Source organism: Variovorax sp. CAN15 (assembly GCF_030462475.1).
Classification (GTDB): Bacteria; Pseudomonadota; Gammaproteobacteria; order Burkholderiales; family Burkholderiaceae_C; genus Variovorax.
Map to the genome: position 1 here is coordinate 1 of NZ_JASMRZ010000025.1, position 55,331 is coordinate 55,331.

Consider the following 55,331-nt stretch of genomic DNA (forward strand, 5'->3'; position numbering starts at 1 on the left):
TCCGTCTGGAAATCACGCGCATCGCCGACGAAGCCAAGCTCGAGCCTTGTCGCATCAGCTTCATCACGGCCTTGCGCTACATCGTCGACGAGTGGCTCTGGAGTTCGAGCAGCACTGCGCCCGGTGCGATCCCCGCCAAGCTGCGCGCCATGCGCCAGAACATCCGCCGCTTCGTCCTTCCACCCCGCCGCAGCGAACGCCGATATCCTCGCGCCGTTCGCATGACCAAGACGCGGTACCCCATCAAGAAAAATGCCGCTCAGAATTAACTGAGCGGCATTGGCCTCGAGAGGCCGTTTTTTATCGGACATCGTCGACGCATGGCCGGGATGCCTGCATCACTGCTTCTTACTTCTTCTTGGCAGCCACGGCCTTCTTGGCGGGAGCGGCGGCCTTCTTCGCTGCGGGCTTCGCAGCCACAGCCTTGCCGTCGGCCTTGCGCTTTGCAGCCTTGGGGTCCACGGCGGCCTTGAAGGCTGCGCCCGGCACGAACTTCGGCACCTTCTGTGCGGCGATCTTGATCTTGGTGCCAGCGCTGGGGTTGAAGCCCGAGCGTGCGGCGCGCGCCACTTGCTTGAAAGTGCCGAAGCCGACGATCTGGACGGGATCACCCTTCTTCACTGCGGCGACGATCGAGCCGGTGACGGTCTCGAGGATGCGCGCGGCTTCTGCCTTGCTGACGTTGTGGGCGGTGACGATTTTTTCGACGAGTTCGATGCGGTTCAACTGAGTTCCTAATAGGTTTGATTTCGCCATGTTGCCTATGGCGGCGCAGCACGAATCAAGCTGCAAGCGGGCCGGAGTTTATTCGACTGCGAGAGCCCAGATGTAACGCGGTCGCTTCAAAGTTTTTTGCAAGGGTTTCGTGTGCGCCCTCGAGCATGTCTTCTGCCTGCGCAGCGGCGCTCATCGAGTGGATGCGCACATCAACATCACGGCTGTTCCTGTACATCCGCGCCAAGCGGCCGGCCACTCGCAAGGACGCTTCGAATCTCGCAGAAATGGCGACAGCGGAAATGGACATCGTCGTGCACGAACTCACGGCAGACCGCCCGAAGAAAGATTGCGGCCACACTTCAAGACCGCACCAAGACTTCGCATCGCAGACCTCTTCGAGATGGCGAGCCACGCACTACTACCGAGCGCACTCCGACTCGCGTCTTACTGTCTCCGGCCAATGGCAACTTCGATGGTGTGGCGCAATAGAAACGAGAGGATCAAACGAGCGCAGGAAGAAGCCCGAGAAAAGAAACCAGAAAGTGAAAAGCCCCTGCAGCTTCTGACTGCAGGGGCTTCTGACTGGCGGAGTGGACGGGACTCGAACCCGCGACCCCCGGCGTGACAGGCCGGTATTCTAACCAACTGAACTACCACTCCTGGTAGACAACGTTCGCTCCTTGCGGAACCGAGTGTTGACGACTCGTGCCTGCTTCACCGAAGTGAAACTGGCGACCCTACGGGGATTCGAACCCCGGTAGCCACCGTGAAAGGGTGGTGTCCTAGGCCTCTAGACGATAGGGTCAAAACCTTGGACGTGCTGCGATCAGCATCTCAAACCATCTCGACACTCTGGTGGAGGTAAGCGGGATCGAACCGCTGACCTCTTGCATGCCATGCAAGCGCTCTCCCAGCTGAGCTATACCCCCGTGTGGGTGTCGAGCCTCAGATTATAGCCCGAATTTTCAGGCCTTTTTCAATCGCTCGATAACTTTTTCGCGAGAAAGAATTTCGAGGACTGAATCCAAGGACGGTGTCTGTGAAGTTCCCAACACAAGCACTCGTACTGGCATCGCTAACACCGGCATCTTCAATGCGTGTGTCGCGAGGACTTCCTTGATCATAACTGCGATCGAGGCCTTATCCCACGTGACCGTCATCAATTTTTCGACGAGCGTTGCGATTGCGGGCTTCACTGCATCGGTGATGTGCTGCGCGCGATCGGCTTCGGTCACCGTGATGTCCCCATAGAACGCTGCAGCCCAGTTGGCCAATGCCAACGTGGTGTCGCAACGATCCTTGAAGAGCGCGCAGATCGCGGGCAAACGCCCGTCTGCAACGATGCCGCGCTTTTGCAACTGTGCTGCAACGAGCGGTGCGAGTTCATCGCCGCTCTTCGCCTTGATGTACTGCGCGTTGACCCACGCGAGCTTTGCCGCGTCCCACTGCGCGGGGCTCTTCGACAGGTGCGAACCGTCGAACCAGCTCACCATCTGCTCGCGGGTGAAGAGCTCGTCGTCGCCGTGGCTCCAGCCGAGGCGCGCGAGATAGTTGAGCATGGCTTCCGGCAGATAGCCGTTGTCTTCGTAGGCAGTGACGCTCACTGCGCCACGACGCTTCGACAGCTTCTGTCCGTCGTCGCCAAGAATCACCGGCACGTGGCCGAACTGGGGCAGCGGTGCGCCAAGCGCGCGGAAGATGTTGATCTGCCACGGCGTGTTGTTGATGTGCTCGTCGCCGCGGAACACGTGCGTGATGTTCATGTCCCAGTCATCGACAACGACCGCGAAGTTGTAGGTCGGTACACCATCGGGCCGCAGGATGATGAGGTCGTCGATCTCGCGGTTGTTGATCGTGATCTCGCCCTTCACGAGGTCGTTCCACGTGACATCGCCTTCGGGCGGATTGCAGAAGCGCACCACCGGCGGCACGCCTTCGGGGACGGGCGGCAGCACCTTGCCCGGCTCGGGGCGCCAGCGGCGGTCGTACAGCGTCTTCTCGCCGCGCGCGCGTTGCGCCTCGCGCATCTCATCGAGCTCGGCCGGCGTGCAGTAGCAGTGGTAAGCCGTGCCGGCCGCGAGCATCTGCGCGATCACTTCGCGATAGCGTTCCAGGCGCTGCATCTGGTAGATCGGGCCTTCGTCGTATTCGAGGCCCAGCCAGTGCATCGACGCGAGGATCTGGTCCGTCGAGTCCTGCGTGGAACGGGCCACGTCGGTGTCCTCGATGCGCAGCACGAACTCGCCGCCGTAGTGGCGCGCATAGGCCCACGAGTAGAGGGCCGTGCGAGCCGTGCCCAGATGAAGAAAACCCGTGGGGGATGGTGCGATGCGGGTGCGTACTTTGCCGGTCATTTCGTTATGGTTGATTCAGTGTGCTCAGGCCGCGCGCGAGGTCGGCCTTGATGTCTTCGACGTGTTCGAGGCCAACCGCGAGGCGGATCAGCCCCTGGCCGATGCCTGCAGCCTGGCGCTGCGCCTCGGTCAGGCGGCCGTGCGAGGTGGTGCCGGGGTGGGTGATGATGGTCTTCACGTCGCCGAGGTTGGTGGCGAGGCTCACCACCCGCGTGCTGTTCATGACATGGAAGGCATTGGCGCGCGCCGTCTCGGGCGAGTCGCCAACCACGTCGAACGACACCACCGCGCCGCCCTGCCCCGACTGCTGCTGCATCGCCAGTTCGTGCTGCGCATGCGAAGCGAGCCCAGGGTAATAGACACGCGCAACACCTGGCTGCTTCTCGAGCCACTGCGCGATCTCCATCGCGTTCGAGCAATGCGCCTTCATGCGGATGCCCAGCGTCTCGATGCCCTTGAGCACGACCCACGCGTTGAACGGCGCCAGCGCCATGCCGGCGGTGCGCACGATGGGCCCGAACACGTCGACGATGAGCTTCGAGGGGCCGCAGATCGCGCCAGCCATCACACGGCCCTGCCCGTCGAGATGCTTGGTACCCGAGTGGATGACGAGATCGGCACCCAGCGCCGCCGGACGCTGCAGGATCGGCGTGCAGAAACAGTTGTCCACCGCCAGCAGCGCACCCGCCGCATGCGCCACGTCGGCCAGCGCACGGATGTCGCAGACCTCGGTCAGCGGATTGGTCGGCGTCTCTGCAAACAGCAGCCTGGTATTGGGCTTGACCGCCGCGCGCCATTCGGCCACGTCGGTCTGCGACACGAAGGTAGTCTCGACGCCGAACTTGGCGAACTCCTTGCCGAACAGGTTCAGCGTGGAGCCGAACACCGAGCGCGAGCAGACCACATGGTCGCCGGCCTTCAGCAGGCCCATGCACATCATCAGGATCGCGCCCATGCCGGTCGATGCGCCGATGGCCGCTTCGGTGCCTTCGAGCGCTGCGATGCGCTGCTCGAAGCTGGTCACGGTCGGGTTCGAGGTGCGCGAGTAGGTGAAGCCCGGCTCGGTGCCGGCGAAGCGGCGCATCGAGGTCTCGGCGTCGGGCTGCACGAAGCCGCTGGTCAGGAAAAGCGCGTCGGAATGCTCGCCGTACTGGCTCGGCGCGAGACCGGTGCGCAGGGCAAGCGTCTCGGGATGCAGCCCGGGCGGCAATGTTCGTTCTTCGTCGGTCACTTCGTCTGCTCTCACTCGCTGTGATTGGGAAGCGCGAGGCGCGAGGAATCCTCTTCAGTCTCTTCGATGCGCGGACGGTTGCCGTTCATGCGCGAGATGGCGTCGGTGTCGATGTCGCCGGTCACGTACACGCCGTCGAAGCACGATGCGTCAAAGCCGTCGAGCTTGGTGTTGAGCGAGCCGATGGCGCGCTTCATGGCATCGACGTCCTGGTAGATCAGCGCGTCGCAGCCGATCAGTTCGCGAATTTCTTCGATGGTGCGGTCGTGCGCCACCAGTTCGTCCTTGGTCGGCATGTCGATGCCGTAGACGTTGGGGTAGCGCACCGGCGGCGCGGCGCTGGCGAGGTAGACCTTGCGGGCGCCGGCGTCGCGCGCCATCTGCACGATTTCGCGGCTGGTGGTGCCGCGCACGATGGAGTCGTCGACCAGCAGCACGTTGCGGCCCTTGAACTCGCTGCCGATCACGTTGAGCTTCTGGCGCACCGACTTCTTGCGCACGCCCTGCCCCGGCATGATGAAGGTGCGGCCGACATAGCGGTTCTTCACGAAGCCTTCGCGGTACGGCACGCCCAGCAGGTGTGCCAGTTGGGTGGCGCTCGGGCGGCTCGACTCGGGGATCGGGATGATCACGTCGATCTGGTTCGGCGGCACGGTCGACACCACGCGCTTGGCCAGCGTCTCTCCGAGGTTCAGGCGCGCCTGGTAGACCGAGATGCCATCGAGCACCGAGTCCGGACGCGCGAGGTACACGAATTCGAAGATGCAGGGGTTCAGCGTCGGCGCCTCGGCGCACTGCATCGAATGCACATTGCCTTCGAGGTCGATGAACACGGCTTCGCCCGGATTGATGTTGCGCTCGAACACATGCCCCGAGCCTTCCAGCGCGACCGACTCGCTTGCCACCATCACGGTGCCGTCAGCGCTGCGGCCCATGCACAGCGGGCGGATGCCGTAGGGGTCGCGGAAAGCGAGCAAGCCATGGCCGGCGATCAGCGACACCACGGCATACGAGCCGCGCAGGCGCTTGTGCATGTTCTTGACCGCGGCGAACACCTCGGCCGGATGCAGCGGCACGCCGCGCGAGGCGCGCTCCAGTTCGTGGGCCAGCACGTTGAGCAGCACTTCGGAGTCGCTCTCGGTGTTGGTGTGGCGATGGTCGGTGGAGAACAGTTCCGAGCGCAGTGCATGCGCATTGGTCAGGTTGCCGTTGTGCACCAGCACGATGCCGAAGGGCGCGTTCACGTAGAAGGGCTGGGCCTCTTCCTCGCTATAGGCGTTGCCGGCGGTCGGATAGCGCACCTGGCCCAGGCCCACGCTGCCCGGCAGCGCGCGCATGTTTCGCGTGCGGAACACGTCGCGGACCATGCCCTTGGCCTTGTGCATGAAGAACTTGCGTTCCTGCAGCGTGACGATGCCTGCGGCGTCCTGGCCGCGGTGCTGCAGCAGCAGCAGCGCGTCATAGAGCAGCTGGTTGACGGGTGCGTTGCTGACAACGCCGACGATTCCACACATGAACAATTCCTCTCAGGGCAGGTAGCTTGCCAACTTTTCAGGCAACGAGGGCTTGAGGCCCTGCAATGCCGCATCGAGAACAATGGCGCTGCGCGATTCGTGCCACCAGACACTGTCGCTCAACACCAGCAAATGAACAACGACGGCTAACACGAGCAGGGCCACCACGCCCCGCGCCGCGCCGAACGCCGCTCCCAGAATCCGGTCCACCGGCCGCAGACCCACGACCGTGATCAACTTGCGCGTGAGCGCGGCCACCAGCCCCACGCCGAACACCACCGCAACGAATACCAGCACGAAGGCCAGCGGATAGCGCCAGGCCCCCTGCGGATCGCCGAAAGGCAGCCATGCCGCGACGCCCGAAGCCAGCCACTGCGCGACGATGAAGGCAGCCACCCATCCGATCAGCGAAATCACTTCGAACACCAGCCCGCGCATCAGGCCGAAAAGCATCGACACCCCGATGAGCGCGACGGCAATCCAGTCGAGCAAGGCCACGGCAACGGCAGGAAACGACTCTTACAACGTGAGGATCGCGGCCGGCAAAGACAAGCCCTTGACCTTCTCGGCCGCACGGTCGGCCTCGGCACGCGAGCTGAAGGGACCGACACGCACGCGCGTGCGCTCGCCGCCTGCCGTCTTGGCCACGTGCACGTAGGTCTTGAGACCGGCCTTTTCGAGCTTCTGGCGCACTTCGCGCGCCTTGTCCGCATCGGCGAAGGCGCCGACCTGCACCACGAAGCGGCCGGCCTCGTCGGCGGCTGCGGGCTTGGCGGCCGTCGCGGTGACGGGCTTGCCTTCGAGAAGCGCGCGGGCGCGGGCGCCATCGTCGACGGCGGCGGGCTTCGGCTTGGCCTCGGGCTTGGGTTCAGGCTTCGGCTTGGGCTCCGGTTTGGGTTCCGGCTTGTGCTCGGGTTTGGGTTCGGGCTTCGGCTCGGGTTTGGGCTCGGGCTTGGGGTCCGGCTTGCGCTCGGGTGCCGGGGCCGCGGTTGTGCTGGCGACCGGCTTGCCAGGGTCGATCTCGGTGCCGTCGGCGGCTTCCGTGATCATGCCGCTGGAAGACGAGGCGGATGCCAAGCGCGAACTGCCGTTGTCGGGCGCGGCCGGCGTGGTGATGCTGCTCGTGGCGGGCGCGGGCGTTGCCGGCACGGGCAGCGGCTTGACCTTGTTGCGGTCTGGAATCTCGATGGGGATATCGACCGACACGGGCCGCGGCTGGGTGTCGAACAGCAGCGGGAAGCCGATTACGCCCAGCAGCACCAGCACCGCCGCGCCGAGCAGCCGGTGGCGCGCACGCCGACGCATGGTTTCGACACTTTCCGCGGGGACTGCGGCGGGGGCACTGCGTCCTTCGTTGCCTTGCGGGCCGCGCGTGCGGAACTTGAAAAACGCCATGAAGTTCGATCCCTGGAGGAGTGCAGCGAGGTGATGCCGGAAGGTGCCGGACGATGCCAGCCGATGCTTAAGGCCCGACGATCAGCCGCCCGGCGACAGGTGTTTGGCTTGCAGCCGGGGGGTGCCGTTTTCGAGGACGCCACCCACGGTGAAGAACGATCCGAAGACCACGATTCTATCAGCGGGCCCTGCCTGCCCGATGGCCGCGCGCAGTGCTTCCATCGGTCCTGCATGCACGCTGCCGGAGGCGTCGGTGCGCGTGTTCTGGGCCTGCCAGGCAGCCAGCAGGTCGGCCGCCTTGGCCGCGCGTGGCGTGGGCAGGTCGGCGAAGTACCAGCGATCGATCAGCGGGCCGATGCGCGCCAGGATGGGCGCGAGATCCTTGTCCGCCATCACGCCGAACACGCCGTGCGTGGTGGGATAGAAACCCATCGCGTCGAGGTTCTCGGCCAGCGCGGCCACGGCATGTGCGTTGTGCGCCACGTCGAGCACCAGCGCCGGCTCCCCGGGCACGATCTGAAAGCGGCCCGGCAGCTCGACCATCGCGAGGCCGTTGCGCACCGCCTGCGCCGTGATCGGCAGTTGCGGGCGCAGCGCCTCGAGCGCCGCCAGCACGCCGGCTGCGTTGACGAGCTGGTTGGCCCCGCGCAGCGCCGGATACGCCAGCCCGCTGTAGCGCCGCCCGCGGCCCGACCAGCCCCACTGCTGCTTGTCTCCCGCGACATTGAAGTCGGTTCCGAAGCGCCAGAGATCGGCGCCGATCGCATTGGCGTGGTCGACCACGCTCTGCGGGGGCATCGGGTCGCTCACGATGGCGGGCTTGCCCGGGCGCATGATGCCGGCCTTCTCGAAGCCGATGCTCTCGCGGTCGGGCCCGAGGTATTCCATGTGGTCGAGGTCGATGCTGGTGATGACCGCGCAGTCGGTGTCGACGATGTTGACCGCGTCGAGCCTGCCGCCCAGGCCCACCTCGAGGATCGCCACGTCGGGCTTTTCCTCGGTCATGCAGTGCAGGATGCCGAGCGTGGTGAATTCGAAGTAGGTCAGGGCCATCTCGCCCCGGGCCTTTTCCACCACCTCGAAGCTTGCTATCAGTTTGGAAGCATCTACGGCTTCGCCCCGCAGCCGCAGGCGTTCCTCGAAGTGCACCAGGTGGGGCGAGGTGAACACCGCCGTGCGGTAGCCCGCGTGCATCAGGATCGACTCGAGCATGGCGCAGGTCGAGCCCTTGCCGTTGGTGCCGGCCACGGTGATCACCGGGCAGCCGAAGCGCAGGCCGATGCGCTGCGCCATCTCTTTGGCGCGCTCGAGCCCGAGTTCGATGTTCTTGGGGTGGAGCCGCTCGGCGCGCTCGAGCCAGTCGTTCAGGGTTTCCATGGAGGCGGGCATTGTCGCCGACCCGTCGGCCGGGGCATCATCGCGGGCATGACAACCCTCTACGGCATTCCGAATTGCGACACCGTCAAGCGCGCCCGCGCCTGGCTCGACGAACACGGCATTGAATACACCTTCCACGATTTCAAGAAACAGGGCGTGCCCGAGGCCGAGCTCGACCAATGGCTGAAGAAGCCCGGCTGGGAGGCCCTGGTCAACCGCAAGGGCACCACCTGGCGCAAGCTCGACGACGCCACCCGCGAGGGCGTGGCCGACGCCGCATCGGCCCGTGCCGTGCTGCTGGCCAACCCCAGCCTGATCAAGCGGCCGGTGGTCGACTGGGGGCCGAAAAAACCTGTTACGACCGGCTTCGATGCCGAAGCCTGGGCTGTCAACGCCGTGTAAATCGCGGAACCCGGTCTGTCAGGGGGCGTCGAATCTCGATCAGCAGGAGAGACACACCATGAAAAATCGCAGTTTCCGCACTCTCGCAGGCATTTCGGTCGCCGGCATGCTGGCCGCCGGCACAGGCCTCGTTCATGCGCAGCAGAACCAGGTGGTCCAGGCCCGGGTGATCTCCGCCACCCCGATCCGCGAAACGACCGGCAGCGATGTGAACTACAACGTCACGTACGAATACAACGGCCGCCAGTACACCACCCGCATGAACACCCGACCCGGCGCGACCATTCCAATCCAGGCCAGCGCTTATGGGGTGACGGGTGTGACGACCTCCCCGGTGGCTCCGCAGCCGCGGCTGCAGCCCTATCCTGTCGAGGCCAGCAATGGTGGCTACGCCCCGCAATCCGGCGGTTCGCCGTGGGACAACGTGGTGCCCGAGCCCGGCGTGGTCGTATCCAACGCCCCCGCCCCGGTCTACCAGCCGGCGCCCGTGTACACCGCTCCGGTCTACGTGCAGCCAGCCTATACGTATCCCTATGCCTATCCCTACGTCTACCCACCGGTGGGCATCTCGCTGAACCTGGGCTATTCGCGCGGCTGGGGCGGCGGCCACTACCGTGGCTACGGCTATCGCGGCTGGGGTGGCTACCGCGGCGGCTGGCACCGCTGAGGCGGGGGCTGGCGGGCTGCAGCGCCCAAGCCCCTAAAATCGAGGACTTTTCCAACCCTTGACGGGTGCGCCGCCGGTGCGGTGCGTCCTCGATTCGCCGGCCACCAAAGCGCCGGCGCCACCCAATGACGACGACTACCGACTCTCTGAACAGCGCCGCAGTGGCCACCAAGGCCAATGTGTATTTCGACGGCAAATGCGTGAGCCACAGCCTCACGCTCGCGGACGGCACCAAGAAATCGGTCGGCGTGATCCTGCCGTCCACCCTCACCTTCAACACCGGCGCTCCCGAGATCATGGAAGGCACCGCCGGCAGCTGCGAATACCAGCTCGCGGGCACCGACGAATGGGTCGCCTCGGGCCCCGGCCAGAAATTCAACGTGCCCGGCAACTCGAGCTTCAAGATCCGCGTGACGGGCGAGCCCTACAGCTACATCTGTCATTTTGGGTAAACCCCCAGGCTTCGCGCACTTCGTGTCGCTTCTCCAACCCCCTTGCAGGGGGCGATACCAGTGGCCCGGCGAAGCCGGTTCCACGGTATCCACGGCACACAGCCGCGCCACGAATGTCATGAACCATTGAACCGCGCCAACACCAACGGAACTCCCATCATGTCGACCATCCTCCAAAACGTTCCCGCCGGCCAGAAGGTCGGCATCGCCTTCTCCGGCGGCCTGGACACCAGCGCGGCGCTCCACTGGATGCGCAACAAGGGCGCGATTCCTTATGCCTACACCGCCAACCTCGGCCAGCCCGACGAGCCCGACTACGACGAGATCCCCCGCAAGGCGATGCTCTACGGCGCCGAGAACGCCCGCCTGATCGACTGCCGCGCGCAGCTGGCCAACGAAGGCATCGCCGCCCTGCAGGCCGGCGCCTTCCACGTGACCACCGCAGGCGTCACCTACTTCAACACCACGCCTCTGGGCCGCGCCGTCACCGGCACGATGCTGGTGTCGGCCATGAAGGAAGACGACGTCCACATCTGGGGCGACGGCAGCACCTACAAGGGCAACGACATCGAGCGCTTCTACCGCTACGGCCTGCTGACCAACCCCGCCCTCAAGATCTACAAGCCCTGGCTCGACCAGGTCTTCATCGACGAGCTGGGCGGCCGCGCCGAGATGTCGGCGTTCATGCAGAAGGCCGGCTTCGCCTACAAGATGTCGGCCGAGAAGGCCTACTCCACCGACTCCAACATGCTCGGAGCCACGCACGAAGCGAAGGACCTGGAGCACCTGAACAGCGGCATCCAGATCGTGCAGCCCATCATGGGCGTGGCCTTCTGGAAGGACGAGGTCGAGGTCAAGCGCGAGACCGTGTCGGTGCGCTTCGAGGAAGGCGTGCCGGTCGCGCTGAACGGTGTGCGCTACTCGAACCTGGTCGACCTGATCCTCGAAGCCAACCGCATCGGCGGACGCCACGGCCTGGGCATGAGCGACCAGATCGAGAACCGCATCATCGAAGCCAAGAGCCGCGGCATCTATGAGGCTCCCGGCCTCGCGCTGCTGTTCATCGCCTACGAGCGCCTGGTCACCGGCATCCACAACGAGGACACCATCGAGCAGTACCGCGACAACGGACGCAAGCTGGGCCGCCTGCTCTACCAGGGCCGCTGGTTCGACCCGCAGGCCATCATGCTGCGCGAGACGGCACAACGCTGGGTGGCGCGCGCCATCACCGGCGAGGTGACGGTCGAGCTGCGCCGCGGCAACGACTACTCGATCATGAACACCGAGTCGGCCAACCTCACCTACAAGCCCGAGCGCCTGAGCATGGAAAAGGTCGAAGGTGCGTTCACGCCGCTGGACCGCATCGGCCAGCTGACGATGCGCAACCTGGACATCGCCGACACGCGCGAGAAGCTGGGCATCTACACGCAGGTCGGCCTGCTGTCGCCGAACGAAGGCGCTGCGCTGCCGAAGCTGGCGAACGACGGCGACGCGAGCTGATCGACGGCCATCACGGCCTCCAATGACAACGGGCCCCTCGGGGCCCGTTCTTCATGGGCGATGCGCGGGCTTCAGTCCCCGCCACCTCCGCCGCAGCCGCCTCCACATCCGCCGCCGCCATCGGACGAGCCTCCATCACCGGAGCCGCCATCGCCGCCGCTGCTCGACGACTCGCTCCCGCCGAAGCCGCCGGCATCGCCCGAACTGCCGCCGTCCGACGATGAATCGCCGAAGCTGGTGCCGCAGTGGGCATCCGAGCCGATATGCCGCTCGACCGCCCGGCAGTCGGGTATGTAGTGAAAGCCGCCCTCGATCGAGAACTTGATGTCCAGCGCGAACAGCAGCGGCAGCCGCGCGGGCTTGCGCGGATCGATACTCTCTTCCTTGCAGGCCCAGTACCAGGTGCGGCGCAGGCCGTCGTTGCGCTTGGCGTCCCTGCCAAGCACCTCGGCCGGGCTGTGGTGCAGCATGCCGCCGAAGGCCGCCTTGCACCAGTTCTGGTAGCCCTGCGTGTGCAGGATGAACTCGTGCCAGGCCGTGTCGACCACCTTCGAGGGCATGGCCACGAACTTGCGGTCGCTGCGCAGGTGCGCCATGAAGAACTGGCGCAAGCCGCGCAGCACCAGCTCGGCGTCGCGCCGGCTGAGCTGCGGATGCGCCTGGCACAGCTTGCCGACCAGGAAGGGCGGCAGCCGTGCCTCGCGGATGAACTGGCGCCGCAGACTGGTTTCGAGGAACTTGAGCACCGCCGCGAACAGCAGCGCCACCACGATCACCGCCACCATCGAGCCCCAGCGGCGCGTTCCGAGAACGAGCGCAAGCAGCGCGACCACGGGCACTGCACGGCGGGCCCACACCAGGGCGCCGATGCGGCGGCGGAAATTCAGGTGCAGGAAGTCGAGATCCATGCCGTCAGACCACCACCGGCTCCGGCTCCAGCCGGATGCCGAAGCGCTCGTACACGCTGGTCTGGATAGCCTTGGCGAGGGTCATCACCTCGCCGCCGGTCACAGGGTTCTCGCGGCCGCCGCGATTGACCAGCACCAGCGCCTGCCGCTCGTAGACGCCGGCATTGCCCACCGACTTGCCCTTCCAGCCGCAGGCGTCGATGAGCCAGCCGGCCGCCAGCTTGATGCTGCCGTCGTCCATCGGGTAGTGAACGATCTTCGGGTCGCGCGCGATGATGTCTGCGCACTGCTCGGGCGTGACCGTCGGGTTCTTGAAGAAGCTGCCGGCGTTGCCCAGCACGCGCCAGTCGGGCAGCTTGGCGCGGCGGATGGCGCAGATCCAGTCGAAGATGTCCTGGGCGCTCGGCGTGAAGTTGGAGGTTTCCTCCATCTTGCGCTCGAGGTCGAGATAGCCGGCCACCGGTTTCCATGGCTTGGGCAACCGAAAGCGCACCCGGGTGATCACCGCCCTGCCCGCCAGGCCGAAGTCGCTCGGGCTGCTGCGCGCATGCTTGAAGACCGAATCGCGATAGCCGAAGGCGCACTGAGCCGCGTCGAGGCTGAAGCTGCGGCCGGTTTCCCAGTCGAAGGCGTCCAGCGAATCGAAGCGGTCCTGCAGTTCGACGCCGTAGGCGCCGATGTTCTGCACCGGCGCGCCACCCACCGTACCCGGTATGAGCGCCAGGTTTTCCAACCCGGGATAGCCGTTGCGCACCATCCACTCGACGGCATCGTGCCAGGTCTCACCGGCACCGGCTTCCACGATCCATGCGCGGGACGTTTCTTCCAGCAGCCGCAGACCCTTGATTTCGACCTTCAGCACCAGCGATTTCACGTCGCCCGTCAGCACGATGTTGCTGCCGCCGCCCAGCACGAAACGGGGCGCGTCGCGCCATGCCGGATCGTCGCGCAGCGCGGCCAGATCGGCCTCGCCGGCAATGCGCGCCAGGTGCTGCGCGCGCGCGACGATGCCGAAGCTGTTGTAGGGCTGCAGCGGGACGTTGGACTCCACGATCATGGGAGAATTGTCGCATCTGCACCCGTGAAGAATTCAGGAGAGAGTCCATGCCGTCCTTCGATACCGTCTGCGAACCCAACCTTCCCGAGGTGAAGAACGCAGTCGAGAACACCGCCAAGGAAATCGCCACGCGCTTCGATTTCAAGGGCACGGCCGCCGCCGTCGAGCTCAAGGACAAGGAAATCACCATGATCGGCGACGCCGAGTTCCAGCTCGTGCAAGTCGAAGACATCCTTCGCAACAAGCTCACCAAGCGCAGCGTCGACGTGCGCTTCCTCGACAAGGGCGACGTCCAGAAAATGGGCGGCGACAAGGTCAAGCAGGTCATCAAGATCAAGAACGGCATCGAGAGCGAGCAGGCCAAGAAGATCACCCGCATCGTCAAGGACAGCAAGCTCAAGGTCCAGGCCGCGATCCAGGGCGATGCTGTGCGCATCACCGGCGCCAAGCGCGACGACCTGCAGGCGGCCATGGCACTGATCAAGAAGGACGTGCCGGACATGCCGCTCACTTTCAACAACTTTCGCGACTGAGCGGACACCGCCCCCCATGAAAGCCCTCGTCGTCGCAGCGCAGTTCCTGGCTGCCGCCGCCGTGGCGCACGCGGCCGGCTCGGTCACGCTGACCGGCAGCATCGGCAGCCGCGCGATCCTGATCGTCAACGGCAATCCGCCCAAGACCGTGGCGGTCGGCGAGAGCTACCAGGGTGTGAAGCTGATCTCGCTGCAGGCCGAGCAGGCCGTGGTCGAGCTGGAGGGCAAGCGCGTCAGCCTGCGCATGGACACGCCGGTGAGCATCGGCGGCGGAGGTGGTGGCGGAGGCGGCGGCAGCCGCATCGTGCTGCCGGCCGACAGCCGCGGGCACTTCATGACGCAGGGCGCCATCAACGGCCGGCCGGTCACCTTCATGCTCGACACGGGAGCGACGACCATCGCGCTGTCGGCCGACGACGCCCAGCGCATCGGCCTGGACTACAGCAAAGGCCAGCGCGTACTGATGAACACCGCCAACGGCACCGCCACCGGCTACAGGCTGCGCCTTCAGTCGGTGCGCGTGGGCGACGTGGAGGTGTACGACATCGACGCCATCGTCTCGCCGCAAGCCATGCCCTACGTACTGCTGGGCAACAGCTTCATCACCCGTTTCTCGATGCGCCGCGACGCGGACCAGATGGTCCTGGAGAAGCGGTACTGATTGGCTCGCCCCCAGGCCGGGCGCACTGCGTGCGCTTCGCCAGCCCCCTACCGGGGGCGAGCCGGCCGCTTCGGGCGGCCGTGCGCGGCGGCCCTCGCGAAAGAATCCTGAACGTTCAGCCCCAGGCTCAAGCCTGAGCTGCGGTCACCACGATCTCGATCTTGTAGGCCGTGTTGGCCATCTTGGCCTGCACGGTGGCGCGCGGCGGCGTGTTGCCGGCCGGGATCCAGGCATCCCACACCTCGTTCATGGCGGTGATGTCGTTGATGTCGGCCAGGAAAATCTGCGTCATGAGAATGCGCGACTTGTCGCTGCCGGCCTCGGCCAGCAGGCGGTCGACCATGCCGAGCACCTGCGTGGTCTGGCCGCGGATGTCCTGCGTGGTGTCGTCGGGCACCTGGCCCGCGAGGTAGATGGTGCCGTTGTGCACTGCCGTCTCCGACAGACGCGGACCGACGTGGTAGCGGGTAATGGAAGCCATGGATCGTGTTCCTTCTCGTGTTCGGTTTCAGGTGGTCTTCTTCTTGGAGCCGAGCTTCGACTCCGTGCCGGCCGCGAGCCGGCGGATGTTCTCGCGGTGCCGCCAGATCAGCAGCAGGCTCATGACGATGATCGCGACCAGCGCGGTGCGGTCCAGCGGCCAGGCGATGCCGCCGCCGATCAGGTAGTAGGCCGGCGCGAAGAAGGCGGCCACCAGCGACGACAGAGACGAGTAACGGAAGAAGACGGCAATGATCAGCCAGGTGGCGCCGGTGGCCAGCCCCAGCCATGGCGCGATGCCCACCAGCACGCCTGCGGCCGTGGCCACGCCCTTGCCGCCCTGGAAGCCGAAGAACACCGGGTACAGGTGGCCGAGGAACGCGGCCACGCCGGCCACGGCTGCAACGCCCTCCCCCAGCCCCCACCGCGCGCCGAACTGATGGATCAGAAACACCGGCACCCAGCCCTTGAGCGCGTCGAGCAGCAGCGTGGCGAGCGCCGCGCCCTTGTTGCCCGAGCGCAGTACGTTGGTGGCGCCGGGGTTCTTGCTGCCGTAGCTGCGCGGATCGGCCATGCCGAGCGCCTTGCTGACGATGACCGCGAAGGAAAGCGAGCCGATCAGGTACGACGCCACGATGGCAATGATGGAAGGCAAGGTGAAGCTCAAGACGGCACTCCGCGGGGGATGGTTGTTGTTCTGTTCGGCGACGATCGCCTGAGGCAGCGATTGAAATCGGAAGACAGTGACGTCGCCATGGCGGCGGCTATTCTGCCAGCGCGCATTGCACGGGCTTCGCGCCCAGCAGCGCCACGCACACCTGCGGATCGATGCCGATCAGGTAGCCGCGCCGCCCGCCGTTGAGCACGATGCGCGGCAGCTCCAGGATGCTCGACTCCACGTACACCGGCATCTCGCGCCGCGTGCCAAAGGGCGAGGTGCCGCCCACCATGTAGCCGCTGTGCCGCTGCGCCACCTCGGGTTTGCAGGGCTCGACCGACTTGGCGCCGATCTGCCGCGCGAGATTCTTGGTCGACACCGTGCGGTTGCCGTGCATCAGCACGATCAGCGGCCTGGCGTCCTGGTCCTGCATCACCAGCGTCTTGATGACGGTGAACGGGTCCAGCCCCAGCATCTCGGCACCGCGCTGCGCGCCGCCGTGCTCGACGTATTCGTAGGGGTGCTCGGTGAAGACGATCTTGTGCGCGCGCAGCAGTTGCGTGGCGGGTGTCTCGGAGGTGTGGGTGTTCTTCTTGGCCATCTGGGTGGCAATTTCGGATTCAGGATCACTTCAGAAAACCTGGTGCACCGCAGCAAGAATCTGCCGCACCACATCGAATTCCGGTCGAGCCATGCAGCATACGCCAGCCCCGGCGGACGCGATTCCGTTCCATCCGCCGCGCCGCCGCGCCCTCATGGCGCTCGTGCTGGCGGTCGCGGCAATGCACGCGGCGGTGCTCTGGCTTCTGGTGATCGCCACGAAGCCCCATGGGGCCATTGCCGGTGCGGCGAAACGCATCGCCGTGCAGATGGTGAGAGCGGAGCCTCCCGCAAAAGTGGATCCGGCGCCACGCAAAGAGGCAGCATCGCCGCCGCGCCCGGCCGTCGGGCGCCCGCCTCAATCCGCTCGCACCAGATCGATCGCCGCGCCCGAAGCCCCCGCCGCCACCGCTGCGTCATCGCAAGCCGCGAGCGATGCACCCGCGCCGCCACTGATCCTCCATTCGGAAAGCACCCGCCGCGCCCTGCGCGACATCGGGCGCGAACGCTCCTTCGCCGATCGAGCCGGTCAGGACATCAACGGCAATTCGCGCTCCGCCTTCGATTCGCGCCTGAGCTCAGGCGTCGCAAACGCCGCTCACGGCGATTGCAGGAAGGGCGAATTCAAGGGCGGCGGCATGGGCCTGCTGAGCCTGCCCGCGCTCGCCCTGGCGGCCGCGAACGGCGAGTGCGCGCGCTGATGAATCAGGCAGCCGGATCGCGGATTTCCCAGCGGATCTTGTCGATCTCCGCCAGCACTTCCGGCGACAGCGTGGTGCCGTACGCGTCCAGGTCTTCTTCCAGCTGCGCCAGCGAGGTCACGCCGATGATCGTGCTCGCCACCTGCCACTTCGTGTAGCAGAAGGCCAGCGCCAGTTGCGTGGGCGTCAGGCCGTTGTCGCGGGCGAGCTGGTTGTAGCGCCTGGCGGCGCGCAGCGAATCGGGGCGGCCCCAGCGCTGCTTGCGCACCGATTCGTAGCTCGAGATGCGCGCCCCCTTGGGCGCATCGGGCCCTTCGATGCCGCTCTGGTCGTACTTGCCGGTCAGCAGGCCGAAGGCCAGCGGCGAGTACGCCAGCAGCGACACGCCCAGCCGGTGCATGGTTTCATCGAGACCGTTCTCGTAGCCGCGGCTGATGAGGCTGTACACGTTCTGCACCGTCGCCACGCGCGGCAGGCCATGCTGTTCGGCGAGCCGCACGAACTCGTGCACGCCGTAGGGCGTTTCGTTCGACAGGCCGATGGCGCGCACCTTGCCCGCCTTCACCAGCTTGCCCAGCGCTTCGAGCTGCTCGTGGATGGAGGTCTTCGAGGTTTCCTTGGCCGGGTCGTAGTAGATGTTGCCGAAGAGCGGCACGTGGCGCTCGGGCCAGTGGATCTGGTAGAGGTCGATGACGTCGGTGCGCAGCCGCTTCAGGCTGGCATTGCACGAGGCCTCGATGTCGGCGGCCGTCATGCCGCTGCCTTCGCGCACCCAGGGCATGCCGCGCGAGGGGCCGGCCACCTTGGTCGCGACCACCAGCTTCTGGCGCGCGCCGGGGTTGGCGGCAAACCAGTTGCCGATGATGGTCTCGGTGAGGGAGTAGGTTTCTTTGCGCGTGGGCACCGAGTACATCTCGGCGGTGTCGATGAAGTCGACGCCCCGCTCCAGCGAGCGGCTCAGGATGGCATGGGAGGTGGGTTCGTCGACCTGCTCGCCGAAGGTCATCGTGCCGAGGCAGATCGGGGTGACGCGCAGGTCGCTCTGACCGAGTTGGATCTTTTTCATGCGCGGGATGCTACCGCCCCGTCTCGCGGCCCGCCGGCCGCCGCGCCAAAACCCGAGCGCCGCGCGGCCTGCCGGCAAGCTGTCGTGTGGCGGACTGCGTCAGTACAAAGGCCTCCTTATCATCGACGCCCATGTACCAAGCCCTCCGCCCCTCCCGCAGCGAATTCGTGCCCGTGCGCAACCTCAGCTACCACGTGCGGCTGTGGGGCCAGCCTTCCGACGAGCGTCCGCCGCTGGTGCTGGTGCACGGCTGGATGGACGTGGCGGCGTCGTGGCAGTTCGTGGTCGACGCGATGGAGGAAGACCGCTTCATCATCGCCCCCGACTGGCGCGGCTTCGGCCTCACCGACGGCGGCGGCGTCGACAACTACTGGCTCGCCGACTACCTGGCGGACCTCGAATGGCTGCTGGACCACTACGTCGGCGAAGGCCTGGATGGAGAAGGCAGCCGGCAGATCGACCTCGTCGGCCACAGCATGGGCGGCAACGTCGCCATGCACTACGCCGGCGTGCGGCCGCACCGCATCCGGCGCCTGATCAACCTCGAAGGCTTCGGCATGCCCGCGCGCAAGCCCGATGAAGCGCCAGCGCGCTACGGCCAGTGGATCGACGAGCTCAAGCGCCTGCACCGCGGCGAAATGGCGCTGGCCGGCTACTCGGCCGTGGACGGCGTGGCCCGCCGCCTCATGAAGACCAACCCGCGCCTAACGCCCGACAAGGCCGCCTGGCTCGCCAGCCACTGGTCGGTGAACCACGCGCAGCCCGACGGCAGCGAGCGCTGGCAGATCCTGGGCGACGCGGCGCACAAGATCGTCAACGCGCACATCTTCCGCGTCGACGAGACGCTGGCGCTCTATGCGCGCATCACCGCACCGCTGCTGATGGTCGAGGCCTCCGACGACAGCCTGCACGGCTGGTGGAAGAACCGCTACACGCTCGACGAGTTCCACGAGCGGCTGAAGTCGGTCGGCAACGTGCGCATCGAGCGGCTGGAGGACGCGGGGCACATGCTGCACCACGACCAGCCGCGGATCGTGGCGCGGATGATCGAGGAGTTCCTGGCGGTCTGATCAGTCTCGACGCGGCTCGCTGTCCAGGCTGACCATCTGCGCCGCCGCATAGCGGTCACCGGCGGCAGCGCCCTTCGGCACCGCGCGCTCGATGGCGGCGAAATCGTCGGCGCCCAGCTTCACGCTCAACGCACCAAGCGCCTCGTCGAGCCGCGTGCGCCGCCGCGCGCCGATCAGCGGAATGATGTCGTCGCCCTGCGCCGCCACCCACGCGATGGCGATCTGCGCCACGCTCACGCCCTTTGCATCGGCGATCTTGCGCAGCGCCTCGACCAGCGCGAGGTTTCGATCCACGTTCTCGCCCTGGAAGCGCGGGCTGTGCGCGCGGAAGTCCTTTTCGCCCGCACTGTCCTTCGTCCAGTGCCCGCTGATGAGGCCGCGCGACAGCACGCCGTAGGCGGTGATGCCGATGCCCAGCTCGCGGCAGGTGGCGAGGATTTCGTCCTCGATGCCGCGCGAGATCAGCGAATACTCGATCTGCAGGTCGCAGACCGGGTGCACGGCCGCCGCCTTGCGGATGGTCTGCGGGCCCACTTCCGACAGGCCGACGTGGCGCACGTAGCCCGCCTTCACCAGGTCGGCGATGGCGCCGATGGTCTCCTCGATCGGCACGTTCGGGTCGAGCCGCGCGGGGCGGTAGATGTCGATGTGGTCCACGCCCAGGCGCTGCAGGGAGTAGGTCGCGAAGTTCTTCACCGCCGCCGGCCGCGCGTCGTAGCCGACCCAGCCGCCGGCTGGGTCGCGCATGGCGCCGAACTTCACGCTGACCAGCGCCGCGTCGCGCTGCGAGGGCTTCAGGCCCTTCAGCGCCTCGCCGATCAGCATTTCGTTGTGGCCGCTGCCGTAGAAGTCGCCGGTGTCGAGCAGCGTGATGCCCGCGTCCATGGCGGCGTGGATGGTGGCGATGCTTTCGGCGCGGTCGGAGGGGCCGTACATGCCCGACATGCCCATGCAGCCGAGGCCGATGGCTGAAACCTTGGGGCCGGCGGTACCGAGCTGGAGTGTGTTCATCGAAGCGTTCCTTTCAGAGGGGCCGGACGCGATGGCGAGCGGCATGGCGGTAGTCTGGAAGCAAAGGCACCGTTCGATAATCCGTCCGCCCCTGCACGGGTTGTGCGGAAAAACGCACAATTGCGCCATGAACGAGCCCGAGCTTTCCGACCTGGGCGCCTTCGTGGCCGTCACCCGCGCGCGCAGTTTCCGGGGCGCCGCCGCACTGCGCGGCGTGTCGCCCTCCTCGCTCAGCGAGGCCATGCGCCGGCTCGAAGCGCAGTTGGGCGTGCGCCTGCTGAACCGCACCACGCGCAGCGTCACGCCCACCGAAGCGGGCCAGCGCCTGCTCGACCGCATCTCGCCTGCGCTGGACGACATCGCCGGCGCGCTCGACACGCTCAACAGCTTTCGCGAAAGCCCCACCGGCACCCTGCGGCTCAACGTGCCGACCATCGTGGCGCAGCGCGTGCTGCCGCCGCTGGCCAGCCGCTTCCTGCGCACGCATCCGGGCATCACACTGGAGATCACGACCAACGACACCTTCATCGACGTGCTCGCGGCGGGCTTCGACGCCGGCATCCGCTACGACGAGAGCATCGCCCGCGACATGATCGCCGTGCCGCTGGGCCCACGCACGCAGCGCTTCGTGGCAGCTGCATCGCCGGACTACCTCGCCCAGCACGGCGTGCCCAGGCACCCGACCGACCTGCTGCGGCACACCTGCATCGGTCACCGCTTTCCCAGCGGCGTGCTCGCGGCCTGGGGCTTCGTGCGCAAGGGCAAGACGGTGAAGATCACGCCCAGCGGACCGCTGATCGCGTCGGCGCTCGACCTGGAGCTGCATGCCGCCGAATCGGGCCTGGGCGTGATCTACACCTTCGACGAGTACCTGCGCCCCTCCATCGACCGGGGCACGCTCGCCCCGGTCCTGGAAGACTGGTGGCAGAGCTTCTCGGGGCCCTTCCTTTACTACCCGAGCCGCACGCACATGCCGGCGCCGCTGCGGGCCTTTGTCGATTTCCTGAAGGGCGAAGGCCAGTCCGGCTGATGTCCGCCGGATATTTGCCCAGCGGACAACCAAGCACGCGAATCTTCGTTCGCGCAGCGCCCGCCGCGTCCTGGAGTGCCCAACTCCTTTCGCCGCCCCCCTGGAGTTGTCGTCATGTCTTCCTCTTCGCGCGCGCCGTCGTGGCTGCGCCGCTTCGCCCCGCTGCTCGGCGGCCTTGCCCTGGGCGTCGCGGCCCAGCTCTCCGCTCACGCCGCCGACCTGCGCGTGGGCTTCATGCCCGGCCCGTACCGCGATGCATTCACCAACGGCATCGAGCCCCAGCTGAAGAAGCTGGGCTACACCGTCAAGTACGTCGAGTTCAGCCAAGGCGTGCAGCCCAACGACGCGGTGGAGCGCGGGCAGATCGACGCCAACATCTTCCAGCACACGCTGTAGCTCAACGCCACCAACAGGCAGCAGGGCTTCGACCTCTTGCCGGTGGTGCACGTGCCGACGCCGCCGATGGGCCTCTACTCGCAGCGCCACAAGTCGCTCGACACCGTGCCCGACGGCGCCACGGTCACGCTGCCTTCCGATCCGGTGAACGCGGCGCGCGCGCTCAACATACTCGCGGGCATTGGCTGGGTGACGCTCAAGCCGGGCGTGAGCCCGATCTCGGTGTCCGAGCGTGACATCGTGGCCAACCCCAGGCGCCTGAAGCTGGTCCCGCTCGAAGCCGCGCAGGCCCCGCGCTCGCTGGCCGACGCCGACATCGCCGCCGTGCAGGGCAACTTCGCCATCGCCTCGGGCCTGAAGCTCACCGAGGCGCTGAAGCTGGAGAACATGACCCTGCCCTAGGTGAACATGGTGGCCGTCAAACGCAGCAAAGAGAGCGCGAAATTCGCGCAGGACATCGCGGCCGCCTACCAGTCGGCCGAGTTCCAGCGCTTCTTCAGGGCCAACCCGGCATGGGCCGGCTACCGGCTGCACGGTGCGCCAGTTGATCCGCGAACTCGCGGGCGGTGGCGGGCACCGCGTGATCGTCGGCACGCCGGAGCAGATCGCGGACGACATCGAACGCTGGTTCACGGCTGGCGCCGCCGACGGGTTCAACCTGATGCCCGACGCGCTGCCGCACGGGCTGCAGGATTTCGTCGAAGGGGTGGTGCCGATCCTGCAGAAGCGCGGGATTTTTCGCACGGAATACGAGGGACGCACGCTGCGCGATCAATTGGGGCTGCCGCGGCCCGCGGGGCGAACGGCGCAGCGGCTGGCAGCCTGAAAAGGCTTGTTGTTCAGGGGACGATCACGCCGTCGGGGTACCTTGCTCCGCGAACCTCCCCCGCCCTTCGGCCTCCTCCTGTATTTCGCTGCGCAAGGCACCCCATCGTCGTGATCGATGAGCGCGGCAGTCAAACCACCGGCACAAGCGGAGCTTCCATGTGCACAGGGCGTCGGGTGCTCCCCGCAGCGAAATAAAGGAGGAGCCCGAAGGGCGGGGGACATTCGCGGAGGGGAGTACCCGGCGGCCTGGGCACGGCCCCGGAAACCGCCCGAATCACTCTTCGTCGGCGTCGTTTCCTGTCAGGGCCAACACTTCCTCGACGAAGGCTTCGAACAGCGGCAGCGAGGCCGGCAGCCCTTCCAGCGACTCAGCCTCGCCCGCATCGAAGAAATGCGGCTTGCCCGCCGGCACCGAAGCCCACTCGCCCGCCTCCAGCAGCAACCCGAGATAGCCGTCGTCAGTCGGCAGATAGAACAGCCCCGCACTCTCGAGCACGCGCTGCCCCTTCTTCCTGCCGCGCCCCCAGCTCACACCCTGCCCGGCAAGGCGTTCGGTGATCCAGCCGTCGCACACATGCGTGTCGCTCCAGTTTCCCTGGGCATCGAATACGGCCAGAACGGGCATGGGGTGTCCTTTTACTGAAAGAAGGAAGGGAGGCTTATTGCAGAAAGCTGGGCTTGGCGTAGCCCTGGAACTTGCTGTCGACCACCGCCTTGAACTCCTTCGAGCGGTAGGCGTCGGCGATGTCCTTGGCCCACTGGGTGTTCTTGTCGGCGGTCTTCACGGCGACCACATTCAGGTAGTAGTCGGGCGTCTTTTCCAGCACCACGGCCTCGGTGAGCTTCAGGCCCGAAGAGATCGCGAAGTTGCCGTTGACGATGGCGTACTCGGTGTCGCCGAGCGAGCGCGGCAGCTGGGCGGCTTCGAGCGGAATGAACTTCAGCTTCTTCGGGTTCTCGGCCACGTCCTTCTCGGTGGCGCGCAGCGGATCGATGCCGGTCTTCAGCGTGAGCAGCTTGTTCTGCTCCAGCAGCACCAGCGCGCGGGCCAGGTTGCTCGGGTCGTTCGGCAGCGTCACGCGGTCGCCTTCCTTCACATCGGCCAGCGTCTTGCGCTTGGTCGAGTACACGCCCATGGGCGCGATCGGGCCCTGCACCAGCTCGGCGAGATCGAGCTTCTGGTCGGCCGCGAACTTCTTCAGGTAGACCTGATGCTGGAAGAAGTTGGCGTCGAGCGAGCCCTGGGCCAGCGCGAGGTTGGGCTGCACGTAGTCATTGAACTCGACCAGCTTCACCTTGTAGCCCTTCTTCTCGAGGATGGGCACGATGCCCTGCTTGAGCTGGTCGGCGTTGGAGCCGGCGGTGCCGCCGATCACCAGGTTCTTCTTGGCGGGGTCTTGCGCATGGGCCTGCAGCGAGAGGCCGCCCAGGGAAAGGGCTGCCAGCGACAGGGCGAGAACGGAACGGCGCAGGAAAACGGTCTTCATGAGATAGGGAAAGCTTGGGAGAAAGAAGGAATCAACGCTTGTCGAGCCTGCGGGCCGTGGCATTGCCGGCAAATTGCAGGATCTGTACCAGCACCACCAGCAGCGCCACGGTGAGCACCATCACGTCGGTCTGGAAGCGGTAGTAGCCGTAGCGGATGGCCAGGTCGCCGATGCCGCCGCCGCCCACCACGCCGGCCACGGCCGAATACGAGAGGAAGCTCACGGCCAGCACCGTCAGCGCCAGCACCAGGCCCGAGCGCGCCTCCACCAGCAGCACGCGCCAGACGATCTGCAGCTCGGTCGCGCCCATCGCGTGGGCCGCCTCGATCACGCCGCGCGGCACTTCGCGCAGGCACTGGTCGACCAGCCGCGCCAGGTACGGAATGGCCGCGAACGACAGCGGCACAGCGGCCGCCAGAGGCCCGATGGAAGTGCCCGCGATCACTCGCGTGAACGGCACCAGCGCCACCAGCAGGATGATGAAAGGGAACGAGCGCACCGTGTTCACCAGCCAGTTGAGCATCAGGAACGTGGGCTTGTTCTCGAGCGACTGGCCCGGGCCCAGCAGGAACAGCAGGATGCCCAGCGGTCCGCCGATCAGCACGGCGGCCGAGAGGCCGATGGCCAGCATCATGAAGGTCTGGCCGGTGGCGATCCACAGCTCGGGGAGGATGGGGGCGATGTTCTCAAACATAGGCCAGCTCCTGCGCGCCGAACTGGGCCGGCGCCTGCTGCACGCGGGATTCGCGCGCCTCGCGTTCGCGGCGGCGCACCAGCTCGTCGATCTCGCGGCCCAGCGCGGTCTTGCGCTCGGCGTCGCCGGCCGCGTCGACCGCGAACTGCTCCACCAGCCTGCCCTTCTCGAGGATGGCCACGTTGCGGCACAGCACCTCGACCACCGACAACTCGTGCGTGACGATCACGATGGTCACGCCGATCTTCTGGTTGATGTCGCGCAGCGTCTCCAGCAGCGAGCGCGTGGTTTCGGAGTCGAGCGCGGAGGTGGGCTCGTCGCACAGCAGCACCTGCGGGCGCGGCGCCAGCGCGCGGGCAATGGCCACGCGCTGCTTCTGGCCGCCGGAGAGCTGGGCCGGGTAGGTGTCGATCTTCTCGGCCAGGCCGACCAGGACCAGGCATTCGCGCACGCGGGCGTCGATCTCGGCCTTGGAGTGGCGGCCGTGGATCTTCAGCGGGAAGGCCACGTTGTCGAACACCGTGGCGTTCTGCAGCAGGTTGAACTGCTGGAAGATCATGCCGATGTTCTGGCGCGTGTCGCGCAGCTCGCTGCGCGAGAGCGTGGTGAGGTCGCGCCCGCCGACGAAGACGCGGCCCGCGTCGGGCCGCTCCAGCAGGTTGATGAGGCGCAGCAGCGTGGACTTGCCGGCGCCGCTCTTGCCGATCAGGCCGAACACGTCGCCCTGCTGGATGTCGAGCGACAGCGAATGCACGGCGTCGAACACCTCCCCGTTGGGCAAGGCGAAGGATTTCTGCACCGATTGGAGACGGATGACTGGCGCCGCGTGAGCGCCGCGGCCCTGGTCAGGCGTAGGGTGGGTCATGGAGAAGAAGCGCGGCCTGCGCGGGTGGCGCAGTTCGCGTAGGTTCGCAAAAAGGTGCCGAGTATGAAAAGAAACGCACCGAAAGGGAACGAACAAAAAGGATGCTGTTTATATGGATGCGCACATAAGAGAAACCCGTAGCGGGCGCGACACGCCATATCGATATGCGCATTGGTTCGTTCCCTTCTGCGCCGGGCAATGCCACATTCGCGCCCTCCTTTTTTCGATTCGCGCAAGCACATGCACACCAGTTTCCGCCGCCGCACCCTCGCCCTCGCCACCCTGGCCGCCGCGCTCCTCGCCGGCAGCACCGCCTTCGCGCAGGACAAGAACACGCTCAAGGTCGGCGTCTCCGTCGGCAGTGCCGAGCAGGTATTCGAAGTGGTCAAGAAGGTCGCCGCCAAGGATGGCCTGAACATCCAGGTCGTGGTGTTCAACGACTACCAGCTGCCCAACGCGGCGCTGGCCTCGGGCGACCTCGACGCCAACGCCTTCCAGCACCAGCCCTTCCTGGACAACCAGAACAAGGCGCGCGGCTTCGACATCGTGCCCCTGGGCCTGACCATCACCGCGCCGCTGGGCTTCTACTCTCGCAAGATCAAGGCTATCGACCAGTTGCCCGGCGGCGCCTCGGTCGGCATCCAGAACGATCCGTCCAACGGCAACCGCGCCCTGCTGCTGCTGCAGTCGGCCGGCCTCATCACGCTGAAGCCCGAGGCGGTGAAGAACAACACGGCCACGCCGCTGGACGTGGTCACGAACCCGAAGAAGCTGAAGCTGGTGGCGCTCGACGCCGCCCAGCTGCCGCGCTCGCTCGACGACCTGACCATTGCCGCCATCAACAACGACTACGCCGAGAAGGCCGGCCTGTCGCTGAACAAGGACGCGGTGATCAAGGAATCGCCGAAAAGCCCCTACGCCAACCTGATCGCCGTGCGCCGCGCCGACAAGGACAAGCCCTGGGCCAGGCGCCTGGTGGCGGCGTACCAGTCGCCGGAGGTGAAGAGCTTCATCGAGACCCAGTTCAAGGGCTCGCTGGTGCCGGCGTTCTGAGTTCGCCTTTCTCCCTCCCCCTCTGGGGGAGGGCCGGGGTGGGGGCACGCCGGCACTCGCCATGGGCGCTCTGCGCGCCCCCATCCCTACCTTTCCCCAAAGGAGGAAGGAGCAATACGGGGCCCTCCTCGGAGAAACACGGGAGCATGAGAAAATGCCCGGTTTCCCCGAACACAGTCAGGACACCCCATGGACGCAGAACAGATCAACCAAATCGGCGCAATGCTCGCGGACCTGAGCGCCCGCACGGTCGATTTACGGAGGTATCTTTGACTACGATGCCAAGGCCGAACGTCTGAGGACGGTCAACGCATCGCTCGAAGATCCCAACGTCTGGAACGACCCGAAGAAGGCCCAGGAGCTGGGCAAGGAAAAGAAGTCGCTCGACGACGTGGTCATCACGCTCGACCGGCTCACCAGCGGCCTGTCGGACAACACCGAGCTCTACGAGATGTCGAAGGAAGACGGCGACATCGCCGGCCTGCAGGCCATCTCCGATGACGCCGCCACGCTCGAAGCCGACATCAAGCAGCTCGAATTCCGCCGGATGTTCAACAACCCGGCCGATCCGCTGAACGCCTTCATCGACATCCAGGCCGGCGCCGGCGGCACCGAGGCCTGCGACTGGGCCAGCATGCTGCTGCGCCAGTACACCAAGTACGCCGAGCGCAAGGGCTTCAAGGCCCAGCTGGAAGACGAAACCCCAGGCGACACCGCCGGCATCAAGAGCGCCACCATCAAGGTGGAGGGCGACTACGCCTTCGGCCTGCTGCGCACCGAGACCGGCGTGCACCGCCTGGTGCGCAAGTCGCCCTTCGACTCCTCGGGCGGGCGCCACACCAGCTTCGCCAGCATCTTCGTGTACCCGGAGATCGACGACTCCATCGAGATCGAGATCAACCCGGCCGACGTGCGCACCGACACCTTCCGCGCCAGCGGCGCCGGCGGCCAGCACATCAACAAGACCGACTCGGCCGTGCGCCTGACTCACATCCCCACCGGCATCGTGGTGCAGTGCCAGGACGGCCGCAGCCAGCACAGCAACCGCGACGTGGCCTGGAAGCGCCTGCGCTCGCGCCTGTACGACCACGAGATGCGCAAGCGCCAGGAAGAACAGCAGAAGCTCGAAGACAGCAAGACCGACGTGGGCTGGGGCCACCAGATCCGCAGCTACGTGCTGGACAACAGCCGCATCAAGGACCTGCGCACCAACGTCGAAGTCTCGGCCACGCAGAAGGTGCTCGACGGCGACCTCGACGTGTTCATCGAGGCCTCTCTCAAGCAGGGCGTGTGATACCGATGAGCCTGCAAAGCCTGAAGGGTGGCAAGGTCGAAGCCTTCATCTTCGACATGGACGGCACCATGATCGACTCCATGCCGTGGCATGCGCGCTCGTGGGTGGAATTCGTGGCGCGCCACGGCCTGAAGCTCGACGTGAGCGACATCCTCGCGCGCACCACGGGCCGCACCGGCGCCGAGTGCATGCGCGAGCTGTTCCAGCGCGAGCTCTCCGACGACGAGTGCCTGGCGCTGGTGCACGAGAAGGAAGAGATCTACCGCGCCATGTTCAGCGACAACTTCACCGAAGTGGCTGGCTTCACGGCTTTCGCCAAGGCGGCCGTGGCGCGCGGGCTCAAGGTGGCGGTCGGCACGGCCGGCGACAGGCACAACATCGAGTTCGCCATGTCGCGCCTGAAGATGGACCCGCTGCCGCTGGCCATCGTGGGCGGCGACGAAGGCTTCTCGGGCAAGCCCACGCCCGCCATCTTTCTGGAAGCCGCGCGCCGCATCGGCGTTGCGCCCGAGCGCTGCATCGTCTTCGAAGACGCGCCCTTCGGCATCGAAGCCGCCCGCCGCGGCGGCATGCGCGCCGTGGCCGTGTGCAGCACCCATTCCGCCGCCGAGCTTGCCGGCCCCCATGTGATCGCCGCGGTTCGCGACTACGACGAACTCGCTCATTCGAAATTTCTGGAGACACTCGATGCTGCTACGTGACGCTCAAGGCCAACCGATTGCCATCCGCCGCGAAGACTACGCCGCCCCGGCGTACTGGATCGACACCGTCGACCTGACCTTCGACCTCGACCCCGCCAAGACCCGCGTGCTCAACCGCATGCAGATGCGCCGCAACCCCGAGGTGCCGATGCAGCCGCTGCGCCTGGACGGCGACGAGCTGAACCTGGCGCGCGTGCTGGTCAACGGCCAGGGCGCGTCGTTCCGCATGGAGGGCGAACAGCTCGTCATCGACGGCTTGCCCGATGCCTTCGAGCTCGAGATCTTCACCACCTGCTGCCCCATCAAGAACACCAAGCTGATGGGCCTGTTCGTGAGCGAGGACACCTTCTTCACACAGTGCGAGGCCGAGGGCTTCCGCCGCATCACCTACTTCCTCGACCGTCCGGACGTGATGGCGAGCTACACCGTCACCCTGCGCGCGGCCAAGGCTGCCTACCCGGTGCTGCTGTCGAACGGCAACCTGGTCGAACAGGGCGAGCTGCCCGAGGGCCGCCACTTCGCGAAGTGGGTCGACCCGTTCAAGAAGCCCAGCTACCTGTTCGCCCTGGTGGCGGGCAAGCTGGTGGCGCGCGAGCAGCGCATCAAGGCGCGCAGCGGCAAGGAGCATCTGCTGCAGGTGTACGTGCGCGCCGGCGACCTCGACAAGACCGAGCACGCGATGAACTCGCTCATCAACTCGGTGCTGTGGGACGAGGCCCGCTTCGGCCTGCCGCTGGACCTCGACCGCTTCATGATCGTTGCCACCAGCGACTTCAACATGGGCGCCATGGAGAACAAGGGCCTGAACATCTTCAACACGAAGTACGTTCTGGCCAACCAGGCCACCGCCACCGACGCCGACTACAGCAACATCGAGAGCGTGGTCGGCCACGAGTACTTCCACAACTGGAGCGGCGACCGCGTGACCTGCCGCGACTGGTTCCAGCTCTCGCTGAAGGAAGGCCTCACCGTCTTCCGCGACCAGGAATTCAGCCAGGACCTGTGCGCCGACGCCTCGGCCCGCGCCGTGAAGCGCATCGAGGACGTGCGCGTGCTGCGCACCGCCCAGTTCCCCGAGGACGCGGGCCCCATGGCCCACCCGGTGCGCCCCGACAGCTACATCGAGATCAGCAACTTCTACACCGTCACCATCTACGAGAAGGGTGCCGAGGTGGTGCGCATGATGCAGACGCTGGTCGGCCGCAAGGGCTTCGAGAAGGGCATCACGCTCTACTTCGAGCGCCACGACGGCCAGGCCGTGACCTGCGACGACTTTGCGCAGGCCATTGCCGACGCCAACCCCGAATCGGAACTGGCCCGCCTGCTGCCCCAGTTCAAGCGCTGGTACAGTCAGGCCGGCACGCCGCGCCTTGCCGCCCACGGCGTGTACGACGCGCAGAACCGCAGCTACACCCTGAGCGTGGTGCAGAGCTGCCCGCCCACGCCGGGCCAGCCGACCAAGGAACCCTTCGTCATCCCGCTGAACGTGGGCCTGCTCGACGCCAGCAGCGGCCGCGAACTGCCGCTGCAGCTCGAAGGCGAAAGCGAAGCGACGCAAGGCACGCGCACCGTGGTGCTGTCGCGCGCGGGCGAGCAGATCACCTTCACGGGCCTGGACGCCGAGCCCGTTCCGTCCATCTTGCGCGGCTTCAGCGCGCCGGTGATCCTCGACTTCGAGTACACCGACGCCCAACTGCTCACCCTGCTGGCCAACGACCCCGATCCGTTCAACCGCTGGGAAGCCGGCCAGCGCCTGGGCCTGCGCGCCGCGCTGAACGGCATCGCGGCGCTGGCCACCGACGCCACGCCGGTGCTGAACGACGCGTACATCGACGCCATGCGCAGCGTGCTGCGCAACCCGCAGCTCGACGCCGCCTTCAAGGAACTGGTGCTCACGCTGCCGTCGGAAACCTACATCGCCGAGCAGCTCGACGTGGTCGACCCGCAGCGCGTGCACCTCGTGCGCGAAGCCATGCGCGCCCAGCTGGCCACCGCCCTTTTTGCCGACTGGCAGTGGGCCTATGAAGAGCACCACGACACCGGCGCCTACAGCCCCGACCCGACCTCGTCGGGCCGCCGCGCGCTGGCCGGCATGGCGCTCAACTTCCTGTGCCTGGCGGCGCGCTCTTCGGGCGACGCCGTGTGGCCGGGCAAGACGCTGCAGCGCTTCAAGGACGCGGGCAACATGACCGACCGCTTCAACGCCCTCAACGCGCTGGTGTCGTCGGGCCACACCCTGGCGGCGCAGGCGCTGGCTCGCTTCCACGCCATCTTCAAGGACGAGGCGCTGGTCATCGACAAGTGGTTCTCGCTGCAAGCCGGCGCGCCCGACCGCGGCGGCGACATCCTGCCGCTGGTGAAGCAGTTGATGAAGCACCCCGACTTCTCGCTGAAGAACCCGAACCGCGCGCGCAGCGTGATCTTCAGCTTCTGCAGCGCCAACCCCGGCGCCTTCCACCGCCCCGACGCGGCCGGCTACGTGTTCTGGAGCGAACGCGTGATCGAGCTCGACGCCATCAATCCCCAGGTCGCCGCCCGCCTCGCGCGCGCGCTCGATCGCTGGAGCAAGCTGGCCGAGCCATACCGCAGCGCAGCGCGAGAAGCCATCGCCCGCGTGGCGGCCAAGCCGGACCTGAGCAAGGACACGCATGAAGTGGTGACCCGCGCTCTCGCAGGCAACTGAAGAAGAACGAACCCGAACCCGGAAGACACATGGCTCAAAAAATTTCCCTCACCCGCTACCTCGTCGAACAACAGCGCGCCGACGGCCTGATTCCCGGCCAGCTGCGCCTGCTGCTCGAAGTGGTCGCCCGCGCCTGCAAGAGCATCAGCCAGGCCGTCAACAAGGGCGCGCTGGGCGGCGTGCTCGGCACGGCCGAGAGCGAGAACGTGCAGGGCGAGATCCAGAAGAAGCTGGACATCATCGCCAACGAAGTGCTCATCGAGGCCAACGAATGGGGCGGCCACCTCGCGGCCATGGCCAGCGAGGAAATGGACAGCATCTACGTGGTGCCCAACCGCTACCCGCAGGGCGAATACCTGCTCATGTTCGACCCGCTCGACGGCAGCAGCAACATCGACGTGAACGTCAGCATCGGCACCATCTTCAGCGTGCTGAAGAAGCCCGAGGACCACCCCGGCGTGCAGGAAAGCGACTTCCTGCAGGCGGGCACGCAGCAGGTGGCCGCCGGCTACTGCATCTACGGCCCGCAGACCACGCTGGTGCTGACCGTGGGCAACGGCGTGGCCATGTTCACGCTCGACCGCGAGCAGGGCAGCTTCGTGCTGACGCAGGAAGACATCCAGATTCCGCCCGACACCAAGGAATTCGCGATCAACATGAGCAACATGCGCCACTGGGACCAGCCCGTGAAGCGCTACATCGACGAATGCCTGGCCGGCAAGGAAGGCCCGCGCGGCAAGGACTTCAACATGCGCTGGATCGCCAGCATGGTCGCCGACGTGCACCGCATCCTGATGCGCGGCGGCGTCTTCATGTACCCGTGGGACAAGCGCGAGCCCGAAAAGGCCGGCAAGCTGCGCCTGATGTACGAGGCCAACCCCATGAGCTGGCTGGTCGAGCAGGCCGGCGGCGCGGCCACCAATGGCAAGCAGCGAATCCTGGAGCTGCAACCCACCAAACTGCACGAGCGCGTGAGCGTGATGTTGGGTTCGCGTAACGAAGTTGAGCGTTTGACGCAGTACCACGCCGAGAAGGCCTGATTTCTTGGCTATAATCTGAGGCTTCGCCGGTGTAGCTCAGTCGGTAGAGCAGCTCATTCGTAATGAGAAGGTCGGGTGTTCGATTCATCTCTCCGGCACCAAAACTAAAAGCCCGCTATCCAAAAGGTAGCGGGCTTTTTCCGTTATGCGGAATTTAGGCGAGCCATTCGGCGAGCAACTCGCCCACACGCTCCGACGAGTTGTAGCCAGCTTGGATCAATATTTCGGCGATATCTCGCCCGCAGATGAACACGATCGGATGGCGGTCGTCGCGCACCTCCTCGTAGGCCTGCCTCGCAATCAGCGACGTGGTTACCAGAATGCCGAACTGGCGATGCCTGATGCGCGAGATCAAGCGAGCGACTTCGCGAACACCGACCGTGTTCGCCGAAACGCCCTCAGACGCGGGGCGATAGCATTTCGCCTCCAAAGCGAACTCCGCGTACACCGGATCACCGCTCAGCCCAAGCAAGTACCTGCCGATCGCATCCCGCCCTCCGTCAACGCTACCTCTGGTGATTTCATCAATGATCACGCGCCGATCTGAAAGCTGATAGATCCGAGCAGCGAAAGACTCGAACGCATGCGGCGAGTCTTTGAACTTGGCCCAAACCTGTTCCAGGATACCGGCCTTCAAGGGCGTATCGGGCCGCTGTTCGCTTTCCGAGCGGATAACCTTAGTGGGTTCCGAGGTCAACGGCGAATAGACGCCGGACTCGACCCATGAACGCCATGCGCTGGGCGCACTTGCCAAGGCGCTTTCAGAGGCTGAGAGGCTGTCGATCCATGCGCGCGAGACCGTCGCCGTATCGAGAACGGTGAAAACCGCTCTGTAGTTCTGGAATCGCTCTCCCGCTGTCGTCTTCCATACAGCCACCAGATCTTCCGTCATGGGAAGACCAAATAACCCCGGAACCGCGAGCCCCTTGAACTGCACAGACCGATTGCTCTTTGCCGTAGGGCACTTGGTGAAGACGAAGAACGGCGGTACCTCCGCCCTCTTCACTGCATCCCCATGTGCGCTCTCGAAGGCCACTTTCAAAAGAAGATTGCCGCGTCGCGTGGTGTCGTGAAGATCATGGCCTGGCGTACGGTTATCGCCGTAGTAGGTGAACTGCCCGGTGTTCAGGTCCAAGCGATCAGGCCAATCGCCTTCCTCGCCACTGGAGTACAGAACGACGAACTTCTTCTTCAGGCCTGGGCCCGACGCTCGAAAGCCACCTTGATTGCCCGCCCCGGGAAGTAGCTTGGCGATCGGATCACTGCTGGTGTTGCCAGCGCTACCCCCTTCATAGATCGCATCCACGACAAGGTCGGCCGTCGGCAAGTCGTCGAAGCTGAATATGCGGGTCATGTCAAAGCGGGAGCTGAAACAGATTGGTCAACAAGTGCACTGGCCATATGCGCCAATGCATTAATTTAACAATCTTGAAACAGCCGAGCCTAACTCACGGGGCCAATCCCCAATGAAGGGGACTGCTGCCGCCCCACCTTGGCTACATTGGTTTCATGGAAACTCTCCCGATATTTGCCGTCACCCTTGCGCCGATCTCATCCGATTTCTAAGAACGCGCCTATCCGCACACAGCGGACGCGAGATATGGGAGGAGCAACGACTACGGCGTCGATGAAGAAACTGCGACCCACTCGGGCGCTGGACGCCCCCGCCCAGCGCCCAATTTCTTGTCAGGCCTTCGGCAGGTCCGCTGCATTGACTTGCTTCAGCAGTTCCTGAGAGAGCTGCGCCGCGTCGTCGGCCAAGTCTGCAGCGATCCACATGACACGGTCACGGTGCGTGGCCCCGATCGCGTCGAACCAATCGCATCCGTCCCCGTAGCAACACTTCAGCAAGGATTGCAATTGGGACAACTTTTTCTCAAGAAGATCAGCGGCGTCGGATGATGCGATTTCGCTGTGGGAGGTGGGCGCGTTTTGCCCGGCGATAATTTGATCAGCCATTTGATGTGCTTTCCTGCAAAGTTAGTGCACGTTGAGTGGTCAGACGGCCATGGTGTTAGCGCACCTTGGCCGTCGCCTTTTGTGCCTCACATCGACATCGCTGCGGTGTGCATCGATGTCCCGCCGTGAGGCGCGGCGGACCTTCAAATGTATGGGAGAAGCGCGCTGGCGGACGCCTCCATGCAATGAACAAATTGGGGATCGCGTCGACTTTGAGCGCATCACCGTGATCGCTGGTGCGCTCGACGATGCGGAAGCTCAGGTCTTGATTTTCCTGCTCTTCGCACGACCGAGCGCGCGTCGCGGCGACTTGTACTCGGGATCAACCGCCCTTAGTGCCTCAGGCATCTTCTCTGCAATGGCAATCAGCGTCTGCGAGCGCGAGCTCCGTGAATGCCAGAAGGATCAACAGAAGCCACGCCGAGATGGGTCGCGGACCGCTCGGCAATTCAGGCGTTGCGAGCACGTTGCTATGAGGAGGGCTGTAGGGATTTTGCTGCATGGGTTGTTCGCTCGATCGGATGCAATTCGAGTCTATGCGGCCGATGGGTCACGCCCGCGAATTGGCCCTCACAAGCCCGAGAGACCGCATCCGGGTCTTCGACGCGGAGCAAGAACGAAAAGCCGAAGACCACCCGTCAACCTTGTGCACTTTCGTCGCGCCGCAGATAGCCCGGCGCCAGCAGCGCAATGCACTCGATGCAGTTTTGCACCGTGTCGTAGTTCACTCGCACATCCATCCGCGGGAAGGCCCATTTCGCGAAGCCCCAGACGACCATCGAGTCGTCCCACACGAGAGGCGGTGCCGGTATCTTCTGCCGCAGCACCGGCGGTGTGTCGTCGAAGTCGAGTTCAAAAGGCAGCGTGCCCTTCCACTTGCGTGAAGGACCGAGCCGGCCTCTGGTCAGATTGGCGCCGGCGAAAGATGGCGTGCCGTCATCGGCTGGCTTCACAGGGTCGAAATACAGCTCGAACCCGAACGCCCGCCGGCGGTCGAGGTGCCCGTCTTCGCTTTCAGCCCGCCAGTTCTCGACGTCGAAGGACTCGAATGCCTGCTGGAACTCCGGCGAGTTCATGGACTTGCCGAAGAGCGAGACCAGCGTCCGGAAGTCCGGGTACTTCGCCGGCTGCACGAACTCGCTCGGTGGGTAGAACAGGCCGAAGGACAGGTCGAAGACGCCCGGCCGCTCGGGTTGGGTGATGTCCCCGGGCTGGTAGGTCACGTTCATGTAGCGCTCGCCAAGCCACCAGCAGTCGCGCAGGTAGCCGTGCAACTTGTCTTCGTATTGCACCATGCGCTCGCGGACTTGCCGGCGCGTATCGCTCCAGGAGATTCCGTAGGGCATCTCGCCGGTGTAGGGCAGGTACTGGCCCTCGACCCCGGCGGTGACGGTCACTGCGCGCAATTGCAGCGAGCTGTTGCCCCATTGGCGTGGGGGCCGGTTTTCCACGTAGGCCAGGTCCTGGAAGGACAGGCAAAGGCCCTGCTTGCTCAAGCGGAAGAGCACCTCGTAAGGGCTCTTGAAAGGAAACGGCTTCTCCGGGCGCCGACGCACGCCGAGCTCATCAAGCAGCGCGACGAGTTGCGCGTCGGTGGAGTCCGCTCCCAGCAGCGAGAGAAAGCTGAACAGGCTCACTGCGGGTCAGTCCTGCTTCATCCAGTAGGAAATCACCCGGATCTTGCCCGGGCTCTTCCACTGGATCGTCAATCTGAAGTCGGGCAGTTCCCAGAAGTGGATGTCGAGGCGGCCGACACGGGTTGGCGCTCCCAGCTTTGCGACTGCATCGGCCACCGTATCGGAGAACCGCAGGTCCTTCCACAACGGTCCCTTGTAGCTTTCATACTCATCCTCGTAGCCCCAGAAGCCGCAGTTCGTCATCAGGAATGGCCCGTCGCCGACGTCGTGGTGCTCCTTCTCGAACACCAGCCCGGCATCCTTGAAAGTGAAGCTCAGTCCAAGAGCCGTCGCACTGATGTTGTAGGTCTCCAGGCCACTGTCGAGCTTGATGGCGTCCGACCAGACGATGCCGAATGGCGCCACGACTTTGCTTCCCGGATCGCTGTCGAATGGCTTCGCGATCGCAGACACGAAGTCCTGGGCATCGGGGTACTGGCTGGGCACTTTCATAGGATTCCTTTCCATGGATTCGTGGTTCGCTTGCCCTTGAGTGCATCGTCGATCAACTTGTCCAGGAACTTCCTGTACTGGTCGTTCGAGATCTTGTCGATGACCTTCGACGCCTCCTCCAAGGCTTTTCCGCAGTCCTTGTGATTGTCACTTTTCGCGACGGCGTCCCTGTGATTTTTGGTGTCGCGCCGGGCTGCCCCGGCAAGGTCCTTCGAGTCCTTGTAGTTGTCGTGATTTCCGGTGGTGGGGCTCGCCCTGTGGATCTCCTTGGGCACGGCGATGGTCTGTGCGTGGGTGTAGATCTTTCCGCCTTCGCGTTGCCCGCTCTTTCCGACTTTTCCGAACAACGAATCGCGCTGGGAAGGAGTGAGTTCGATCCCATCCTCGGCCAACATCTTTTCCGCCATGTCCTTGAGCGAAGCCGCATTGGGGATGTGATCCCGCTCCATCTCATTGCCCAGGAAATCGCCCACCTGCTTGCCGTAGGTCGCGCGCCCGCCGCACTTCGGCTTCTTGCCCTTGTTCTTGACTTCGGTGTCTTTTTTCTTCGAGCCGCCGCCGCCCGATTCGGCTTCCGCGCCGGCCTTCTTCTCCGCCGCTTTTTTCGCGGCTGCCTCCTCCGCAGCCTTCTTGGCTGCCGCCTCCGCGGCTTCCTTCTCGAGCTTCTCTTTCGCGATCCGCTCCGCAAGCAGTTTCTCGGCCTGCTTGATCCCGACCCGCTCTCCTCCCTTCAGCGCACCCTTGACCGCAATCTTGCCCGCCTTGGCTGCGATGCCGCCTCCGGGCACCAGGTTTGCAGCGGCCGAAGCGCCGGAGATTGCAGCATTGACGTAGTCGCCCTCGGCCGCATAGATCGCCGCGTTGGCGCCGTCAGCAAAGATGCCCACCACCGGAATGACGCCGCCGACGTCCAGCACCGTATGCGTGATCGAACTACCCCAGTTGCTCCACCAGCTCTCTTCCTTCGGTGTCTCGGGCTTCACCTCCGGGTTCGCCTGCTTGGCCGGTGCCTGCGTGGACGGGGTTTCGCCGACAACGGGGCCGAGCGTGTTGCCGTTGGCGTTGGTCCCCGGCTTGCGGGGCTTGAGCTCGGGCAGTTCGAGCGTCGGTTTGGCCTGGCGAAGCTCCTCGTACTGTTCGTGCGACATGTGCCATGTCTTCTCCGCCGGCCCGACGTCCGAGGGAAAGTACAGCAGCGACACCGAGTCTGCGTAGTTGTAGCCCACCAGGCGGGCGCCACCGCCGACCTGCCTGGTGAAGGCGGGGTTGATGTTCAGCTCGACCGTCATCCGCGCCCTACTTCCCGTTCATCCAGAACAGGTCGTCATGCCGTACCACGAGCTTGCCCTCGGCGCGCACGGTGCCGCTGTGATCCTTCGGGTAGCACTTGCCTTGCACCGTGCCGCTCTTGACCCCCTTGGCGGCGCCTGCCGCGTCGCCGATGGTGGTGGGCACGACGCTCATGTCGTACACCACCACCGGATGCCCGTTGGCTCGCACGCTCAGGGCCACGGCCGTGGTGCTGTTCAGCTGAGCCGTCACGGGGTAAGGCACGGGTGGAATCGAACTGCCCATGGGCGTCTTGCAGACATCGGGGGCGAGGCTCACGACCTTCCAGCCTCCTTGCTTGCGCGCGGCGACGTTGGCGCTCATGGCGCGGGCTCCGGCATTGCGATTGCGGCACGACCGGGCGGCCGTGGCGCCGGGCGAACGAGGGGCGCATTCGGATCGACTTCGAAGCGGGCCTCGAGCACGCGCACAGGTGCGTCCGACGGAACCCACACACGGTGCACCAACGAGAGCGCCATGCTCTCGGTATCCACCACCACGGTGTCGGTCACCATGGGCAAGGGCAGCAGCGCACCGTTGTCGAGCCGCAGCAGTACCAGGGCGCGATGGCCCGGCAGCGTGACCGACAGGTGGCCATCCGGTGTCACGGCAGGATCGGTCAGGTTCCAAAGCTCGATGCGCGCATCGGGCGCCAGATAGGGAATCTGCTGGTCGGCAGGCGCCGCGTTCCAATAGCCGAAATCGAAGTCATGCGGCGGCCACGGATGGCGTTGCGTGAGCCACGTTTCGTCGTAGGTACCGGCCAACGCCAGGCGGGGAGCCCACGCGCGCCCCACCACGCCCAGGCCGGCCGGCTCGCGGCCATAGCCCTCGGCGACATCGGCCATGGCTCGCGCATCGAGATCCACGCCGGCATGCCTTGCCAGCAGCGGCTGCAGCATCCTCGGCTCCTGCGCGGCTTCGATCTGGGGCGCGGGCATCCGCTCGATGCCGGGCTCACCCGCCTGGCGCGCCAGATCGACCGCGCGCCTGTCGAGCCAGCCCCGGCCCAGCGGATTGGAGAAGCACACTTCGTTCAGCAGCGGCGGCGCCTCGTCGGAAGCGTCGGGCTGGCGCAGGAAGCTGCGGCCTCCGAAGGCATGCTCCCAGCGCATGGGCAGGCTCGCGATGGGCTGCGAGGGTGTGCGCGCCCATTCGCGGCCGGCGCGCAGATAGAACAAGGAAGGCCCGCCGACGAGCAGCCGCTTGTCGAGCACGGTGCACGGTGCGGCAAGGGCCTCGGCATGGCGTTTCTCTTCTTCCCATGCCGCGTGCTGCCGCGAGGTCAATCGCGCTCCCGGGTGCAGCGGCTTGGGCGGCTCCGGCGACGGCACCCATTGCTGGCCGGCGCTCACTTTCAGGCGCACCTCCCATTCGGGTGTCGGAACACCTCGCGGCGCATGGGCCGTGGCGTTCACGATCAGGTCGCAGCGCGGTTTGTAGGGTGCTAGATCGCTCTCCTCGCGCGGGCTCGATGCGCCCTCCTCGCCCCAGTAGGCATCGGCCAGAGCCAGCGGCACGGGATCGTCGTCGTTGACTGTCGCCTGCCATCGCCCGTACCTGTCGCGCACGAGCCGGTAGCCGACCTTCATCGCGACGACCCGATATTCGCGATCGCTCGGCGTGGCCGCGCGGAAGCACAGCGCATCGAAGGGCGTGAGGTTGCGGAATTCCACGGCGCAAGCCTCAGTTGAGGTCGATGTCCTTGCCGGAGATCTGCACTGGCCCGCTCGCGGAGAAGTCGAAGGTCGAGCCGTTGATGGTGACGGCGCCATCCGACGTCATGACCAGCGAGCTCTTGCCGCACACCAGCTCGATGCGGTCGCCGGCATGCAGGGTGAGCGTCTTGCCCACGTCCACGCGCTTGGACTGCCCCACCTGTTCGGTCTGCATCAGCGCAACGCTGGTATTCATGGCCGCACCCACCGTGATCTGGTAGCCGAGGCCGATGGTCAGCGCCTTGGCCAGCCCGATGGTCTCTGCCTTGGCCAGCGCAATGGTTTCCACCTTCGCACCGCCGATGGTCACCGTCCGGTGCTCGCCGATGTTGATGGTCTCGTTCAGGCCCACCTTCTCGGTCCGGTTCATGCCGATGCCGATGGTCTCGTTGAGATCGACGGTTTCGGTACGGTTCTTGTGCACCGTGATGGTCTCGTCGAGATCCACGGTCTCGGTGCGGTTCTTGTGGATGGTGATGGTCTCGTTGCCGTCGACCGTCTCGGTGCGGTTGTTGTGCACCGTGATGGTTTCGTCGTGATCCACCGTTTCCGTGCGGTCGTGCTTCACGTGCACGGTCTCGTCGTGGTCGATGGTCTTGGTGCGGTCGTTTCCCACCCAGTGCGTCTCGTCGTGCTCGACCTCGATGTCCTGGTTGCGCTCGGCGTGCAGCCACACCTGCTCCTGTCCCTTCTTGTCTTCGAAGCGCAGCGCATTGGCATTGGCGTCGGTCGCGCCCTCGGAGCTTCGTGTGAGCAGGCCGCTTTGCGTGGCGTTGGCTGGCAAGTCCCACGGCGGCATGTTGTCGGCGTTGTAGACGCGGCCGGTGACGATGGGCCGGTCGGGGTCGCCATTCTCGAAGTCGACGATCACCTCCTGGCCGATGCGCGGAATCTGTATGCCGCCGAAGTTGGTGCCGGCCCAGGGCGAGGACACACGTACCCAGCAGGAGCTGTTCTCGTCCTTGGTGCAGTAGCGGTTCCAGTGGAAGCTCAGCTTCACGCGGCCGTACTCGTCCGTCCAGATCTCACGGCCTGCAGGACCTGTGATGATGGCTGTCTGCGGCCCCGTGGTGCGCGGCCTCGGTACGGGGGGCACCTGCGCGCGAAAGACCTTGCTCGTCGGGATCACCTCGAAGTCGACGCGGCATTCGAACTCCTGCTGCGCACTCGCGTCGCCGATGTCCTGCAACCGCAGGTGCGCGTCTGTCACGAGGTATTCGCGGTTGGACTCGTTCTGCGGATGCCGCTCCAGCGCAAGCAGGCAGCCCGGCACCACGGCGCGCAGGTTGCCCGAACCGCTGGCCCGCTCGCCCTGGCTACCGGTCTCCTCCATGCGGGTGCGCACAAGTTGCTCGCCCTCGGACTCGACCACGTAGTCCCCCGGCCAGCCATAGCGCTCCTGGCTGCTTTGCGCGGTCTTGCGCGGCATGGCGCTCACCTGCTGCAGTCGGGCCTTGGGCCGCTTGAAATCGAAATCGTCCGTGACCCATTGGCCGCTTTGCAGCGTCTCGCAGGCGTTGAAGCGGTCGCAGTGCTCGGCGCGCACGGTGTCGTCTGCGCCGTAGAAGGGAATCTTCTGGTAGCCCGCGTTGGCGTAGGGCTGGTGGGCGGACATGTCGTCGACGATCACCAGCTTGTGGCCGCCTTCGGCATGCTCGAAGTAGTAGTACAGGCCCCATTCGTGCATCAGGCGCGCGACGAAGTCGAAGTCGCTCTCGCCGTACTGCACCTGGAACTCGCGAGCCGGGTAGCTGCGGGTGGCTTTCAGTTCGTGGGCGAAGTCGTAATCGGACAGGACCTCGCCGAGTATGTCGAGCACGGTCTTGTTCTGGAAGATGCGGTAATCGCTCGTGCGCGTGGCCAGCGTGAGCCAGGGTTCGATCACCGCTTCGTACAACGCACGGCGGTTCTCCAGGCGCAGGAAGCGAACGCGCGTCACGAGGCCGCAGATGTGGCGCTTGCCTTCGCCCGCACCGGGGCGGCCGTCGAGCACGATGTGCACCGTGAGCGTTTCACCTACCAGTTGCTTGATGTTGACGTTGGCGGCCTGGCGTTCGTTGTAGCCCGCCTGCTCGGGGGTGCCGAGCGTGAGTGTGTAGCGGAAGAGCTTGCTCAGGCCCTCGTCGCCGTCGATGGCGATGGGCTCCAGTGCGGGTTGCCCACCAAGCGTGGGCATGGCGGCGCAAGAAGCGGTGAGGACGCGGACAGACCGCGCTGCGCCTGTTGGCATGACACTCTCCCCGGAATTCGAATCGACGCACGAAGATCAGGACATCGGGCCGCTGCCTTGCGGCCCGACGGAACGGAAGCAACGCGCTTGCGTTCATGCACAAGGAGGAATCAGGCCTCCTTGTTCTCCTTGATGTTCCAGCCCAGAACCGTCTCGGCGCCCTTGCCGCCCTTGTCGGTCTGTTCCCAGTACTGCTGCTTCACCTTGGCAGCCTGGAACGAGTACTGCACGAACACGGCGTCCGAACCCTGCTCGGCCGTGTACTGCACCGAAGTGACCAGCACTTCCTCGAGCGTGACGCGGGTGTACTCGATCTGCGAGCCGCCGGCCTTGCACACCGACACTTCCACCTTGCTCAGATGCTTGCCGCTCGCGCAGTTCTTCATGACGGACGGGGCCGCCTTGTCGATGCGTGCCAAGACTTGCAGGTCGTTGAAGCTGGCCTTGCCGACGCCACCGCCACCACCGCTGACCATGTTGCCGGGCTGCGTCGCGCCCCATGCGAAGGACTTGATGTCGGTCCATTCCTTGTGGTTCGAGTCCTTCGATTCGCCGTTCGCGCCTTCGACGCGCATGAACATGTCTACTGCCATGATTGATCGTTCCCCAGGTTGCGGCGCCCCCTCCGGGTGCCTCGAGAATTTGCCGCCGTTGCGGCGAGCAATATTGAAATCCGGTTGTGGCAACACGCGTAGCGTGCGCCTCCGGGGCTGAGTGAATGCGATGTTCGGATCTGACTGTGACAAATCGATTGAATTCAGACGACTTCCTTTCCTCTTCGAGTCATTTCCCACAGTTGGTTTTTCGGGCACTCGAAATATGAAGACCAAAGCAGTTAATCAAAATTAGCCAATGCATCGACCTTGAAAACCAAACAATTCATCGAGCCGATTCCTCGCCGAATGCAAAAGGGCCCGCCATCGATACGATGGCGGGCCCTTCGATTTGCAGGCGTCAAACACAACTACGAAGCCGTCTGCGCCTCGCTCAACCACTTCGCGGCCAGCACAGGCACAAGCTCCGCCGCTCTGCCCTGCAGGAAAGTGAAGCCGTGCGGCACCTCTTCCATGTCGAGCGCGACAAGAACCTTCTGCGCGCTGCGGTCTGCGTACCGCACAAGCGATGCGGCCGGATAGACCGTGAGCGACGTGCCCACCACCAGCACGCGCGCCGCAGTGGCCACATGCTCCTCGGCTTCTTCGAAGTGCTGCACCGCTTCGCCGAACCACACGATGTCAGGCCGCAGCTGGGTGCCGTCTTCGCAGAGCTGTCCCATGGCGATCGGGTTGCGATCGATGCGATAGCGCTTCGGGTCGGGCTCCGACGTGCCCCGTGCATAGGCGAGCTGCCCATGCAGATGCACCACGCGGCGCGAACCCGCGCGCTCATGCAGCGCATCGACGTTCTGCGTAACGATCACGACCTCGTAGGCCGACTCGAGCGACGCGATGGCAATGTGCGCAGCGTTCGGCTGCGCCTGCCATGCTTTCTCCCGCCGCTCGTTGTAGAAAGCCAGCACCGCTTCCGGGTGCTTATGCCAGCCTTCGGGGCTTGCGAGTTCCTGCCACGAGTAGCTGTTCCACAGGCCCTTGGCGTCGCGGAACGTGGGCAGGCCGCTCTCGGCGCTCACGCCGGAGCCCGAGAGCACGACGATCTTGTTCGGCTGGACCTGGGGCTTCATGCTTCGGCACTCCTTTTGGCGTTGTTGTTGAATTATTGGCTCCCCGAACACGGATCGAACGTGTGACCTGCGTATTAACAGTACGCCGCATCTACCAACTGAGCTACCGGGGAAAAATGAATTGAGGAATGTGATGTGAATGGAGGCGCGGACCGGAGTCGAACCGGTCTGGACGGATTTGCAATCCGCTGCACAACCGCTTTGCTACCGCGCCGGAACCTTGCCGCGACAAGGAATGAAAGAGAAGGTGGTGGATCGTCTTCGAGTCGAACGAAGTATTCCAAAGGAGACGGGGTTACAGCCCGCTGCAGTCGCCAGTGCTGCTCACGATCCATGAAGAAACGAGTTGACGAATGGCGTTCCGCAGGGGAGTCGAACCCCTGGCTTCCTCCTGGACAGGGAGGCACTCTGGCCACTGAGTTAGCGGAACGAAGAATGAGATGAAGAAAAAGCTGGCAAGCCCTCAAGGATTCGAACCTTGGATTCCGGGATCAAAACCCGGTGCCTTGGACCGCTAGGCGAAGGGCCCGTAAAGACGGATGAATGGCGCGCGCGGAAGGAGTCGAACCTTCAACCGTTGGGTTTGGAGTCCAGTGCTCTGCCAATTGAGCTACACACGCGTGAAAGAAAACAGACGAAAAAAGAAGATGGTCTGAGTGGCAGGATTTGAACCTGCAGCCTCCTGCTTCCAAGGCAGGCCGTCTACCAGATTGACACTACACCCAGAGAAAAATTTGGTGCCCCAGGGGAGACTCGAACTCCCAGAATTCCGCTTCTAAGGCGGACACGTCTACCAGTTGCGTCACCGGGGCTGAAAAGAAAATGTTTGTGGCTGCTGCGAATTTTTAAGGAGCACTCACAAGGCCCGAACCTTGTGCGGGCAGCACGATCGCTGCTCGTGAACGAATGGCATGAAAACGAAGAGGCCCGGAACCTCGCGGTGTCCGGGCCTCTTCTGTTCGAGAGAGAGCTTGGGAGGTCTGCGCCTATGCGCGTCCTCCACCCGGTTGCACCTGATCCTGGTAGTCGCACGGCCACAGATCGGCCTGCGGCTTGGACGTCGGATACGGGGGTTGATTCAGTGGCTGCAGCAGCGGCTGCAGACCGAGGCCATCGTGCGAAGCGACGCGCACGAACACGTTGCCGGATGCGGGGCAAGTGCTGTAGATGCGGATCGTTGCGGCTTTCACGTTGGGTCCTGTTGGCGTTGAGTGGGATGGACTGTAAATAGTCTTTACACAATCGTCAACTGCTTGGACAAACTTTTTTCAAGCGCTGTTGCAGCAGGCCTTCCGATCGATCGCTTTCAGGCACATGGGTCTTCGTCACTTGCGCGCTGCGGCCGGAAAATCCGCTCGGCTTCGAGTTGCTCCGGCGCCGATGAGGTCGAAGTGCCGCGTAGCCCTGCGCACCGTCTATGGGCTCCAACAAGGCGTCCGCAATGAATGGCGTGGCCGGCCGCGTTGCCCAATCTGCCAACAGCTCGCCGGGGGTCATCGCGGTCGCGGGCCTACAGGCTCTCGAAGAAGTAAGCGAGCACAGTGTCTTCGCCGAATCCCTTGTCGAACATTTCGTCCGAAAGAGACCGCGCGGCATCATCGAAGGAAATCTGGTCGAACCTCCGGTCTTGCAGCATCTTCACGAATGGTGCGCACAGTTCGGCAAGCGCCGCGTGGTCGACGGCAAGCTGCCTCACACCGTCGCTCATGACGTACGGCAAGACCACGAAAACGCGCAGGTCGAAGCGGACATGGAAGCGGGCCTGCATTTCCTTGCTGAACTCGCAATCGATCAGGTGCGAGTACCGATCGTTGGCGGGGCCGTGGCCTGTAGCGTGCGCCTTGGCTGCACTGAAGGCGTGGAGTACTTGGTCGAGTTCGTGAGCGGGCGCATCGGGCAGCGGCTCGAAGTCTCTTGCGGCGGCGAAGGCTTCGAGTTTCTGGATGGTCGGCGTCATGGCAAGTGCAGGGGCCGCTCAAACGATCTCGGCGAACAGGCTCTCGAGCACGTTCGCCTGCACTCCGTCGAGCTGCGTGGTGCAGCCCGGTGCAGGTAGAAAGAAATACGCGTGCGCCACTTCCTGCAAACCCTTCGCCGCAAGCACGGCCCGGCCCTTGTCTATCGAAGCCCTCGCCGCTTCGGGGAACCTCGCCGGATCGATCGGGTGATTGACATTGGCTCGATCAACCATGCCCCACCTCCTGTCGAAGCAGTAGACGGCAAACAGCGGCGTCTTCGACGAGATGTAGAAGCGAACATCGAATTCGAAGTGCTTCTTCAACACCGCGTCCCAGCCCGACAGCTTGCACGTCAGCGACTGTGCGGGGTTGTAATTCATGTCGTCGTCCAGAACGAACGCAACGCCCAAACCGTTCGACAGCGCAGCTCCCAGGCCGGCGACCAAACGGGCGTGGTCATGCACGCAGCCGCCGGGCTGTGCTATCGCATCCAGGATGAACGGTGGAAGCATCGACAGCTGCGTGTTCTTAAAGGGGCTCTTCTCCGGCCTCAGTCGCAGAACGCCGCAAGCCCCATGCCCTGTTCTGCGGCACGATCAAGAACCCCCCGGATCGCGTTGAACGCGGCGATCTGCCCGCGATTAGCGCCAAGCGCGCTGGTGTGCGCGTCGAACACACGCCGCATCGTGACGACCTGCTCGGGGCGCAGCAGGGAGTCATCGAAGTAGCTGAGCTTCGCGCCCGCCTGCCCGCATTGATCGAACACAACGGCCAAGGAGCGATGTGCATCGAAGTCGATGGAGCCCGCATGCACCAACCCGCGCGGGTCCTTGGGCATGGTGCTGCATGAAGATGGAACGAGGTAGATGTCGAGCATGGGTGCATCGGGGCCACATTCAACACCGCAGCATCAGGGGGTAGCAGTCCTCGAACGATCCCCTGCTGGGACAGATCGAGCGCATCTGGTATTCGGTGTCGCTACCTCGATTATTCGTTCTTCAAGCCGCTGCCGGCTGCATATCTGGTAGAGAAGTCCTGGTATATCTCGGCGATTTCCGGGTTGCCGTTGTCCTTGCAGATCAACAACAACTTCGCCAAGGCATCCGGCAGATCCAGAGTTACCAGCAATTCAGCCAATCGCCTGTACAGAAACTCGTCGTCGCTCGAAAGGTACTTGTGAAGTCGGCGATCCAGCGAGCTCTTTATTGTTTTCCTGCTCTGGAGAAAGTGAGAGGAATACTGCAGAAGCACGGCCCTTGCGATGATGAGATTGTCGATATTTCCGTCCACTGCGATGTCCATGACTACGGGAGCAATCTCGGCTAACTCCAGATCGCTCAACCCGGGGGCATCGTCCTTCAGGAACCTGAGCGCGGCGGCCTGCTCCGAAATGGTGTTCAGGGCCAGCAATATGGTTTTCTTGAAGTCAACGTGCTTTTTGAAATTGAATCGGCTGACAAGAAGAGAGTTTTCCGCCTCCTTCACGAGGCGCCACTCGTCAGGAAAAGCATCCGGATCATTCATTTTTTTCCTGCATGCTGCCAAGGCAGAGATTCGAACAAAGCCTGGAATTCTGTAAACGGCATATCGCGGGTCGGGAACACCGTCGCATGCCCCGGTCCGCGGGGAGAGTTCGGAATCACATCGGAGCCGTCCCGCACTATATCGATTCCGCTCGGCATCATGGTTCCTTCCGGGATCTCGTGGTAGTGCCCGCTCAACGGCGATTTTGTCGGGTCAACGGTGGTCGATGCCCCCTCCGGGAATTGCTTTCCGGCCTGCGACTTGACCATGCCGTCGGCATCTACCGCAATGTCTTTTCCCGGTCTCGGCGCTCTGGGCTTGCTGGCGTTGCCGAAGGCGCAGTATGAAAGCCCCAGCGGATCGATCCACCGGCTTGGGTTGGGCGCGTATTGATGAAGGTTCGAGCCCCCCATCAATCCGATCGGGTCGGGTCCGATAAACCGCCCGATGTCCGGGTCGTAGAACCGGAAGGTGTTGTAGTGCAGCCCCGTGTCCCTATCCAGGTACTGGCCCTGGAAGCGCAGGTTCTGCGTGATGGCGTCAGTGACTTCCTCGGCCGTGCTGACTAGCTGGCCGTTCAGCGACGCGACTTCCCGGCGCTCGGCGACAGTGGCCCCCCAGGTGCGATAGCTCGCGCGCCAGCACAGGTTGCCGTCGCTGTTGCTCAACTCCTCCGGCAAGCCGACGGGGTTGTTGTGGAAGTGGAAGACTTGGGCGACCGAGGCGCCGTGAAGGGGCTCGGCCTTCGCATCGAGCCGCGCCACCGGCACGTGGCTGCCCGCGTCGTACACATAGCTCACCACCTGCGAGCCCCTGCGTTCCTCGATCAGCCGCATCCCCTCCCAGACGAACCGCGTGCTGCCGAATGCGTCGTGCTTCGCCACGCGCCGCCCCATCGCGTCGTAGTCGAAGCGCGTGAGCTGCGTGGTGGCTTCGGGCGTACCCGGGCGCCGGGTGGTGTGCACGGCCACGAGGCGGCTTTCCTCGTCCCACTCGAAGCGCTGTTCGGTATGCCGGCCCGCCCTCTTGCGCACCAGCCGGCCATGACCGTCGTAGCTGTAGCGCTTGTCCTCGAACACACGCACTAGGTTGTCGCGCACATAGCCGGGCGCGCTCGATGATGGGTCGAGCAGGTTGCCCGCGGGGTCGTAGGCGAAGCGCTCGCTGTTGGCGGCCGCGCTGCGCACGGTTTCCTCGATGCGTCCGGTGGCGTCGTACCGGTGCCCTGTCGTGCCTTGCAGCGAATGCCGGCTTTGCCGCAGCTCGCCCACGGGGTCGTAGCTGTATTCCTTCATCAACCCGTCCAGCAGGCGGCCGCCGGGCGTGCCGGCGCTGTCGATGGCCTGGCGCCAGCTCGGGTCTTGCGTGGTGAAGGCCGCGTCCAGCCCGCCGGCCCGGCACCACGACGCGGCGCGCCGGCCCAGCGGGTCGAGCGCGAAGCGGGTGTGCAGCGCGCCCTGGCTGCGCGCCACTTCGCGGTGCAGGTCGTCGCGCTCGATGTCGCTGATGAGCTGGTGCACCGCGGGTGCATCACCGCGCTGCTGCGACAGGTTGACCTGGTGCAGGTGGCCAGAGCCGTAGTACAGGTAGTTCAGCACACGCTGCACACTTGGCTGCGACGCGATGGCTGGCAACACGGTCTGCGTGCGGTTGCCGAGTTCATCGTGCGTGTGGCGCAGGGTGTGCGTTTCGCCGGTGAGCTCGTCGATGGCGGTCTCTTCGATGATGCGGCCAAGCTTGTCGTAGGCGAAGACGGTGCGGTGCAGCGTGCGCGCTTCACCGCCGGTGCCGGGTTGCGGCACCTCCAGCTTGACCGCCTCGGTCAGCCGGTCGAGCTGGTCGTAACTGTAGCGGTAGTGGTGGCTCCCGGTGCGCTTTCCGACGAGGCGGCCTACGGCGTCGCGCAGCAGTTCGGTGCGCAAGGGCCTGCTCGCAGCGGGCCGCGGCCCGGTGTCGTCATGCAGCGCGAGGTCGTCGTCGCCGATGCCCGGTACATGGGTGATGCACACCGGCCAGCCGTTGGCGTCGTATTCCACCTGCACGCGCGTGCCGCCCACGCGACGCTCTTCGACCACGCGGTCGGCGGCGTCCCGCACGAATTCGAAGTGCAGGCCGTTCTCGTTGACGAGCGCCTGCAGGCGCTGGGCGCTGTCGTAGTGCCAGGCGATGCGGCGTCCCTCGGCATCCTGCCTCACCAGCGGCTGGCCGCGCAGGCCGAGCGCGAAATGCGTGCTGCGGCTCAGTGCATCGGTGGCGGCGACGATGCGGCCGGCCGCATCGCGGCGCAACGACTGGTGGCTCTGGTCGGGCTGCGACACCGACAGCAGCCGCCCCATGGCGTCGTGCGTCAATCGCGTGCGCTGGCCCATGGCGTCGGTCACGGTCTGCAGATGGCCCCAGCCGTCATAGGCGTAGCGCGTGGTCTTGCCGGAGCAGTCGGTCAGCGAAAGCAGCTGCGCGCAATCGTTCCACGTCATGCGGTTGGTGCCGCCCTTGCCGTCGGTCACCACGATCGGCAGGCCCCGCCTGTCGTAGGTGTACTCGGTGCTGTGGCCCAGCGGGTCGGTCTCGCGCACCAGGTTGCCCTGGTCGCTGTAGGCGTAGGTCCAGGTGCTGCCGTCCGCGAGGGTCTGGCGCCAGGGCTCGCCGAACTCGGTCCAGCCGGTGCTCTGCGTGCGGCCCAGCGCATCGGTGCGGCTGGCCATGAAGCCCATGGAGTCGTAGGTGCAGCGCGTGGTGGCACCGCCGGGCTCGGTGATGGCGACGAGCTGGCGCAGATCGTTGTACTCCGCATGCCACTGGCGACCCGCCGCGTCGATGTAGTCGGTGACCTGATGGTCGGCATTCCAGTGCCAGGCAAACTCACGGCCGAGCTGGTCGACGACCAGCGTCTCGCCCAGCGCCAGCGCGTCGTCTGCGGGGGGCGGTATGCGGCGCACGGTGTAGCTCTCGCCGTCGTTGGTCCAATGGCGGGCCACGTGCGCGTCGCCGGCCGAGCTGCGCCACTCGTAGCGGCATTCCAGCCCTGCGGCGTCGGCATGGAAGTTCATGAGGCCCTGGGCGTCGTAGCCGAAGCGGCGCACGACCGCGCCATTGCGGTCGGTCACGTCGAGCAGCCGGCCCTCGGCGTCGTGCCTGTAGGCCACCAGCAGGCCGGGCAGCTCGCCGGGCGCACCGGCGGCCAGGCGCACTGCACCCAGCCGGCGGCTCTCGCCCGCATACTCCAGCGCCAGCAGGCGGCCGGTGCTGTCGGTCAGTTCGACCAGCCGGCCCAGCGCGTCGTGGCGCAGGTCGATGAAGTTGCCGTTGCGGTCTTCGAGCCGCGCGAGCTTCAGCGTCTGCGCGTGCGGGCCGCCTTCGGCCGGCGCCTCGAACATGAAGAAAAGGCCGCCCGGCACGTGAATGAAGTAGTGGCCGCCTTCGGTGCGGCACAGGTCCAGGCCGTCGCGCAGGCTGTATTGGCGGGTGCCGGGCTCGATGGCTGGCAGCACCATCGGGCGGCCCTGCTCGTCGATGAGTGTGACGGCGGGCTGACCGGCTTCGTCGTTGCCCAGCCGCAGTTCCATCGCATAGGGCAGGCTCCAGCCCTGCCCCAGCGCGCCGTCGTGGCGCAGGTCGTGGCTGCTGTAGAAACGCTGCCATGCGATGGGCAGCGGCCCCGGCAAGCTGAAGTCGAGTTCGCTCTCGCCGCCCAGGAACTTGCCGCCCGTGGCCGCATGAACCGGATTGCCGAAGGAGCTGAGCATGCCGTGGATGCCCATACCAAGCCCCACCGCGCCTTCGATCAGGCAAGGCAGCGCGTTCTTGCCCTGGCGCGCGAGCTTGGGCAGGCAGCGCAGGCCGCGGTAGATCATGACCAGGTTGAAGATGGTCACCAGCACCTTGGAGATGAGCGGCACCTCGTCGGCCACATCGCGCACGCGCGCGGTCGGGCCGCCGATGAAGACCGTGGGCGCCCCGTCGCTCACCTTGGCGCCGCACTCGGTGTGGTCGTCCTTTCGCGAGGCGACGCCCATGTTGACGAACACGGTCTGCGCGCCCTCGGCAAGAAGGATCTGCGGCGAGTCGTTCTTGCAACTCACCGTGTCCATGGGAGCGTCGGGCGAGGCCCGCGCCGCGCCCAGGGCCTTGCCGCCGATGAACACGTCCGACGATCCGCTGGTGATCATCCCGGTCACGGTGAGCGTCTCGGGCACCAGCGCATCGGCGATCGACTCGCCCAGGCTCGCGCCGACGTAGCCGCCGGCCATGCGCGCGCCCACGACCACCGCGCCCGCCACCAGCGGCCCGGCGAGCCCGCCGGTGCCGACCACGGCCGCTGCTGCCACGCCCACCGCGAAGCCCACGGCGATGCCGCCGATCAGTCCGCCCGCGAACTTGGCCCAGAAGCGCGCATGCGCGTTGGTGTGGGCGATGGGGTCGTGCAGGCGTGCAGCTGGTTGGCCGGCCATGGCGCCTCAGGCCCTCGGCTGGAAGCTCTCGAGCACGCGCCGCCACAGCGCGATCGCCTCGGCATCGAAGGGCGCGGGGCTGCTGGCCGTGAGGATCAGCACGCTCCTGCCGCCCGGATCCTGCGGCAGCAGGAACACGGCCTGGCGTTGATGCAGCGCCTGGCCGTTCTGCTTGAACTGCGTCACCAGCTCGATGGCGTGCAGGCTCGCGATGGCCGGCCCCACGGCGATGTCGGTGCGCGACACCTCCTTGAGCTGGCTCACCTGGCGCGTCAGGTCGTTCATCTGCCGCGTGACGAACTGCGCCAGGGTTTCCTGCGTTCGCAGCGCGTCGCGGCTCACGATGAGCGTGGTGCCTGAGCCGTCGGGCATGGCCAGCACGTTCATCGAGCGGTCGATGCGTCCGTCGTCGGGCACGTCGAACCGGCCTTCCTGGATGTGGTACTTCATCAGGGTTGCTTTCTTGCGGGGTGTTCTATGCGGGGTCGAAGGCCACGAAGGCCAGGCAGTCCGGGTTGCGCTCGGTGAAGCCGAAAGACAGCCGGCCCCAGCCGGGCATGGCCGTGAAGGTGGTCGCCTCGTCGAGCGAACGGCCGCGCGGCACGTCGGTGATATCGAGCGCGGCATAGTGCTGGCGCACTTCGGCCAGCGGCACACAGCGCCCCTTCAGCTCCAGGACCAGAAAGCCCCGGCTCGCGTCTTCGCGCTTGATGCGCAGATCGATGCGCGCCAGCTCGGCGCCATCCGCAAGGCGTACCGGCGTGCCCTCGAAGAACTGGAACACGGCGCCGCCTTCGGCATGCGTGTCGCTCAAGGTGGTCGACAACGTTCGGCCCACCTTCTGCGTGGAGAACGGCAGCTGAGCCGCCAGCGCATCGATGGCCTGCCAGAGCGTAATGGTCGTCGTGGCTTGTAAATTCATGGTTCAGTGCTTGCCGGCATATTTCTTGTCATAGCCGTTGCCGTAGTACTGCGTGTACTGCTCGCCGGTGGTCGATGTGGTGAGCGTGCCGTAGTACTTGCCGGCCGCAGCCCTCGCAGCCTCGCGGGTGCCCCCCTTCGCCCAGATGTTGTAGGCATCGTTGAAGGCTTCCACGTTCGCGGGGTCGGCCCCCTTGAGGATGTCGACCTTGGCCGCGCGCCAGACCTCGCGCCGCACCTGAATCTGGTTCAGTGCAGCCTCGCCCTCGGAACCGAGCATGCCGTTGACGTACGCGGCCTTCGAGGAAATATCGGGCTTGAAGCTGTACGAATACATTGCGTGCCCGACCTCGTGCGACAGCGACGCGGCGGTCTTGTACGGGTCTTTCTGATAGGCACCGTCGATCACGATCTTCTTGATGCCCGAATTGGTATTGGCATAGGTGCCCCCGCCCGCAGGCCCGTAGCTGATGGACCACCTGTCGTCCTGCAGGAACTTGAGCTGCCGCTGCAACGTGGGTGACCGCGCCGCAATCGCATCGACGCCCTTGCCGAGGCCGGTGGTCACATAGCCCGGCGGCGACGCCGCGGGCAGGGCATGCTCCGAGGCTTGCGCAGACGTGGCAGCGGCCGCGGGCGCCACTGGCACGTCCTCCTCTGCCGCAGCTTCTTCGGCCTGGCTGCCGATGGGCGCATCGCAGTTCAGGAAGATCTTCCCGCCCCGCTGGTCCAGGTTGTCCGTGAAGTTGACCAGTCCCTTCACGCCGTTGATCTTCACGGTCCCATCCGCCAGCAGCACTATCGACGACTTGCCGCAGATCAGCGAGATGCTCGTCCTGGCGGTGACGAACACGTCCTGCTCCGCCGCCTGGATCACCACCGACTTCTGACCGGTGAGGTTCGCGTTGGCCGCGGTGGAAGTGACGGAAGCATCGGTCTTCGACACCAGGTTGATCGCGCCCGCGCCGGCGTGCGAGACGATGTCGCCGTCGGACACCACGTTGATCTGTCCGCCCTCGCTCACCTGCGTGAGCATGCCCTTGGCGGCGAGCTGCGTGAGCTGGGCGCCTGTGGTCAAGGTCAGCGCCGAGACGGAGCGCATCGACACGCTCTGCCCCGAGCTCACCACGATGGGCCGGGGGCTGATCATCGTCTGGCCCTCGGGGCTGACGATGGAGACCACGGGCTTGTCGATCTTGCGTGAGAGGTCGAGCATCTGCTGCGCGTCGGCCATGGCCGGATCGGGGTCGTCCGAGACGCCGGCCTCGGGCGATCCGCCGGCCGCCAGCGCGGCGACGGCCTGCGACACGCCGCCGAGCGACTGCACGCCCTGCACCAGCCCCGAGAGCGTCTGGCTCTTGCCCTGGGCCATGGCGCTCACGAGCGATTTCGTCGCGGCCACGGCCTGCCCCGCCGCCTGCATGAGCGCGTTGCTCTGCGCCAGCGTGGCGCCCATGTGCTCGTGGCCATCGGGGTTGTCGCGCGAGGTCTTCTGCGCGAAGTCCTGCGTGTAGGTGGTCAGCAGAAGGCCCTTGTCGGCGCGGATGGAGCCCCACTCGTTGGTGCGCAGCTCGAAGCCGTAGCTGCGCTGCACACCCGAGCCCTGGTTCATCAGATAGCCCATGTGCAGGTGGGTGTTGCCGTGGTCGGTGGAGAGCTCGATGTGCTCGGTGCCGCGGCTGTCCTCGAAGCGCAGCATGTGCTTGCCGCCGCCGCCCTTGCTCCAGTGGGTCTGGAAGCCGGTCTGGGTCTTGTGGCGCGGCAGCTCCCACGGTGGCATCTGCGCGGCGTTGTAGACGCAGCCGGTGACGATCGGATGGTCGGGGTCGCCGTTGAGGAAATCGACGATCACCTCCTGCCCGATGCGCGGGATGTGCATCGCGCCGTAGTTGCTGCCGGCCCAGGTCTGTGAGACGCGGATCCAGCACGAGGAGTTCTCGTCGCGCTTGCCGTAGCGGTCCCAGTGGAACTGCACCTTGATGCGGCCGTACTGGTCAGTGTGGATCTCCTCCCCCGCCGGGCCGACCACCACCGCGGTCTGCGGCCCGGTGGTGCGCGGCTTCGGCGCGACGCGCGCTGGGCGATACGGCGCACTGTCGGGCAGCACCTCGAAGCTCTGGCGGTAGCTGGTGCTGCTGGTCGACTCGCTGTAGGCGGCGTCCGCTGCGCCGACCACGCGCAGCGCGTTCTCCTGGAAGTCGTAGCTCACGGCCTCGATCAGGTAGCGCCGGTTCTCCTGCGCGTTCGGGTGGCGCGCCAGTTCGAAGAGATAGCCGGGCGCCATGTGGCGCAGGTTGCCCTCGGCACTCACCAGTTCGCGGCGCCCCGCGAGCTGCTCCAGCCGCAGGCGCGCGTAGTTCTCGCCGTCGGCCAGCTCGGTGTAGCCGCCGGGCCAGTCGTAGATCTCGAAGCTGTCGCGGCTGTGGCCGGCCGGCTGCTGGCGCACGGTGTCTATCTCGGCGTTCGGCTTCCTGAAGTCGTAGTCGTCGGCCGCGAAGTTGCCCGATGCGATGTCCTCCGAATGGCTCCAGCTGTCGATGAAGTCCTGCTCGAGGATCTGCGCCGCGAGCACGCCCGCGTGATAGGGCACCCTCGCCGGACCGGCGGGCAGGTCGGTGTGCGAATCGGCACCGTCGCACAGCACCAGCTGATGGCTGCCCTGCGCATGCGAGAAGAAGTAGTAGATGCCCTCCTGCTCCATGAGCCGGCTGGCGAAGTTGAAGTCGCTCTCCGAGTACTGCACGCAGTAGTCCCAGGTGCGGTAGCTGCCGCTCAGCCGCGCGTCGATGGCGAAGCCGTAGGGCGCGAGCACCTCCTGCAGGATCTGCGGGGCGGTCTTGAACTGGAATATCCTGAAATCAGAGCGGCGGGTGGCGTACCACAGCCAGGGGCGCAGCGTGGCCTCGTACACGCACATGTCGCCGTCGTCCTTGCCGATGTAGGCGAAGCGCGTGACCTGCCCGCTCAGGAAGCGGCTGCCGGCGCCGCCGAGTTCGGTGGCGAGGT

The 55,331-nt window shown here is 65.4% G+C and carries 52 protein-coding genes, 11 tRNA genes and 3 pseudogenes (1 of these 66 running past the window's edge); 18 read left to right on the forward strand and 48 right to left on the reverse strand.

The window, feature by feature from the left end; genetic code table 11:
- Positions 1-269: pseudogene (locus QMO14_RS17145) on the forward strand (transposase); the annotation flags it as partial.
- Between the two features lie 79 nt (positions 270-348).
- Here the strand turns inward: QMO14_RS17145 and QMO14_RS17150 are convergent.
- The 11 genes from QMO14_RS17150 to folC all read right to left on the reverse strand — a co-directional run bounded on the left by QMO14_RS17150 (position 349) and on the right by folC (position 8,600).
- The gene (locus QMO14_RS17150; RefSeq protein WP_301508689.1) at positions 349-726 is read right to left on the reverse strand and encodes an HU family DNA-binding protein; all 378 of its coding nucleotides are present in this window, start codon (positions 724-726) and stop codon (positions 349-351) included.
- Positions 727-781: 55 nt separating this feature from the next.
- A complete protein-coding gene (locus QMO14_RS17155; protein WP_301508600.1) occupies positions 782-1,024 on the reverse strand; it encodes a hypothetical protein in 243 nt (80 codons plus the stop codon).
- A gap of 276 nt (positions 1,025-1,300) precedes the next feature.
- A tRNA-Asp gene (locus QMO14_RS17160) sits at positions 1,301-1,377 on the reverse strand.
- A gap of 69 nt (positions 1,378-1,446) precedes the next feature.
- A tRNA-Glu gene (locus QMO14_RS17165) sits at positions 1,447-1,522 on the reverse strand.
- 48 nt (positions 1,523-1,570) lie between these two features.
- A tRNA-Ala gene (locus QMO14_RS17170) sits at positions 1,571-1,646 on the reverse strand.
- A 36-nt stretch (positions 1,647-1,682) separates the two neighbouring features.
- Positions 1,683-3,071, reverse strand: a complete 1,389-nt coding sequence (gene gltX / locus QMO14_RS17175) for a glutamate--tRNA ligase (RefSeq protein ID WP_301508602.1) — start codon at positions 3,069-3,071, stop codon at positions 1,683-1,685.
- 4 nt (positions 3,072-3,075) lie between these two features.
- A complete protein-coding gene (locus QMO14_RS17180) occupies positions 3,076-4,302 on the reverse strand; it encodes an O-succinylhomoserine sulfhydrylase (protein ID WP_301508603.1) in 1,227 nt (408 codons plus the stop codon).
- An 11-nt stretch (positions 4,303-4,313) separates the two neighbouring features.
- A complete protein-coding gene (purF, locus tag QMO14_RS17185) occupies positions 4,314-5,816 on the reverse strand; it encodes an amidophosphoribosyltransferase (RefSeq protein ID WP_301508605.1) in 1,503 nt (500 codons plus the stop codon).
- A gap of 12 nt (positions 5,817-5,828) precedes the next feature.
- Positions 5,829-6,314 carry a CvpA family protein gene (locus QMO14_RS17190; RefSeq protein WP_301508607.1) on the reverse strand — a complete coding sequence of 162 codons (486 nt, stop codon included), beginning with the start codon at positions 6,312-6,314 and terminating at the stop codon, positions 5,829-5,831.
- A gap of 21 nt (positions 6,315-6,335) precedes the next feature.
- Positions 6,336-7,211 carry an SPOR domain-containing protein gene (locus QMO14_RS17195; RefSeq protein WP_301508608.1) on the reverse strand — a complete coding sequence of 292 codons (876 nt, stop codon included), beginning with the start codon at positions 7,209-7,211 and terminating at the stop codon, positions 6,336-6,338.
- An 81-nt stretch (positions 7,212-7,292) separates the two neighbouring features.
- The gene (gene folC, locus QMO14_RS17200) at positions 7,293-8,600 is read right to left on the reverse strand and encodes a bifunctional tetrahydrofolate synthase/dihydrofolate synthase (protein ID WP_301508609.1); all 1,308 of its coding nucleotides are present in this window, start codon (positions 8,598-8,600) and stop codon (positions 7,293-7,295) included.
- A gap of 36 nt (positions 8,601-8,636) precedes the next feature.
- On the opposite strand from folC, the gene QMO14_RS17205 reads away from it, so the two are divergent.
- The 4 genes from QMO14_RS17205 (at position 8,637) to argG (ending at position 11,609) form a co-directional block, all read left to right on the forward strand.
- The gene (locus QMO14_RS17205) at positions 8,637-8,990 is read left to right on the forward strand and encodes an ArsC family reductase (RefSeq protein ID WP_301508610.1); all 354 of its coding nucleotides are present in this window, start codon (positions 8,637-8,639) and stop codon (positions 8,988-8,990) included.
- A gap of 58 nt (positions 8,991-9,048) precedes the next feature.
- The gene (locus QMO14_RS17210; RefSeq protein WP_301508611.1) at positions 9,049-9,657 is read left to right on the forward strand and encodes a hypothetical protein; all 609 of its coding nucleotides are present in this window, start codon (positions 9,049-9,051) and stop codon (positions 9,655-9,657) included.
- 125 nt (positions 9,658-9,782) lie between these two features.
- Complete coding sequence (locus QMO14_RS17215) at positions 9,783-10,109, forward strand: pyrimidine/purine nucleoside phosphorylase (RefSeq protein ID WP_301508612.1); 327 nt, start codon at positions 9,783-9,785, stop codon at positions 10,107-10,109.
- Between the two features lie 159 nt (positions 10,110-10,268).
- Positions 10,269-11,609 (forward strand): argininosuccinate synthase, encoded by a 1,341-nt coding sequence (argG, locus tag QMO14_RS17220; protein ID WP_301508613.1) that lies wholly within the window; start codon positions 10,269-10,271, stop codon positions 11,607-11,609.
- 71 nt (positions 11,610-11,680) lie between these two features.
- Here argG and QMO14_RS17225 read toward each other — a convergent pair whose 3' ends face one another.
- Positions 11,681-12,517 carry a hypothetical protein gene (locus tag QMO14_RS17225; RefSeq protein ID WP_301508615.1) on the reverse strand — a complete coding sequence of 279 codons (837 nt, stop codon included), beginning with the start codon at positions 12,515-12,517 and terminating at the stop codon, positions 11,681-11,683.
- A 4-nt stretch (positions 12,518-12,521) separates the two neighbouring features.
- Complete coding sequence (murB, locus tag QMO14_RS17230) at positions 12,522-13,574, reverse strand: UDP-N-acetylmuramate dehydrogenase (protein WP_301508617.1); 1,053 nt, start codon at positions 13,572-13,574, stop codon at positions 12,522-12,524.
- 47 nt (positions 13,575-13,621) lie between these two features.
- Here murB and QMO14_RS17235 point away from each other — a divergent pair, with 47 nt between their 5' ends.
- The gene (locus QMO14_RS17235; protein WP_301508618.1) at positions 13,622-14,107 is read left to right on the forward strand and encodes a YajQ family cyclic di-GMP-binding protein; all 486 of its coding nucleotides are present in this window, start codon (positions 13,622-13,624) and stop codon (positions 14,105-14,107) included.
- Between the two features lie 16 nt (positions 14,108-14,123).
- Entirely contained in the window at positions 14,124-14,768 is a 645-nt protein-coding gene (locus QMO14_RS17240) for a TIGR02281 family clan AA aspartic protease (RefSeq protein WP_301508619.1), read from the forward strand.
- Between the two features lie 127 nt (positions 14,769-14,895).
- Here QMO14_RS17240 and QMO14_RS17245 read toward each other — a convergent pair whose 3' ends face one another.
- The 3 genes from QMO14_RS17245 to QMO14_RS17255 all read right to left on the reverse strand — a co-directional run bounded on the left by QMO14_RS17245 (position 14,896) and on the right by QMO14_RS17255 (position 16,507).
- On the reverse strand, positions 14,896-15,249 hold the full coding sequence (locus tag QMO14_RS17245) for a RidA family protein (RefSeq protein WP_132802791.1): 354 nt from the start codon (positions 15,247-15,249) through the stop codon (positions 14,896-14,898).
- Between the two features lie 27 nt (positions 15,250-15,276).
- On the reverse strand, positions 15,277-15,915 hold the full coding sequence (gene plsY, locus QMO14_RS17250; protein ID WP_301508620.1) for a glycerol-3-phosphate 1-O-acyltransferase PlsY: 639 nt from the start codon (positions 15,913-15,915) through the stop codon (positions 15,277-15,279).
- A gap of 97 nt (positions 15,916-16,012) precedes the next feature.
- Positions 16,013-16,507, reverse strand: a complete 495-nt coding sequence (locus QMO14_RS17255; RefSeq protein ID WP_301508621.1) for an aminoacyl-tRNA deacylase — start codon at positions 16,505-16,507, stop codon at positions 16,013-16,015.
- Between the two features lie 91 nt (positions 16,508-16,598).
- Here QMO14_RS17255 and QMO14_RS17260 point away from each other — a divergent pair, with 91 nt between their 5' ends.
- Positions 16,599-17,207, forward strand: coding sequence for a hypothetical protein (locus QMO14_RS17260; protein ID WP_301508622.1), 609 nt, complete (start codon positions 16,599-16,601; stop codon positions 17,205-17,207).
- 4 nt (positions 17,208-17,211) lie between these two features.
- Here QMO14_RS17260 and QMO14_RS17265 read toward each other — a convergent pair whose 3' ends face one another.
- Positions 17,212-18,273, reverse strand: coding sequence for an aldo/keto reductase (locus QMO14_RS17265; RefSeq protein ID WP_301508624.1), 1,062 nt, complete (start codon positions 18,271-18,273; stop codon positions 17,212-17,214).
- A 131-nt stretch (positions 18,274-18,404) separates the two neighbouring features.
- Between QMO14_RS17265 and QMO14_RS17270 the strand changes: the two genes are divergently transcribed.
- Positions 18,405-19,343: an alpha/beta fold hydrolase gene (locus QMO14_RS17270; protein ID WP_301508626.1), complete on the forward strand. Its 939-nt coding sequence runs from the start codon at positions 18,405-18,407 to the stop codon at positions 19,341-19,343.
- Here the strand turns inward: QMO14_RS17270 and QMO14_RS17275 are convergent, their stop codons facing one another.
- On the reverse strand, positions 19,344-20,354 hold the full coding sequence (locus QMO14_RS17275; RefSeq protein ID WP_301508629.1) for an aldo/keto reductase: 1,011 nt from the start codon (positions 20,352-20,354) through the stop codon (positions 19,344-19,346). It abuts the gene before it with no gap.
- A gap of 127 nt (positions 20,355-20,481) precedes the next feature.
- Here QMO14_RS17275 and QMO14_RS17280 point away from each other — a divergent pair, with 127 nt between their 5' ends.
- The 3 genes and pseudogenes from QMO14_RS17280 to QMO14_RS17290 all read left to right on the forward strand — a co-directional run.
- Positions 20,482-21,384 carry a LysR family transcriptional regulator gene (locus tag QMO14_RS17280; RefSeq protein ID WP_301508631.1) on the forward strand — a complete coding sequence of 301 codons (903 nt, stop codon included), beginning with the start codon at positions 20,482-20,484 and terminating at the stop codon, positions 21,382-21,384.
- A 114-nt stretch (positions 21,385-21,498) separates the two neighbouring features.
- A pseudogene (locus tag QMO14_RS17285) lies at positions 21,499-22,182 on the forward strand (MetQ/NlpA family ABC transporter substrate-binding protein).
- A gap of 130 nt (positions 22,183-22,312) precedes the next feature.
- A pseudogene (locus QMO14_RS17290) lies at positions 22,313-22,606 on the forward strand (LLM class flavin-dependent oxidoreductase); the annotation flags it as partial.
- Between the two features lie 276 nt (positions 22,607-22,882).
- On the opposite strand, the gene QMO14_RS17295 reads toward QMO14_RS17290, so the two are convergent.
- Genes QMO14_RS17295 through QMO14_RS17310 form a run of 4 tightly spaced genes read right to left on the reverse strand, consistent with a single transcriptional unit; the run spans position 22,883 to position 25,654 of the window.
- Entirely contained in the window at positions 22,883-23,233 is a 351-nt protein-coding gene (locus QMO14_RS17295; protein ID WP_301508632.1) for a hypothetical protein, read from the reverse strand.
- A gap of 34 nt (positions 23,234-23,267) precedes the next feature.
- Positions 23,268-24,095: a MetQ/NlpA family ABC transporter substrate-binding protein gene (locus QMO14_RS17300; protein WP_126183395.1), complete on the reverse strand. Its 828-nt coding sequence runs from the start codon at positions 24,093-24,095 to the stop codon at positions 23,268-23,270.
- 31 nt (positions 24,096-24,126) lie between these two features.
- Entirely contained in the window at positions 24,127-24,789 is a 663-nt protein-coding gene (locus QMO14_RS17305; protein ID WP_301508636.1) for a methionine ABC transporter permease, read from the reverse strand.
- Entirely contained in the window at positions 24,782-25,654 is an 873-nt protein-coding gene (locus QMO14_RS17310; RefSeq protein ID WP_301508637.1) for a methionine ABC transporter ATP-binding protein, read from the reverse strand. Before QMO14_RS17310 ends, QMO14_RS17305 begins: the two co-directional genes overlap by 8 nt.
- Positions 25,655-25,894: 240 nt before the next feature.
- Between QMO14_RS17310 and QMO14_RS17315 the strand changes: the two genes are divergently transcribed.
- The 6 genes from QMO14_RS17315 (at position 25,895) to QMO14_RS17340 (ending at position 32,526) form a co-directional block, all read left to right on the forward strand.
- Positions 25,895-26,707 (forward strand): MetQ/NlpA family ABC transporter substrate-binding protein, encoded by an 813-nt coding sequence (locus tag QMO14_RS17315; protein ID WP_301508638.1) that lies wholly within the window; start codon positions 25,895-25,897, stop codon positions 26,705-26,707.
- 189 nt (positions 26,708-26,896) lie between these two features.
- A protein-coding gene (gene prfB, locus QMO14_RS17320) for a peptide chain release factor 2 (protein ID WP_301508640.1) occupies positions 26,897-28,001 on the forward strand; the annotation gives its coding sequence in 2 pieces (ribosomal slippage) (positions 26,897-26,977 and positions 26,979-28,001; 1,104 coding nt in all).
- Positions 28,002-28,006: 5 nt separating this feature from the next.
- The gene (locus tag QMO14_RS17325; protein WP_301508642.1) at positions 28,007-28,702 is read left to right on the forward strand and encodes an HAD family phosphatase; all 696 of its coding nucleotides are present in this window, start codon (positions 28,007-28,009) and stop codon (positions 28,700-28,702) included.
- On the forward strand, positions 28,689-31,385 hold the full coding sequence (gene pepN, locus QMO14_RS17330; protein ID WP_301508643.1) for an aminopeptidase N: 2,697 nt from the start codon (positions 28,689-28,691) through the stop codon (positions 31,383-31,385). The genes QMO14_RS17325 and pepN overlap by 14 nt, the downstream gene beginning before the upstream one ends.
- A gap of 29 nt (positions 31,386-31,414) precedes the next feature.
- Positions 31,415-32,425 (forward strand): class 1 fructose-bisphosphatase, encoded by a 1,011-nt coding sequence (locus QMO14_RS17335; protein ID WP_301508645.1) that lies wholly within the window; start codon positions 31,415-31,417, stop codon positions 32,423-32,425.
- Positions 32,426-32,450: 25 nt separating this feature from the next.
- Positions 32,451-32,526: transfer RNA gene (locus QMO14_RS17340), tRNA-Thr, on the forward strand.
- Positions 32,527-32,579: 53 nt separating this feature from the next.
- Here the strand turns inward: QMO14_RS17340 and QMO14_RS17345 are convergent.
- From QMO14_RS17345 to QMO14_RS17470, 26 genes are all read right to left on the reverse strand, one after another.
- Complete coding sequence (locus tag QMO14_RS17345; RefSeq protein WP_301508647.1) at positions 32,580-33,779, reverse strand: restriction endonuclease; 1,200 nt, start codon at positions 33,777-33,779, stop codon at positions 32,580-32,582.
- A gap of 332 nt (positions 33,780-34,111) precedes the next feature.
- Positions 34,112-34,384 (reverse strand): hypothetical protein, encoded by a 273-nt coding sequence (locus QMO14_RS17350; RefSeq protein WP_301508649.1) that lies wholly within the window; start codon positions 34,382-34,384, stop codon positions 34,112-34,114.
- A 638-nt stretch (positions 34,385-35,022) separates the two neighbouring features.
- On the reverse strand, positions 35,023-36,021 hold the full coding sequence (locus tag QMO14_RS17355) for a hypothetical protein (protein WP_301508651.1): 999 nt from the start codon (positions 36,019-36,021) through the stop codon (positions 35,023-35,025).
- A gap of 6 nt (positions 36,022-36,027) precedes the next feature.
- The gene (locus QMO14_RS17360; protein ID WP_301508652.1) at positions 36,028-36,513 is read right to left on the reverse strand and encodes a hypothetical protein; all 486 of its coding nucleotides are present in this window, start codon (positions 36,511-36,513) and stop codon (positions 36,028-36,030) included.
- Positions 36,510-37,802 (reverse strand): hypothetical protein, encoded by a 1,293-nt coding sequence (locus QMO14_RS17365; RefSeq protein WP_301508654.1) that lies wholly within the window; start codon positions 37,800-37,802, stop codon positions 36,510-36,512. The genes QMO14_RS17360 and QMO14_RS17365 overlap by 4 nt, the downstream gene beginning before the upstream one ends.
- A gap of 7 nt (positions 37,803-37,809) precedes the next feature.
- Entirely contained in the window at positions 37,810-38,166 is a 357-nt protein-coding gene (locus QMO14_RS17370) for a DUF4150 domain-containing protein (RefSeq protein WP_301508656.1), read from the reverse strand.
- Complete coding sequence (locus QMO14_RS17375; RefSeq protein ID WP_301508658.1) at positions 38,163-39,518, reverse strand: DUF2169 domain-containing protein; 1,356 nt, start codon at positions 39,516-39,518, stop codon at positions 38,163-38,165. Before QMO14_RS17375 ends, QMO14_RS17370 begins: the two co-directional genes overlap by 4 nt.
- Before the next feature lie 10 nt (positions 39,519-39,528).
- A complete protein-coding gene (locus QMO14_RS17380) occupies positions 39,529-41,736 on the reverse strand; it encodes a type VI secretion system Vgr family protein (RefSeq protein ID WP_301508659.1) in 2,208 nt (735 codons plus the stop codon).
- Positions 41,737-41,900: 164 nt separating this feature from the next.
- On the reverse strand, positions 41,901-42,383 hold the full coding sequence (locus tag QMO14_RS17385; protein WP_176656931.1) for a type VI secretion system tube protein Hcp: 483 nt from the start codon (positions 42,381-42,383) through the stop codon (positions 41,901-41,903).
- Between the two features lie 371 nt (positions 42,384-42,754).
- Positions 42,755-43,471 carry a Sir2 family NAD-dependent protein deacetylase gene (locus QMO14_RS17390; RefSeq protein ID WP_301508661.1) on the reverse strand — a complete coding sequence of 239 codons (717 nt, stop codon included), beginning with the start codon at positions 43,469-43,471 and terminating at the stop codon, positions 42,755-42,757.
- 36 nt (positions 43,472-43,507) lie between these two features.
- Positions 43,508-43,584, reverse strand: a tRNA-Asn gene (locus QMO14_RS17395).
- A 27-nt stretch (positions 43,585-43,611) separates the two neighbouring features.
- Positions 43,612-43,685: transfer RNA gene (locus QMO14_RS17400), tRNA-Cys, on the reverse strand.
- 140 nt (positions 43,686-43,825) lie between these two features.
- Positions 43,826-43,901 (reverse strand) — tRNA-Asp (locus QMO14_RS17405).
- 23 nt (positions 43,902-43,924) lie between these two features.
- Positions 43,925-44,000 (reverse strand) — tRNA-Gln (locus QMO14_RS17410).
- Positions 44,001-44,015: 15 nt separating this feature from the next.
- Positions 44,016-44,091, reverse strand: a tRNA-Trp gene (locus QMO14_RS17415).
- A 28-nt stretch (positions 44,092-44,119) separates the two neighbouring features.
- Positions 44,120-44,197, reverse strand: a tRNA-Pro gene (locus tag QMO14_RS17420).
- A 9-nt stretch (positions 44,198-44,206) separates the two neighbouring features.
- Positions 44,207-44,283 (reverse strand) — tRNA-Leu (locus QMO14_RS17425).
- Positions 44,284-44,457: 174 nt separating this feature from the next.
- Positions 44,458-44,661 carry a hypothetical protein gene (locus tag QMO14_RS17430; protein WP_301508665.1) on the reverse strand — a complete coding sequence of 68 codons (204 nt, stop codon included), beginning with the start codon at positions 44,659-44,661 and terminating at the stop codon, positions 44,458-44,460.
- 320 nt (positions 44,662-44,981) lie between these two features.
- Complete coding sequence (locus QMO14_RS17435) at positions 44,982-45,428, reverse strand: hypothetical protein (RefSeq protein ID WP_301508666.1); 447 nt, start codon at positions 45,426-45,428, stop codon at positions 44,982-44,984.
- An 18-nt stretch (positions 45,429-45,446) separates the two neighbouring features.
- Positions 45,447-45,941 carry a hypothetical protein gene (locus QMO14_RS17440; RefSeq protein ID WP_301508667.1) on the reverse strand — a complete coding sequence of 165 codons (495 nt, stop codon included), beginning with the start codon at positions 45,939-45,941 and terminating at the stop codon, positions 45,447-45,449.
- A 38-nt stretch (positions 45,942-45,979) separates the two neighbouring features.
- Entirely contained in the window at positions 45,980-46,306 is a 327-nt protein-coding gene (locus QMO14_RS17445) for a hypothetical protein (RefSeq protein WP_301508669.1), read from the reverse strand.
- 110 nt (positions 46,307-46,416) lie between these two features.
- Positions 46,417-46,953, reverse strand: coding sequence for a hypothetical protein (locus QMO14_RS17450; RefSeq protein ID WP_301508671.1), 537 nt, complete (start codon positions 46,951-46,953; stop codon positions 46,417-46,419).
- Entirely contained in the window at positions 46,950-51,404 is a 4,455-nt protein-coding gene (locus tag QMO14_RS17455) for an RHS repeat-associated core domain-containing protein (RefSeq protein ID WP_301508672.1), read from the reverse strand. The genes QMO14_RS17450 and QMO14_RS17455 overlap by 4 nt, the downstream gene beginning before the upstream one ends.
- A 6-nt stretch (positions 51,405-51,410) precedes the next feature.
- Positions 51,411-51,854: a DUF1795 domain-containing protein gene (locus QMO14_RS17460; RefSeq protein ID WP_301508673.1), complete on the reverse strand. Its 444-nt coding sequence runs from the start codon at positions 51,852-51,854 to the stop codon at positions 51,411-51,413.
- Between the two features lie 25 nt (positions 51,855-51,879).
- Entirely contained in the window at positions 51,880-52,326 is a 447-nt protein-coding gene (locus QMO14_RS17465) for a hypothetical protein (RefSeq protein ID WP_301508674.1), read from the reverse strand.
- Between the two features lie 3 nt (positions 52,327-52,329).
- On the reverse strand, positions 52,330-55,331 hold the 3' portion of the coding sequence (locus QMO14_RS17470; RefSeq protein WP_301508676.1) for a type VI secretion system Vgr family protein. It continues 172 nt past the right edge of the window; only the last 3,002 of its 3,174 coding nucleotides appear in the window; its start codon lies off the right edge, out of view; its stop codon occupies positions 52,330-52,332.

What these genes read in the sequence shown, in the direction of transcription:
- QMO14_RS17325 (WP_301508642.1), top strand. Translation starts at nt 28,007, where the DNA reads ATGAGCCTGCAAAGCCTGAAGGGTGGCAAGGTCGAAGCCTTCATCTTC.
- QMO14_RS17240 (WP_301508619.1), top strand. Translation starts at nt 14,124, where the DNA reads ATGAAAGCCCTCGTCGTCGCAGCGCAGTTCCTGGCTGCCGCCGCCGTG.
- QMO14_RS17235 (WP_301508618.1), top strand. Translation starts at nt 13,622, where the DNA reads ATGCCGTCCTTCGATACCGTCTGCGAACCCAACCTTCCCGAGGTGAAG.
- QMO14_RS17450 (WP_301508671.1), bottom strand. Translation starts at nt 46,953, where the DNA reads ATGAATGATCCGGATGCTTTTCCTGACGAGTGGCGCCTCGTGAAGGAG.
- QMO14_RS17215 (WP_301508612.1), top strand. Translation starts at nt 9,783, where the DNA reads ATGACGACGACTACCGACTCTCTGAACAGCGCCGCAGTGGCCACCAAG.
- QMO14_RS17280 (WP_301508631.1), top strand. Translation starts at nt 20,482, where the DNA reads ATGAACGAGCCCGAGCTTTCCGACCTGGGCGCCTTCGTGGCCGTCACC.
- murB (WP_301508617.1), bottom strand. Translation starts at nt 13,574, where the DNA reads ATGATCGTGGAGTCCAACGTCCCGCTGCAGCCCTACAACAGCTTCGGC.
- QMO14_RS17315 (WP_301508638.1), top strand. Translation starts at nt 25,895, where the DNA reads ATGCACACCAGTTTCCGCCGCCGCACCCTCGCCCTCGCCACCCTGGCC.
- QMO14_RS17390 (WP_301508661.1), bottom strand. Translation starts at nt 43,471, where the DNA reads ATGAAGCCCCAGGTCCAGCCGAACAAGATCGTCGTGCTCTCGGGCTCC.
- QMO14_RS17460 (WP_301508673.1), bottom strand. Translation starts at nt 51,854, where the DNA reads ATGAAGTACCACATCCAGGAAGGCCGGTTCGACGTGCCCGACGACGGA.
- argG (WP_301508613.1), top strand. Translation starts at nt 10,269, where the DNA reads ATGTCGACCATCCTCCAAAACGTTCCCGCCGGCCAGAAGGTCGGCATC.
- QMO14_RS17365 (WP_301508654.1), bottom strand. Translation starts at nt 37,802, where the DNA reads ATGACGGTCGAGCTGAACATCAACCCCGCCTTCACCAGGCAGGTCGGC.
- QMO14_RS17305 (WP_301508636.1), bottom strand. Translation starts at nt 24,789, where the DNA reads ATGTTTGAGAACATCGCCCCCATCCTCCCCGAGCTGTGGATCGCCACC.
- QMO14_RS17265 (WP_301508624.1), bottom strand. Translation starts at nt 18,273, where the DNA reads ATGAAAAAGATCCAACTCGGTCAGAGCGACCTGCGCGTCACCCCGATC.
- QMO14_RS17155 (WP_301508600.1), bottom strand. Translation starts at nt 1,024, where the DNA reads ATGTCCATTTCCGCTGTCGCCATTTCTGCGAGATTCGAAGCGTCCTTG.
- QMO14_RS17360 (WP_301508652.1), bottom strand. Translation starts at nt 36,513, where the DNA reads ATGAAAGTGCCCAGCCAGTACCCCGATGCCCAGGACTTCGTGTCTGCG.
- pepN (WP_301508643.1), top strand. Translation starts at nt 28,689, where the DNA reads ATGCTGCTACGTGACGCTCAAGGCCAACCGATTGCCATCCGCCGCGAA.
- QMO14_RS17435 (WP_301508666.1), bottom strand. Translation starts at nt 45,428, where the DNA reads ATGACGCCGACCATCCAGAAACTCGAAGCCTTCGCCGCCGCAAGAGAC.
- QMO14_RS17210 (WP_301508611.1), top strand. Translation starts at nt 9,049, where the DNA reads ATGAAAAATCGCAGTTTCCGCACTCTCGCAGGCATTTCGGTCGCCGGC.
- QMO14_RS17455 (WP_301508672.1), bottom strand. Translation starts at nt 51,404, where the DNA reads ATGGCCGGCCAACCAGCTGCACGCCTGCACGACCCCATCGCCCACACC.
- QMO14_RS17270 (WP_301508626.1), top strand. Translation starts at nt 18,405, where the DNA reads ATGTACCAAGCCCTCCGCCCCTCCCGCAGCGAATTCGTGCCCGTGCGC.
- gltX (WP_301508602.1), bottom strand. Translation starts at nt 3,071, where the DNA reads ATGACCGGCAAAGTACGCACCCGCATCGCACCATCCCCCACGGGTTTT.
- QMO14_RS17260 (WP_301508622.1), top strand. Translation starts at nt 16,599, where the DNA reads ATGCAGCATACGCCAGCCCCGGCGGACGCGATTCCGTTCCATCCGCCG.
- QMO14_RS17380 (WP_301508659.1), bottom strand. Translation starts at nt 41,736, where the DNA reads ATGCCCACGCTTGGTGGGCAACCCGCACTGGAGCCCATCGCCATCGAC.
- QMO14_RS17275 (WP_301508629.1), bottom strand. Translation starts at nt 20,354, where the DNA reads ATGAACACACTCCAGCTCGGTACCGCCGGCCCCAAGGTTTCAGCCATC.
- QMO14_RS17225 (WP_301508615.1), bottom strand. Translation starts at nt 12,517, where the DNA reads ATGGATCTCGACTTCCTGCACCTGAATTTCCGCCGCCGCATCGGCGCC.
- folC (WP_301508609.1), bottom strand. Translation starts at nt 8,600, where the DNA reads ATGCCCGCCTCCATGGAAACCCTGAACGACTGGCTCGAGCGCGCCGAG.
- QMO14_RS17350 (WP_301508649.1), bottom strand. Translation starts at nt 34,384, where the DNA reads ATGGCTGATCAAATTATCGCCGGGCAAAACGCGCCCACCTCCCACAGC.
- QMO14_RS17370 (WP_301508656.1), bottom strand. Translation starts at nt 38,166, where the DNA reads ATGAGCGCCAACGTCGCCGCGCGCAAGCAAGGAGGCTGGAAGGTCGTG.
- QMO14_RS17295 (WP_301508632.1), bottom strand. Translation starts at nt 23,233, where the DNA reads ATGCCCGTTCTGGCCGTATTCGATGCCCAGGGAAACTGGAGCGACACG.
- QMO14_RS17195 (WP_301508608.1), bottom strand. Translation starts at nt 7,211, where the DNA reads ATGGCGTTTTTCAAGTTCCGCACGCGCGGCCCGCAAGGCAACGAAGGA.
- QMO14_RS17245 (WP_132802791.1), bottom strand. Translation starts at nt 15,249, where the DNA reads ATGGCTTCCATTACCCGCTACCACGTCGGTCCGCGTCTGTCGGAGACG.
- QMO14_RS17335 (WP_301508645.1), top strand. Translation starts at nt 31,415, where the DNA reads ATGGCTCAAAAAATTTCCCTCACCCGCTACCTCGTCGAACAACAGCGC.
- QMO14_RS17205 (WP_301508610.1), top strand. Translation starts at nt 8,637, where the DNA reads ATGACAACCCTCTACGGCATTCCGAATTGCGACACCGTCAAGCGCGCC.
- purF (WP_301508605.1), bottom strand. Translation starts at nt 5,816, where the DNA reads ATGTGTGGAATCGTCGGCGTTGTCAGCAACGCACCCGTCAACCAGCTG.
- QMO14_RS17310 (WP_301508637.1), bottom strand. Translation starts at nt 25,654, where the DNA reads ATGACCCACCCTACGCCTGACCAGGGCCGCGGCGCTCACGCGGCGCCA.
- QMO14_RS17385 (WP_176656931.1), bottom strand. Translation starts at nt 42,383, where the DNA reads ATGGCAGTAGACATGTTCATGCGCGTCGAAGGCGCGAACGGCGAATCG.
- QMO14_RS17255 (WP_301508621.1), bottom strand. Translation starts at nt 16,507, where the DNA reads ATGGCCAAGAAGAACACCCACACCTCCGAGACACCCGCCACGCAACTG.
- QMO14_RS17440 (WP_301508667.1), bottom strand. Translation starts at nt 45,941, where the DNA reads ATGCTTCCACCGTTCATCCTGGATGCGATAGCACAGCCCGGCGGCTGC.
- QMO14_RS17345 (WP_301508647.1), bottom strand. Translation starts at nt 33,779, where the DNA reads ATGACCCGCATATTCAGCTTCGACGACTTGCCGACGGCCGACCTTGTC.
- QMO14_RS17445 (WP_301508669.1), bottom strand. Translation starts at nt 46,306, where the DNA reads ATGCTCGACATCTACCTCGTTCCATCTTCATGCAGCACCATGCCCAAG.
- QMO14_RS17300 (WP_126183395.1), bottom strand. Translation starts at nt 24,095, where the DNA reads ATGAAGACCGTTTTCCTGCGCCGTTCCGTTCTCGCCCTGTCGCTGGCA.
- QMO14_RS17465 (WP_301508674.1), bottom strand. Translation starts at nt 52,326, where the DNA reads ATGAATTTACAAGCCACGACGACCATTACGCTCTGGCAGGCCATCGAT.